A 57,671-nucleotide genomic window follows, 5' to 3' on the forward strand; every position below is an offset into this window, starting at 1 on the left:
GTGCGCACGGCGGCCGAGTTCGACCGTCGTCTGACCCTGGATGGCTTCATCCTGACCAAGCTGGACGGTGACGCGCGTGGTGGCGCGGCGCTGTCCATCAAGGAAGTCACCGGCAAGCCCATCAAGTTCCTCGGCATGGGCGAGTCGATGGACAAGCTGGAGGAGTTCCGTCCGGAGGGCCTCGCCGGCCGCATCCTCGGGTTCGGCGACATCGTCGGCCTGATGAAGGACTTCGAGAAGGTCGTCGACGAGAAGAAGGCCGAGGAGGACGCGCGCAAGCTGTTGTCCGGCCAGTTCTCGATGAAGGACTTCGTCGAGCAGATCCGCATGGTGCGGAAGATGGGTCCGCTCAAGGACCTGCTGGAGAAGTTCCCGCTCTTCGGCGAGATGACGGAGCACCTGAACCCGGACGAGAAGGAGCTCACCAAGATCGAGTCGATGTACGACTCGATGACGGTGAAGGAGCGCCTGCGTCCGGACCTCATCAACGCCAGCCGGGTGAACCGCATCGCGAAGGGCAGTGGTCGCAAGCCCGAGGACGTGCGGGAGCTGCTGCAGAAGTTCGGGATGATGCAGCAGGTGATGGGGACGATTGGCCAGAACCCGGGGCTCCTGGGTCGCATCCCCGGCTTCAAGCAGCTGGGTCAGCTGTCGCAGATGCGGAACATGGACCTCTCCAGCATGTTCGGTGGGGACCCGAAGATGATGGAGAAGATGATGAGCGGCGGGATGCCGGGCATGGGGTTGCCCATGCAGCTGCCGCAGGTGGCTCCGGGCTACACGCCCCCCATGGGCCAGGCCGCCATGGCGAAGGCTCGGTTGATGGGCTACGCCCCGCCGTCCGCCGCCGGCGCCAAGGGCGAGGACCGGGATGCCATCAAGGAGCGCCGCAAGCGGGAGAAGGAGAACAAGAAGAAGAACCGCAAGAAGCGGTAGGCGGTCAGGCTTCCGCTGGCCCGTGAGCACGAAGCCCGTGTCACCCGGAGACGTCCGGGGGCGCGGGCTTTCGCTTGTCTGGGGTCCAGGGTCTGGGACGGAAGCCCGGGGGCGGGACGGGGCACCGCGGGCCTCGGCCGGGCCGAGGGCGTGTCATGGTAGGTGTCTGGACTGGAACACTCCCTGCACAGCAGACCTTCATGACGAACCGACTTCGCCTGTCCGTCCCCCTCTTCGCCGTCTTCCTGCTGTCCGCCTGTATCGATGTCCCGGACGTCGCGGGGCCGGAGGACATCCCTGATGCGGGGCAGCCTCCTCCTGACGCAGGAAGTCTCCCGGACGGAGGCGAGCAGCCCGCTGGGGACTTCGAGCTCAATGTCATGCCCACGGAGGACTCGATTCTCCAGGGGGCCACGAGGAGCTTCCAGGTCTCGCTCGTCCGCAAGAATGGCTTCAATGGGAGTGTCTCGGTGATGTTGGTGAGTCCACCGGGAGGCATCACCGCGCCCTCGGTCACGATTCCCGGCGCGAGCACGGTCTCGAGCTTGAGCATCAGTGTTTCCGAGCAGGTTGCGCCCGGCCCCGTGACACTCACGGTGCGTGGAATCTCAGGAGCGCTCCATCGAGACCGGAGCGTCTCGCTCACCATCGTTCCCCTGGGGGACCTGGCGGTCTCCTGGGTTGCGCCTTCAGCGTCGTACAGCGCCACGAATGGAGGACTGTCGGTCGAGGTCGCGGTGCAGGGGGGACAAGCCGAGAAGGTCGAGCTGATGAAGGGAGACACGGTGCTGACCACGTGGACCGCGCCGCCCTACACGTACTCCTGGGATACGACGAGCGAGGCCGAGGGGGAGTTCACGTTGGTGGCCAAGGCGACGAGAACGGGCTCGACGTTCGCGAGTGTCGCGAGGACCGTGGTGGTGGACCGGACGGCGCCGAGCATCGCGAGCAGGCAGCCGGCACACGGGGCCACCCAGGTGAGCGCCCGGACCCGCGTCGAGGTGGGGTTCAGCGAGGCCGTGAAGGCGGCGACCGTGAGCACTTCGAACGTGGGACTCATCGGGGATGGCGGCGTGCCCATTCCTGTCGCCCTGGAGCTGTCGGCGGATGGACGGACCCTGACGTTGACCCCGGCTGCGTCACTCGCCGCGTCCACGGCGGTGAGCGTGCGACTTGGGACGGCGGAGCAGCCCATCACCGACGAGGCGGGCAACATCCTCACCACGGGTGGTTCGTGGTCCTTCGCGGTCCCCTTCTGGCTGCCCATGGGAGGCGCCATCAGCGCGTCTCCTGGGAACACGCCCGCGGAGAACGTGGTGATGAAGGTGGGAACGGATGGGCTGCCCGTCATTGCCTGGTCGGAGTCGGATGGGACGAGCAAGAACATCCATGTGATGCGATGGACCGGACAAGAATGGCAACGACTCGGAGGACCTCTTCGAGTGCACTCCGCACCAGGTGCCCACGCAGAGCGTCCGGACCTTGCGATCGACAACTCAGGGAGGATCATCATCGCTTGGGATGAAGCTGTTGGGAAAGCAGGTGTCCCGCCCATTCAAGTCATGGCCTGGTCGGGAACGTTGTGGCAATCCCTCACGCCTCCTCCCTTCCCGAATGATTCCGGCACCGAAACGACCATCCCCAAGCTCGCGGTGGACGCATCGGGAGCGATCACTGTCTATGCCCAGGTCTATTACGTCACCGCATATTACGAGTCCAAAGCCTACATCCTCACAGCCAATCAGCAGACCTGGACGCAGGCACAGCTGTTTCTTGGCCCTGACTGGCTCAACAACTATCTCAAGGCAATAACCAGCGCGGGAAACACCATTTTCGCAGCCCACAGCAGCTATGTCGACTCGCTCGGGACTCGCGCTATCACCGTCACCCAAAACCACTCACAGCCATTTGGAACCGCACTCATCTCCAGTCCTACCGACGCCTACACTGACCAAGCAGCACTTGCCACCAATGGCGCTGGCGAACCGTTGGTAGCCTGGGACGAATTCAAGGGCGCTGGGGCATCCTCCAACATCTTCTTCGCGCGGTGGCAGGGCAGTGCGTGGCAATCTCCAGAGCTCGTGACCCCACACTCGACCAACAACAAAGCTCCATCGCTCACGATGGGTGATGATGGCTCTCCGCTGCTGGCTTGGAGTGGATTCGCCGAGCCGGAGCAAGTGATTTTCGTCGCCAAGCGAAGCACGTCCTCTTGGACACAGCTCGGCCCGGCACTGAGTGCGGAGTCAGGCGCAAGCACTCCGGGTAGCCGACCCGTGCTGGCTCTCGGAAAAGAGAACCGTCCGCTGGTTGCCTGGCTGGAAACGACAGCTACTGGGACGCACGTCTACGTCGCGCAGCAGAACCAATGAGCCAGTGGGGCTGGGCGTTCAACGCGCCCAGCCCTCCGTCGACTCAGCTGTTGTCGCGCTTTGGGACAACCAGCCCCTGGCTGAGTCGCTTCAGCACACGCTTCTTCTGACGGCGCTTGTAGGCATCATGCGCATTCTCTCCCTGCTCATTCAATCGGGCGGTCTCTTGGTCGACGATCTGGAACTCGACCAAGGAGATGATGACCCGGCCCTTCCGTGAACGCGTATCTTCGTGTGGAGCAGGGAGATGGGCGTCCATACGCACTGGCAAGTCCACCACGAAGTTCAGCGCCCGATAGGTGTTTCCGGAGAAGGAGTTGCCACTCTTGTCCTCACGAGCTTCGTAGTCTTTATCGAGGTGGAGTCGATGGGTGACTTGCTCGAAGTGAGGATTCTCCTCCAGGACACTGCGAAAGGGGAGCAGTGTGTTTTCAGTCTGCCCGGGAACAACGAGATGAAACGGGAACAACCACTGCGTCAGATAGTAGAGGACCGGTAACAAGTCTTCTCGTGCACGGGTCACAATCCGGAAACGGGTCCGATCATAGACCTGTGCCGCAACCGTCTCCTTCTTGGCCAGCAGCTTCGTCACCAAGGAGTCTTGGGTCTTGATGGAGTGCGCGAATTCGACAACAGGCAACCCTTTCGCCTGCATCTCACGTGCGACCCCCTGGACTCTCTCAGTCACCAACTCCGCCAGTTCAGCCTCGGAGATGGCAAGCCGGAACAGCAGATCTCTCCCCTCGATGTGCTGAATGACATGCATCACCTTGAGTACGACACAGGCGATCCGCCGATGCCGAACCTCACCTTTGGCCCCTGAGGCCAGAAGGAACAGGTCATGGATTTCTGTCGGTTGGGCTACCGCGTCGGCAACACGGTAGTTGAACGTCTTCCGCAAATAGACCACCGACTCGGCCAGCACGCTTCGCGCCCAGGCCTCGTCGTGAGGTTGGGACAAATCCAGTTGGCAAAGTCGCAAGAAGCGGTCGACCTCGTCTCGCGTCTGGAAGTGCATCCGACGCCAATCGATGACCGAGCCACCCCGCAGGATGAGACGAATGCGCTCAAGCTCGCGCAAGCCCATCTCCGCCACTGTGCGGACGGGGATCTCTGGAAGGACGAGGGAGAGCAAGGGGGCCTTCACGACTGAGCTTCCTATCCGAGTCGTTCGACGCGGGAAAGCCCTGAGGGGAGCTGGCCCTCCCCCTCCCCAACCAACAGGGAGGGGGCAAGACGGAGATTGATGTTCCGGGACTACCGGTCGGAAACCGGCTTGCCGGCCGCGAATCGGGCCTGCGAAACCGTCCGGCCATCCTCCGCGTAGACGACCTCAAGACCGTCCTGAAGTCCCTTCACCCACGCCTGCTCCAGCTTCTTCGTGCCGTTGGCGAAGTATTCGACGCGCTTGCCATGGTAGTCATTGCGCTCGAACTCGGTCTCGCCGGTCTTGACACCATTCGCGTCGTAGAACGTCCAGCGCCCAGTCCGCAGGTTGTCCTTGAACTGCCCTTCGGACTGCTTCTGCCCATTGGCCCAGAAGTCGACGTAGGGACCATGACGGACGACCTTGTCCAGGTCCGAACTTCCTCCGGTCTTGATGCAGAAAACCCCCAGGTCCTTCGTGGGCTTGCTTCCTTTCTGAGTGGTCCCGGCCGGGCATTCGAGACGAACCCCCTGACCCGCCGAGGCGTCTCCCGCAAGGGCAGGCGCGGAAACCACTGCAATAGCCAGGACCACGTGACGATAAGCCATCTCATCTCTCCTTCGCGGAAGGACGCCGGACGAGCAGCGCCACCACCTATCTCAACGCAGGAAATCTTCTCTTATTCATGGCGGCATTCGCCACCAACTGCGTTCCGGCCCAAAACAACGAGCCCCACCCCGGGTCATGGGATGGGGCTCTTGCGCTACAAACAGCTTTCAGCTGACTGCAACGAGGCTGCGAGCTACTTCTGGATGACGCCGCAGATCTCGTTGCCGTCCCGGAAGTAGAGACCGATGGACAGCGTGTTGATGGCGCCCGGGCAGAAGTTCATCGTGAAGGTCGCGACCTTCCCGTTCTGGCTGGTGGCGTACTCCGAGGGGCGGATCAGGTTGACGCCATTTTCCTCGGTGCCGTTGACCTTGACGTAGAGCAGGTTCTGAAGACCGGACCGCTGATCCGGGAACTTGTTGTTGCTGTTGGCCGGCTGGTAGGCCTTCACCTGGACCTTGACGGTGTCCGCAGCGCCACACCAGGGCATGGAGTTGGTGTCCGGCGCCCAGGACTGCTTGGTGATGCTGAAGATGATCGGCCCCGAGCTCGAAATCGTCCACACGGGCTGCTTGCCACCCTGCGCAGGGTCGAAGTTCGCGCACGTAGGCGCCGGAACTGCGGTGCAGGTGCTGCTGGAGCAGTAATCACCGTAGAGACACGTGGACTGTCCCTCACCCGAGCAGGTGGTCGGACCCGTGTCGTCCTCCTCGCACTGACCGGAGGCCGTGTCACACACGCGGCCGGAGCCGCAGTCATCGTTCGAGTCGCACGCCGGGACGCAGACGTTGTCCAGGTTCGAGCAGACCAGGTCGCTCGACGTGCCGTCCGAGCCGCCATTGCACAGCGCGTCGGTGGAGCACTGGCAGATCAGCGTGTCGGACTGGGAGCTCGTCCCACCCAGCTCCGCGCAGGTCTTCGCGGAAGCGGGACAGTCGTTGCTCGTCGTACACGTCAGAACACAGACGCTCGCGTCCGGGTGACAGATTTCATTCTCAGCGCAGTCGTCGTTGCCGGAGCACGTCGTGCCACTCGGGTCGTCGTCGCCACAACCCGCCATCAAACCGCTCATCGCGCCGAGTGCCGAGAGCACGAGCATCATCTTACGAAGCTGCATGTTGGGAATCCCTCCGTGGATCTGCTTGGAATCGTCTGCTGGGGGGCCTCCGGCCACTGAAGTCAGGCCCCGACGTCCATACAAGCGGTTCGGCTTTAGTCCCGCCCGTCGTGACGTGTCAACGAGTGTCGACACGCCCACGGACGCGTCGCTCCCGCGGAAATTCAGCCCTCACGAAAGCGAACACTCACATGGGACCCTGGCGTGACACACATGTCGCCAAGGACCCAGACTCTTCCTCTCCCGCTCAGAAGGTGAACGGGAAGTCGATGGGCTCCCCCTGCTTCTTGTGCTTCGGGAACGCCCAGCTCTTGATGAGCCCGGTGATGCAGGTCGCCATGTACGTGCTGCGGTACTCATCCGACTTGCAGGTGACGTTCGACGTCTTGCCGCTCGTCTGGATGGTCCACCGCATCACCAGCTTGCCGCTGAGCATCGGGTCCTTCTTCTTCTGCTCGTTCACGCACTTCACGATGGCGGGCTTGTTGTTCAGCACCACCTCCATGATGTCGGAACGCTGAAGGGTGTCTCGCACCCCGCCCCCGCCCGGCTCGGGAGGGATGTAGGCCGTGGGACGATTCTCCGACGCCTTCGGCTCGGGCTTCGACTTCTTCGTGCCGAACAGCTCGTCGAAGTCGTCATCACCATCGCTCGAGGACGGCTTCTCCGCGCGCGCCACGGGACGCTCCTCGGTGTCCTCCCGGCGAGAAGACGAAGAAGACGAGGAGCCGGAGGCACGCCGAGGCGTCGTCGTCCGCTCGACCTTCGCCACCGCGTTGTCCAGCGGCTGCTTCACCGCATCCGCCGGCGGCGTCGCGGGAACCTGCCCCGCCACGGGCTGCGCGGCCACGGGAGGCGGCGTCGCCACGGGCGCGGTCGTGGGAGGCGTCGTGGGCGCTCCCGCGGCGGCCACGGCGGGGTTCGCCGCGGCCGCTGTCTCAGGAGCAGGAGGCTGCGTCGGCGCTCCGGGCGCCGTGGCCACGACGGGCGGCGTCTGCGGCGGTGCGGCGACAGGTGCCGCCGCGACGGGAGGAGGCGTCACCACGGGCGGAGCAGCCGCCGGCGGCGTGGCCGCGGCGACAGGCTGCTGGGTGGGCGGAGCCTCGGGAGTGCCGCCCTTCGACGCCAGCGCCCAGGCTCCACCACCGAGCCCCAGCACGCCCACGACGATGCCGACGATCAACCCCACCCGGCCCTTGCCTCCGCCAGAAGGCGCCCCCCCACCCTGTGCATAGGCCGGAGGGTAGCCCGCGGGAGGCGCATACGGCGCCGGGACAGGCTGCGCATAGTGCCCCTGCGGCTGCCCATACGGCATCTGCGCCGGCTGGCCATAGGGCTGCTGCGGATAGGCATGCGACGCCTGCGGAGGCGCCATCTGAGCGGCCATCGCCGGCCCCGCGCCCATCAGCGACGGGGACGACACCGGCTCCGGAGGCGGCATCGGCACGTCGAGCAGGCGAGACTGCGACACCGGCTCACGCCCCAGCGAGGGCGCGGGCGTCGGAGGCGGCTTGGACAGCGCGTCGTTCTCCTCCTTCACGAGCGAGGCGAGCACGCTGGCGGCCGACGGCTTCCACCCCACCGGCTCCTCGGAGGAGGACGCCAGCACCACCGAGTCGCCCTTCGGCTTGCCCGCGCTGAACGCGGACTGCACGGGCCCCGGCTGCACCGTGGGCGTCGAGCCCGACACGGGCTCGGGCGCGACGATGGTCGGCTTCGACGGACGCGGCGCCAGCACCGACGCCAGCTCCGCCGTCTCCGACAACGGAATCCAATCGCTGAAACCCGAACGCCAGCACAGGCTGTCGGGCCCCACCTCGCCACGGTCCCACGCGTCCTTCACCTTCTCCACGGTGAGCGGCCCGACCTGCTTCTCGTCGATGGCCACGTACCACTCGTGAGAGGTGGCCGCGGGCTTCGGCTCCTCCTTGTCGGGCTCGTCCTCGGCCTCGGCCAGCTTGCGCACCGACTCCGTGGTGGCATCGCGCGCGGCGGCCTCTCCGGCGGCTTCACCCGCCGGAATCTTGTGCGTGCCGGAGCTGAGGACCTGGTCGAAGACCGCGCCGATTTCGTCCTCTTCCACGTCCGTGAAGAGGCCTCCCTCGGGCGGGGTCCCGAGCGTCGCGGGCAGCGAGGCGGAGGAGGACGAATCGGCCTCCTTGCCCTGGGTGCTCGCGCTCTCGGGAGCGGGAGAAGAGGTGGACGCGGGCTCGGACGGGGAATCCTTCCCCGCCGCGGCGCCCGCCGGGCGCACGGTGATGGTGTGGCCGCACTTCTTGCAACGAACCTTGACCCCCTTCGGGCCAACCTTGTCGTCGCTGATCATGTACTGCGCGCGGCAGCTGTCACAGACGAAACGCATCTTTTCCGCAAGCCTCGGAAATGACGGGAGAAATCCCGTCGGAATCGTAGAAGTGGCCACCCGAGGCGGTCAAGGATCAGTACCTCGACCGCCCGGTTGCTCATCAACGCGTGAACCCTTGCCCGGGTTCTACCGCGCTATCTGCGCACCTGCACCTCCACGTGTGTGCCAACAGCCACACGCAGGTGGTGCAGCTCCTCGGACGTCGCGAACACGAGCAACTCCTTGAGCTTGTTGCGAGGAGCGACGCGGAAGGTGGAGCCCGTCTCGCCCTGGACCAGCCGGCGCACCGGCTCCATCTCCCCAGCGACGAAGAGGCCCGCGCGCGCGGCCGTCAGCTCCGCGCCCTCCAGGAACTGACGCACCGACTGCGGCGTCGCCGTGGGGAGCCAGGCCCGGGCCGCCTTGGCGAGCGCCGCGCGGTCCACGTCCGTGAGGACCTTCTCCAGGGCCCGCCGCTCCATCTCCACGCCGTGGAGCGACTCGGCGACGCGCACATTTCCCACCACGAGGTTCAGCGCCGCCTGGAGGATGGCCTCCAGTCGCTCCGCCGGCACGTACTGCGCGAAGGCCAGCTCCGGACGCGCCAGCGCCAGCGCGCGGCCCAGGAGGTAGTACACCTCCTTCTGGCCCTGCTCCGCGAAGTACTTGCCGCCCACGCGGACACACGGCGGATGCGTCTGGAGCAGCTCCACGTTGACGAGCGGCTCGGGCGCGGGCTCGTTGGAGCGCTTCGCCATGCGCTCGCGCGTGGCCACGAGGAACGGCGAGTACAGCTCCACCGCCTCCATGCCCAACAGGCGCGCCACGTACCGGTAGTGGTGCACGTGGTACTCCTGCGCGCTGGCCACGTCGATGCGGTGCTTCTTTGGCACGAGCTGGTACTGGGTGAAGGGCACCGCGTACAGGTGTCCCGCCTTGGCGAAGAGCAGACCGAGCAGCTCCGCCAGCGGCCCTCGCGCCTTCGGGTGGAACAGGTGCGTGTGCCACAGCCGGTCGTCGACCGGACGCTGGGCGACCTCCTTCTTCTTCGCGTAGGGCCCCAGCTTGGAGAGGATCTCCTTCTCGTCCTCCCCTGCTTCACCGAGCAGCCCCGAGGCGGCCTGGGCCGCGAGCCACGCCAGGTCGTAGTCCTTGCGCAGCGCCGCGAGCCGCACGAGCTGACCGCAGATCTTCCGCGCGTCGGTCGTGTGAGGCAGCGCGCGTCGCAGCGCGGCGATGGCCTCCTCCTCCTTGCCGGGCAGGTTGCCGGCGAGCTCGGCGTACGTCTCCTGCACCGCGGCATCGTCCGGCAGGCCCTTGGCGGCCACGCCGTAGGCGGCCACCGCGCCCTCCGGGTGCTTGAGCACCTGGTGGTACAAATCCCCCAGCGCGCGCCACAGCGCCATGCGCGCCACGTGCGTCTCCGGCGTCTTGGGCAGACGGCCGAGCATCTTCGTGTAGTTCTCCTCCAGCGACTTCCACTGGCGGGCGCCACCGAGCATCGCCTCGAGCGAGCTGAACGCCTCGACGAAGCGGGGGTCCAGGTCCAACGCCGCGTTGAACGCCTGGCTCGCGCCCTCGACGTCCTTCAGGTCGTCACGGCGCAGCTCGCCCAGGGCGAACCAGACGCGCTTGGCCTTGTGCGGCTCCGACGCCAGCGCGGGGAGGGCCAGCATGCGCGCCAGCACGTCCGCGGCCTTCTGCCCCTGTCGCGTCTCACGCAGCAGCACGTAGAGCTGGTCCATCACCTCCAGCGCGTCGGGCTGGACGCGCAGCGCGCCGGTGAAGGCGTCGATGGCCATGTACGGGTCGTGCAGCTCATCGCGGGAGATGCGGCCCAGGTCCAGGTACACCTTCACCTTGGCCTCGCCCTCCAGCACGCCGACGAGCTGCTGGCGCAGGTCCGCGGACTTCTCGAACTGGCCCGCCTTGTCCATCAGCACCACGAGCGCGCGCAGCGTGGGCTCGTGGCCCGGGTCGATGGCCAGCGCCTTCTCGAAGTGGTTCTGGGCGCGGTCCGCCTGGTTGAGCGCGGCGTGGATGTCACCCAGCTGCCAGTAGACCTCCACGACCTCCAGGTCCGTGAGCTCCTCGCGGTGGTGGATGAGGATGGTCTGGAAGACCTTGAGCGCGCCCTCGTAGCGGCGCGTCTGCACGAGCAGGTTGCCGTAGCCCTCGAGCGCGGGCAGGTACGTCGCGTCGCGCTCGTACGCCGTCTCGTAGCAGCTGAGCGCCTTGTCGCGCCGGCCCAGCTTCTCCGCCACGTAGCCCAGCCGGTAGAGCTGGCGGCACAGGTCCGCGGCCGTGGCCGCGTCCTTCTCCACCATCGCCTTTTCCGACAGCTTGCGCGTGACGATGTCGAGCATCCGCTCCGCGTCGGACCACTGCTCGTGGGCGATGTACACGTCCGCCAGCGGACGCGCGGCCTCGATGCTGTCCGGGATGTGCTTGAGCGCCTCCTCCCAGTAGCCCGTGGCGGTGTCGCGGTCCTCGCGCGTCTCCGCGTGGTAGCGCGCCACGTCCAGCAGCGCCTTGCCCTTGGCGACCGGGTCCTCGGTCTGCTCGGCCTCCTGACGCAGCGTCTGCTCGTAGCCGCTCCAGTCCTTGTCCTGCTCGAGGATGCCCTTGAGGGCGCGGAGGCTGGGCAGGTGGCCCGCGTCGATGGCGATGGCCAGCTGATAGGCGTTCCGGGCGCTGCCCGTGTCCATCAGCATGTCCTCGTTGATCTTCCCGAGGCGGTAGTACAGCTCCACCGCGTCCTTCGACTGGCCGGCGAGCTCCGCTTCCTTCTGCAGCATCTCCAGCGCGAAGGGCCAATTGCCGCTGCGCTCGTACAGCTTGCCCAGCGCGTGCAGCGCGGGCCGGCTGCCGGGGTCCGCCGCGAGCGCCGCGTGGTAGCTGTTGACGGCCCGGTCCACCGCCTTGAGGTTCTGGTACTGGACGTTGCCGATGTCCACGTACAGCTCCGCCTGCTCCTCGGGGCTGACCGCGAGCGAGAGCTGCCGCTCGTAGGCGTTGATGAGGTCTTCCCAGCGGCCCTGCACCCGACGCAGGCGGATGAGGACCTTGATGGCCTGGACGTTCTGCGGGTCGATGGAGAGCACGCTCTCCACGCACACGTCCGCGTTGGCCGGGTTCTGGTACTTGTCCTCCCAGATGGTGGCACTGCGGAACAGGACGCGGACCTTCTCGCGCCAGTCGTCGCTCAGCTCCAGCATCCGCTCGTAGATGGCGAGCAGGTCCGCGGGCTGGTCCAGCTTGGTGTGCAGCCGCTCCAGCGACTCCAGCGCCTCGCGGTTGACCGGGTCCAGCTCCAGCGCCTGACGGTAGGCGGCGACCGCGGACTCGTCGTCCGAGAGGTCGCGCTCGAACACCCCGGCGACCTCCACCTGGATGCGCGCGCGCTCCTCGGCGGTGTCCGCGAGATCCCTGGCGCGCAGGAGCGTCATGGCCACGTCGCGCCACGCGCGCTGCCGCCGGTACAGCGCGGTGAGCACGCCGAGCGTCTCGGTGTCCGGCTCCAGCTCCAGCGCGCGCAACAGCGCGCTCGCGGCCTCGGACGGGTCCTCCAGCTTCTCGTCCCAGACGCGGGCAATCTCCCGCAGGATGCCCTTGCGCTGCTCGATGGAGCCGGCGGCCTCGAGCTTCTGCTCCAGCGCCACCACGTACTCGCGCTCGTGGCCCCGGCGCTGGAACACCGCGGCCAGTCCATCCAGCGCGGTGGCGTTGGTCGGGTCGAACTCGAGGATCTTCCGGAACGCCCCTTCCGCGGCCTGCGGGTCATCCAGCCGCGTGTCGTGGACCCGCGCGAGCGTCGCGTACAGCCGCTCGGCCAGCGGCCCACGGGGCAGCTCGTCCGCGACCTCCTCGTAGACGGCCGCCAGCTCCTCGTGGCTGCCCGTCTCGTCCGCCAGCCGCTCCACCTCCTCGCGGAGCGTGTCGTCCGAGGCATCCAGCTGCAGCGCGCGGCAGAGCGCCAGGAAGGCCACGTCCTTCTGCCCCAGCCGCTCCTCCTGCACGCGAGCCAGCTCGCGCAGGGCGGCCATCTTCTCCTCGTCCGTGACGAAGTGGGGCATGTACCGGTCGACGGCCGTCGCGTAGGCGCGCCAGTCGTTGTACGTCCGGTACAGGTCGCACACGCGCTCGTACGCCGTGCGGTTGGCGGGGTCCAGCTCCAGCACCTTCTCCAGCGCTCCCGTGGACTGCTCGGGCTTACCGCCCGGCCCCGCCCACAGATCCGCCACCTCGTAGTACGTGGCGACGGCGCGCTCACGCTCCTCGGCGCCCAGGTGCACCTGCACCTTCAGCTCCAGCGCGCGCACCGCGTCGTTCCACGCGCGCAGCGAGACGAACAGCGTGTGCACGCGCTCCAGCTCGGCCACCTGGTGGGGCTCGACCTCCAACGCGCGACGGGCGGCGTCCAGCGACTCCTCGCGGCGCCCCATCCCAGCGAGCACCTCCGCCAGGCGCAGGCGCAGCGCCTTCACGCCCTCGCTGTTCTCCTGGAGCGGGATGAGGCGGCGCAGCACGCCCACCAGCTCCTCGCGCTGCTCCGTCTCGTCGTACAGCTCGCGCAGCGTGTCCAGCACCGCGCGGTTGCGCGCGTCACGGTCCAACGCCGCCTTGAAGTACGGAACGGCGGCCTCGGGCTGCTTGAGCAGCCGGTACACCACGCGCCCCAGCCGCTCGTTGAGCCGCACCACCTCACGGGGGTCCAGCGTCATCGCCAGACGGCCCTCGAGCAGCGCGCGCAGGTCCTCCGGACGGTTCGCCCGCTCGTACAGCGACTCGAGCGCGGAGAAGGCCTGGTCGTTGCGCGCGTTCTTCGCCAACAGCTCGCGGTACAGCTCGATGGAGCCGCCCAGGTCCGACAGCCCCTCGGCGGACACCTGCGCCATCTTCGCGAGGACGCGGTCCCGCTCCGCCCCCGCCACCTTCTCCGACTGGAGCTTGAGGATGGCGTAGAGCTTCTCCGACGCGGAGGCCGCCTCGTAGATGCTCTCCAGGAGCCGCGCGGACGCCAGGTGCCCGGGCTCCAGCTTGAGGATGCCCTCGTAGGCGCTCGCCGCGCGGTCCGGACTGTCCAGCCGCTCCTGGTAGAGCTGTCCCAGGCGGAAGAGGTAGCCCACGCGCTCGGCCTGCTCGGTGGCGCCGGTGACGAGCGCCTCCAGGATGCCCGCGAGCTCCGGCCACGCCTGCAGCTCCAGGTACAGCCGGTCCAGCGCCACCAGCGCCTTGGCCTGCACCGCGACATGCAGCGTGCGCGCCCGCTCGTAGTACGAGACGGCGCGGTCCGAGTCCCTCAACTTCGACTCGAGCAGCTGGCCCAGCTTCAGGCACACCTGCGCCGCGTCGGCGGCCTCGGCCACGCGCGGCAGCGCCTCCTCGTACGCCGCGACCAGCTCGTCGTAGCTGTCCGAGGCATCCGTGGCGTTCTCCAGACGACGGCGCACCTCACCGTCGTTCGGGTCCTCCTTGAAGGCGCGGAAGAGCGCCAGGAACGTCAGCTCCGACTCGCCCTGCGACTCGCGCAGCGTCGCCAGCTCGCCCAACAGCGCCTTGCGCTCGAAGGCATCCGTGGACACGCCCACGCGCGTCTCGATGAGCTGCGCCAGCCGAGGCACGTCGCCGCTCGCGCGGAAGGCGCGCAGCAACGTCTCCACCGCGAGCAGGTTCTGCGGCTCGCGCGACACCAGCGCCTCCATCCGGCCCACCGCGCCCGGATGGTTGGGCTGCACCGTCAGCACCTCGCCGTACAGCGCCAGCGCGCCCGTGCGGTCCAACAGCCGCGTCTCGCGCACCGAGGCCAGGCGGAACTTCAGCTCCAGCCCCGCCTCCGGAGGCATCAGCGCGATGCGGCGGGCCAGCACGTCCGCCAGCTCCGGCCAGCGCTCCTGCTTCTGGCACAGCGCCTCCATGCGCTCCAGGCCGGCCACGTCGTCCGGCTTGAGCTCCAGGAGGCGCCGGAAGGTCGCCAGCGCGCCCAGGGCGTCCTGGAGCTGCTCCTCCTGCAGGTGTCCGATCTGGAAGAGCACCGCCGCACGGCGCGCGGGCTCCTCGGCCACCGCCAGCTGACGGCGCAGCACCTCGAGCAGCTCCGTCGGCTTGCCCTGCGACGCCACCAGTCGCACGGTGCCATCCAGCGCCTCGGCGTCCGTGGGCCGCAGCTCGAGCACGCGCTTCCAGGACGCCAGCGCCTCGGCGGGCTCGCCCAGGTCCGTCTGCAGCCGCGCCAGCGCGCGGTACAGCTCTGCGCGCGCCGCGTCTCCCGCCTTGGGCGCCACTTCCATCAGCACCGCGCCCAGTTCCTCGGGGGCCTCGGCGCGGTCCACCAGCGACACGCACAGCTCCAGCGAGCGCAGGTCATCGGGCAGCTCACGCAACGCGCGCGTCGCGGCGAGGAAGCCCATCTCCGCGTTCTCCAGCGGACCGGCGTACATCTCGGCGATGCGGCGCAGGAGCGCGGCGCGCTCCTGGGGCACCGCCTCCGCCGACACGCGCGACTCCAGCATCTCCACCTGCTTGAGGTGGTTGCCGACGGCGACGAAGACCGGCTCCAGCGCGCTCGCGGCCGCGCCACGCAGCGGGCTCTCCGAGCGGGCCATCTCCTCGAGCGCACCCACCGCGCCCGCGTGTCCCGCCCGCCGCTCCAGCACGGACTGGTACAGCTCCAGCGCCCCGCGCGGGTCGTCCAGGCGCGAGAACTTCAGGCGCCCCAGCCGCACGCGCAGATCGGACGACTCCTCCTGGGCACCGCGCGCGTCGGCGAGCTGGATTTCACGCTCGATGTGCTGCGCCAGCTCCGGCCAGCGCTCCATCTCCGCCAGCACGCGCCCCAACAGCTTGAGCGCGTTCGCGTTCTCCGGACGCAGCAGAAGGATCTCGCGGTACGCCTGCGCCGCCAGCGCCTTGTCCGCGAGCGTCTCCTCGGCCAGGTGCGCCAGCTCGAACAGCAGATTCACCTGCGACGCCGCGTTCGGCTCCGCGGCCACCTGCCGCCGCATGACCAGCCCCAGCTCACGGTGAGCCCCCGTGCGCCGATGGACGCGGGCGATGGACTCCAGCACCGCCTTGTTCTTCGGGTCCCTGCGACTCACCTCCTCCAGCGCGCGGACCGCGAGGTCGTAGCGCTTGAGGCGGTTGTCGTAGAGCGCCGCCAGCCGGCGCCACAAGTCCCCGGCGAGCGGCTCCTGCGTGTCCCGCTCGAGCTGGTCCTCGTACGCGCCCGCGACCTCCTCGAACGAGCCGGAGTCCGCCGCGAGCCGCTCCAGCTCGTCGCGCACCGACGTCTCCTGCGGGAACTCGTTGAACGCGCGCAGCCGCGCCACGAAGGCCAGCGACGTCTGCCCCAGCGCCTCGCGCAGGGTGGCGATCTCCTGGATGTGCTCCAGCCGCCGCTCCGGCGCCACGCCAGGCAGCAGCACCTCCATCACCTCCACCAGCTTCCGGGTGTCGTTCAGGCCCCGGTAGACGGGCTCCAACAGGCGCGCCGCCTCCACGCGGGGCCCGTCGTGCGCCATCAGCCGCTCCAGGCCCGCCACCACCTGGCCATCCCCGGGCGCAAGCTCCAGGAGCCGGCGATAGACGGGCAGCGCCTCCGCCGGGCCCACTTCCTTCTCGAGCAACTGCGCGCGCTTGAGCAGCCAGCCCCGCCGCGCGGCGTCGTCGGCCGCGCCGTCCGCGAGCTGATCCAACACGTCCGCCTGCTCCACGAAGCGCCGCGCCTTCGCGTACAGCCGCTCCAGCGCGAGCAGCCCCTCGGGCAGCCGCCGCAGCGCCAGCGCCGAGCGGTACGTCTCGATGGCCCGGGCGTCCTCACCCGCGTTGGCGTACGCCTCGCCCGCCTTGAGCAACAACCCCACGCGCTCCTCTGCGTCCTGGGAGAGCTGGGCCTGACGCGTGTAGACCTCCGACAGGCTCTTGGCGTTCTGGCCCTTCTCGTACAGCCGGGACAGCGCCTCCAGCGCCTGGCGGTCCTGCGGCGCGTCCGCGAGCAGGTTCTTCCAGAGGCGCGCGGCCTCCTCGGGCTGGTCCAACGACTCGCGCAGCTCCGCGGCGCGGCGCAGCAGGTCCAGCGCGGCCGGGTCACCCTCGGTGAGCTCCACCGCCGCCGTCTCGTAGATCTCCGCGAGCACCTCGTGCGAGCCCGTCTCGCGCGCCAGGCGCTCCAGGTCGGGGCGCACACCGTCCCGGTCCAGGCCCTGCGCGAAGGACTTCACCGCGGACATGAAGGCCAGCGACGGCTGGCTCATGTCGCGCTCGTAGATGCGACGAATCTCCCCGGCGAGGAGGATCTTCTCCGTGGTGAGCGCGGACTCCATCCGCGCCTCGCGCAGCGACACGCGGCGGGCATGGTCCCCCACCTGCACGAGCACCGGGTCCAACACATCCAGCGCGGCGCCACTGGCGGACACCGCCGCCTTCACCCACGCCTCGAGCGCGGCGCGAGCCCCGGGGTGACCCGAGTCCTCCGCGAGGATGCGCTTGTAGAGCCCCAGCGCCGCGTTCGAGTCGTCGAGCACCGTGCGCTGCAGCTCGGCCAGGCGGAAGGAGACCTCGCGGCCCTGCGGGCTCTGTCCTTCCTGATTGCGGCGCAGCGCCAGCGCCCACGCCAGGTCCTGATGGCGCCCGAGCTCCGTGTAGAGCCGGTCCAACGTGGCCGCGGCCTCGCGGTTGCCCGGGTCCCGCTGGGCGATGGCGCGCCACGCCTCCGCCGCGCTCTCCAGGTCCGACAGGCGGGCCTCGTGCAGCAGCGCGGCCTCGCGCAGGAACCCGAGCTGCTCGGCGGGCTCCGGCGACGCGGCCGCCAGCTTCTCCAGCACCTCCGCCAGCGCGGCCCACTCCTCGCCGCCCCGGTGCAGCCGCTGCAAGGCGCGCAGGCTGTCGAGGTTGCCCGGCTCCAGCACCAGCAGCGCGCGCAGGGCCTTCACCGCGCCCGCCTTGTCGTCGAGCTTCTTCTCCTGCACCTCGGCCAGCTCGCGCAGCAGCGCCGCGCGCGCGGAGCCCACGTCCCCCTCCTCCGCCAGCTCCTCGATGATCTCCGCGTAGCTGTCCAACGCGTCGGCGTCCTCGGCCGCCTGACGCGCCGTGGAGCGAAGGCCCGCGTCGCCGGGCGCCAGTCGGAGCGCGCGGGCCAGGGCCGCGAACGCCAGCTCCGGCTGCCGCAGATGCGCCAGATGCACCTGCGCGGCCTGCCGCAGCACCTGCACCCGCGCCGCGTCGTCCTTGGCCACCTCCGCCAGCACATCCAGCGTGGCCACCAGCTTGCGGTAGTCCTTGGTCCGCTCGAGCGCGGGCAACAGCACGCGCGCCGCGGCCTCGCGCGCCGTGCCCGACGCCAGCATGGCCTCCAGCGCCGCGAGCGCGTCCGGGTCCGAGGGGCGCTGCAGCAGGATGTCCGCGTAGCTGCTCACCGCCTCCGCGCTGCCGTCCTGCAGGCCCTGCAGCAGTTGCGCGCGGCGCAGCTTCAGCCGCGAGACCTTGTCCGTCTCACCCGCCGACTCCGCCAGGCCAATCATCCGCGCCAGCGTGTCGCCCAGCTCCCGCGTGCGGCCGGCCTTCTCGTACAGCTCCGCCAGGCGCGGCAGGTGCCGCCCCTCCTCGGCGCCGTGCGAGAGCGCGGACTGGAGCGCCTCGGCGGCCTGCGCCGGACGCCCGAGCTCCGTGTTCAGGTCCACCAACTGGAGCAGCAGCTCCAGCTTCTCCGCGCCGCGAGCGCCCTGGATGCGCTTGCGCAGCAGCTCCTCCGCGTCCGCCGCGCGACCCGCGCGACCGTACAGGCGCACCAGTCGCTGCAACACCGCGCCCGACTCCGGAGCGCGCTCCACCGCCGCCTCGAGCGCGGCGATGGCCTCCGCCACCAGCCCGCCCTCCTCCGCCAGCCCCGCCGCCTCGGTGAGCAGCGACAGCGCCACCGCCGGGTCCTCGGCCTCCGCCGCCAGGGTACGCAGCACGCGCCCCAGCTCGGCGTGCGCCGACAGGTCCCTCGCCAGCCGCAAGGCCTCGCCGCGCGAGGACTCATCCCGAGGGTCCTCGCGCACCACGCGCACGCGCGTATCGAAGGCCGCGCGGCTGTCCGCGAGCTGCTTCTCGTGGATGCTCGCCAGAAGCGAGAACAGCCGCTTGCGCGCGGCCCCGTCCGTCGTGGACTCGAGCTGCTGCTGGAGCGCCGCCACCTGACGCTGGTGGTCGCCCGTGCGCCCGTAGTGCGCCGCCAGCGCCTCGGTGACTTCCTGCGTCCTCACGCCGGAGGCCGCCAGGCGCTCGAGGCCGCCCACCACCACGCCCGTGGACACGTTCTCCGTCAGCAGGCCCAGGAACAGGTCCGCCGCATCCTCCTGACGTCCCAGTCGCTCCGCGTACAGCTTGGCCTGGCGCGCCGTCCACTCGTTGCGCTCCAGCTGCGTCTCCGCCAGCGCCGCCAGCCGCCCCGCCAGCGCCGCCGCCTCGTCGAAGCGGGACAACGCCACGCACAAGGCCTGCAGCCGCTGCACCGCGCCCACCTCGTCGGGCGCCAGCTGCGTCCACTCACGGACCAGCGGCTCCAGCTCCTCGGGCGGAGCGCCCGCGGCCTCGCGCCGCGTCACCTCCGCCTCGATGCGCGCCTTCGGGTCGTCCGCGAGCGCCGCGGCCGCCTGCAGCGACTTCACCGCCTCCGCGGCGGCCTCGTCACCGGGCACCCGCACCAGCACCTCGCGCCACGCCGCCTCCGCGCGCACGGGGTCCGCCAGCGGTCCCTCGAGCAGCTGCGCGAGCTGCCGCCACAGCGTCGCCGCGACCTCCACCACGGGCGCCGCCTGCGCCGCGCGCTGGAGCGCCAGGGCCAGCGCGGGCCGCGCGTTGGCCTTCTCCGCGTGCTCCACCACCGAGCCGAGCAGCAGCGGACGCGCCGGATCCAACTCCAGCGCCCGCGACAGCACCTCGAAGGCGCCGCGCGCGTCGTCCTTCTCCTCGAACATCAGCGCGAGCGCCTCGCAGAAGGCCACCCGCTCCGCCCTCGGACGGGGCGCCAGCAGCGCCAGGTCCAGCAGCGGCACCACCGCCTCCAGCTCCTCGTCCTCCGCCAGGAGCCGCGCCAGCTGGAAGGCCGCCAGCGCGTGCGTGGGGTCCAGCTTGAGCGCCGCCTCCAGGTGCGCGCGCGCCGCCGCGCCGTCCTTGAGCTGCGTCAGACACAGCTCCGCCAGCCGCAGGCGCATCGCCGCCTGGCCCGACTTGTCCTTCACGGTGCCCAGGTAGCGCTCCAGCACCACCACCGCGTCCTGCGCCCGGCCGCCCTCCAGCAGCTGCTCCGCCGTGAGGCTCGCCGCGTCCGCGCGCGACGGGTCCGCCGCCACCGCCTTCTCGAAGGCCGCCAGCGCGCCGGGCGCGTCGTTCAGCCGGCCCAGGCGCAGCGTGCCCACGCGCAGCCAGAGGTCCACCTGCGCGCCGCGGTCCTTCACCTCGCCCGCCATCGCTTCAATCTGCTCGATGGCCGGCGCGAAGTCCGTGCCCGCGCGCGCGGCCATCTTCTCGATGAGGGACAGGCCCTCCGGCATGCCCGGCCACAGCAGGAAGCAGCGGTCCAACGCCTCCTTCACCTTGCCGGCCGAGCCCGGGTCGTACCAGGCGAACAGCTTCGCCACGAGCAGCGACAGCCGCGCGGCGCTCTTCCTGTCGCGCTCCTCCAGCGACATGCCGCGCAGCATCCGCACGCGGTCGCGCCACGTCTGCTCGAAGCGCTGCAGCGCGCGGGTGGCCTTCTCCACGCGCGCGTTCTGCGGCTCCAACGTCCGCGCGACGTCGAGCACCCGCTGCGCCAGCTCGTGCTCGGTGGGGTCGTCCACCAGTCGCTCGGCGAGCGCCGCGTACTCCTCGGCCATGCCCGCGTCGCCCAGCGCCTCGCGCTCGCGCTCCAGCGCCTCGAACGCCGTCTGGAAGCGCTCCTCGGACAGGAGCAGCTGCCGCACCCGCCGGAAGATGGCCCGGTCCGACTTCGCGCGCGCCGCGCGCTGCAGGCACAGCACCGCCCTGTCGCGACGGAAGAGCTTCTGCTCGTAGAGGTCCGCCGCCTTCAGGTAGTGGCCCGCGCTCTCCTCGCCCTGGGTCGCGCTGCCCAGCTTCTCCAGCACGTCCGACAGCGCCGCGGCGTCCTGCCGCGACTCGTGCAGGCGCTTGAGGCCACGAAGCGCCGGCAGCGGCTCCTTCGCCACCAGCAGCGCGCGCTTGAGCAGCTCCTCCGCCCGCGGCGCGTTGCGCTGCCGCTCGTGCGCGAGCTCCGCCGCGCGGCACAACAGGCGCACCGCTTCGTCACTGGCGACGTCGCGCGAGCGCCCCTCGTACAGGCGGATCAACTCCTCCACACGGCCGGCCTTCTCCAGGGCGGCCTCGGCTTCGACGAAGCTCCGGTCATCGGACACGCGCAGCGTGGGTCGAGCAGACGTGGGCTGTTGCATGGGGACGGCGGGCCTCGGGGGTGAAAATGGAACGCAGCGGGGGCGCCAGCCGCCGGACTCTACCGGCCGCGAGCGCCCCCGAGCAATCGTGCAAAACCCGCCAAAGGGCGGGAATCATTGGCCTTCTTGCTACTCGGCCGAGGAAGCGTCGGGGGATGTGTCCCCGTCCTCGCCCCCGGCGGACGCCTCGGTGGGAGCCGGAGCAGGAGCCGCCTCGGGCAGCGCCTTGGCCCGCTCCAGACCCGCGCTGTCATTCAGCTGGGTGTAGAGGGCCACGGCCTTGTCGCGCTGCTGCAGCTCCTCCGCGAGCTGGGCGGCGCGAGTCAGGTTGCCGAGCTTCTCGTGGAGCGGCAGGGCCTTGTCCTTGCGCCCCGCGGCCTCCCACGCCTCGGCGGACGCGGCGACGTCGCCCAGCAGCTCCAGCCAGCGGGCACGGCCCGCGGGCTTCTGCTCCGACTCGGCCCGGGCCAGCTCGCGCTGCGCCAGCTCCTTCGCCTCGTCGTCCAGCTTCAGCCGCTGCATGAAGTGGAACGCCTTGGGCGGAGGCAGCGTGCCGAGCACCTCCACCGCCTCGCGGCGCTGGCCGGCCGCCACGAGCAGCGTGGCCGCGCCCAGACGGTCTCCACGCTCCACCAGGCTCTTCACCTCGAGCCCGCGGATGCGGTTGGCGCTGGCCATGTCCCGCGAGCGCTCGTACGACTTGCGCGCCAGGGTCAGCTTGCCCGCGCGCTCATAGGCGAGCGCCGCCTGGTCGAACTGGCGGGCCCGCTCGTACAGGCGCGCCACGTTCTCGAAGTCACCCTTGCCCACGTAGTGCTCCATGAGGAGCTCGTAGGCGCCGGCCTTCTCCAGCGTGGGGGCGAGCTGATCCGCCGGCAGCGTGCTCACCAGCTTGCGCGCGGAGTCGTTGTCCCCACCCGCGAGGGCGTTGCGCAGGGCGCTCTTGAGGTCCCCGCCCGCCTCGAACAGGCGCGCCGCGTCGGCGAAGCCGCCGTTGCGCTCGTGGAGCCGGCCCGCGTCACGCGTGCGGCCCATGGCCTCCAGCTGCTTGGCCTGCTCCTTCCAGTCCCCGGTCAGCTCGGGCACCGGACGGCGCTCACCGGGCGCGCCGCGCTCCGGACGCTCACCGCGCTCCCGACGCTCGCCCCGCTCCGGGCGCTCACGACGCTCACCGGACGCGCCGCGCTCCGGACGCTCACCGCGCTCCCGACGCTCGCCCCGCTCCGGGCGCTCGCGACGCTCACCGCGCTCCGGACGCGACTCCGTCCGGGCCTGCGCGGGCGCCTGGGGCTCCTCGACCTCGGGGCCCGGCTGACGGCCGCTGGCGGTGAAGGCCGCCTCGGCGCGCTCCTTGTCGCCCGCAGCGCGCCAGACCTGGCCCACCAGGAACAGCACGTCCGTCCACGCGTCGAACTTCTCCTTCGCCGGGTCCACCGCGGGCGCCGCCGGAGCCGCCGCCTCCGCGGGCGCGCCCTCCGTGGCGACAGCCTCGGCACCCTCGGCCGGAGCCGCCGCCTCCGCAGCAGCCGCGGGGGCCTCGGCCGGAGCCGCGTCGGCGGCGGCAGCCTCCGGCGCGGCCGGCTTGGGCTGACGCTGCACGCGCAGCATCGTGGTGATGAGGCGACCTCGCGTGTTGAGGTCCAGATCATCCAGGGACTTCAGCCGCATGGGCCGCAGCGAGCGGACGATCGCCTGCAGCGGGGCCTTCTCGGCCGTGAAGTCCGTCTTGGACAGCGCCTTCTCCAGGACGCTCAGCTCGGAGATGACCCGCTGGCCCGGGCCCACGGGGCCCTCGTCGCGGCCACGACCCCGACCCTCGCCGCGGCCACGTCCCTCGCCCCTGCCACCACCAGGGCCTCCGGGACCGCCGCGGCCACCAAATCCACCGCCAGGACCATCACGGCGCGGGCCCTGACCCGGCGCACCCCCGTCACGACCGCGCCCACCCTGGCGCGGCCCACCGCTTCCATTCTCCTGAGGCACGTCTATCTCCCGCTAGAACGCGTAGCGAATGTTCGGCGCCACAGCGAATCCGAACGAGCCTCCGGAAACGAGGTAGTTCCCCGTGACCTCGAGCCCCACGGAAAAGTGGCGCAACCGTGTGTAGTACTCCACTCCGGGCCCGGCAAACACAAGAATGTCGGAATCCGGAAGGAGACGCTTCGGCGAGAACATCGCATAACCCGCGCCCGCGCGGAGATAGAACCACGTGCGCTTCACTTCCTGGCTGTCGGCCAGGCCCACCAGACGCGCGCGCAGCACCGCGCCCGGGACGAAGGTGGAGTAGTCGCCGGACACCGCGCCGCCGGACTCGCCGATGTACTCGGCGCTGGTGCGGATGCTGGAGCCCATGACGAACAGGCCCACGGAGATGCGCTCGCCCAGGTCCACGCCCACCTCCACCTGGGCCATGGGGCCGGAGGAGAAGGGCCGGGGCGTCCCCTCGGCCGCGGGCGGGTTGGTCACGAACAGCGGACCGCCGAGCAGCGCGAAGTAGAAGCCCCGCTCGATTTCATCGAACGTGGTGGCGGGCCGGTCGCCCGTCGCCGTGGTGGGTGGTTGCTGTGCGCTCGCGGCCATGGGGAGGACGAACGCGGCACACAGGGCAATGGGGGCGAGGGCTTTCATGCGGTCCTGAGGTTGACGGGGGCTCCCACGGGGGACGGGAGCCGGGGTGACTGCGCGGGCGGCCCCGGGGAAGGGCCGCCCGTCCGACAATGAACATCCGGCGCGCTACTCGCCGGACTGCTTGAAGATGAATGGATAGGTGACGACCACCACGCCACCACCCTTGGGCTCGGGGAACTTCCAGGTGCGAACGCGGCCCGCCACACACGTCTCCAGCTCCGCGTTGCCCGCCGTGGACTGCGCCACCGAGGACGACGCCACGGAGCCGGTGGCCGTGATGACGAACTTCACCGCCACCTTGCCACCCAGCTTCGGGAAGCGGTTGAGCATGCTCTCGTAGCAGTAGCGGATCTGCGCGCGGTTGGCCTGGATGACCTTGCGGATGAGCTCCTTGTCCAGCGAGCCCATGACCTCCGGGTCGGACGAGGTGATGCCCACGTCCACGCTGGACTTGCCGCCCAAAACGCCCACGCCGGTGCCGTAGCTGCCGGTGCCACCGCCGCGGCCCTTGGTGCCGATGCCGCCGATGCCCACGGTGTCACCCGTGCCGCCGCCGCCGCCGCCGGAGCCGCGCAGGCCCAGGCCGCCGAAGCCGCCCGAGTTGCCCGCCTTGGCGCCGAACATGTTGCCCATGGCGCTCTTCAGGTCGCCGCCCAGGCCCTTGCTGCCGAAGACGGTGGAGATGCCGCCCTTGCCGCCGCCGAAGATCTTCGCGGTCAGCGCGCGCGCCTCGTCCTTCTTGTTCGGGTCGCCCTTGGGCGCGGTGCGGTTGTTGGTCTTGGGCGCGTCCTTCTTGCCCATCTGACCCTCGTCACCGCGGCTCTTGGCCGCCATCTCGCCGCTCTTCTTCGCCTCCTTCTGCTGATTGAGGCGCTCGAGGAACTTGTTCTTCTGCACCTCGGGCGGCTTGATGATGAGCTTGGCGATGCGCGCGGAGTTGGCGGACAGCTCGTCCGCGTACTCGTCACCCTCGCCGGTGCGGTTCATCGCGGTGATGACGAACGCGGTGGCCGCGAAGAACATCACCAGGAAGATGTTGAGCGCGGTGTAGTCCAGCGACTCGCCCAGCGGCGCCACGACGCGCTTGGGAACGGACTGGAAGACGGCCTCCATCGTCACGCCGCCCAGGTCCACCCAGAAGAAGTCCTCCGCGTCGAGCGTGAGCGTGTACGCGTCACCCTCGTGCGAGGCCTTGCCGGACTCGATGACCGCCTTGAGCTCCTGCGTCTCGCCCTTGCGCACCAGCTCGCCCTTCATCTTGCCGGTGAAGCGCACGGTGAAGGACTGGCCGTCGGTGCGGAGCACCTCGAAGCGCGGGCCGCCCAGCTTGGCGTCCCCCATGACGAAGTCGACGCCCGCGGCGCTGCCCACCGCCACGGCGCGCTTGGCGCCCGGGCCCACGAAGAACTCGCCCACCCGCTGATCGCCCCAGGAGAAGCGCAGCGCCACGCCCTGCGGACCGCTCGACTTGGAGCGGCGCACGGTGCGAGCACGCGGCGCGGCCTCGGCGGCGGCCTCGCGGGCCGCGGGAGCGGGCTGCTCTTCGGCGGCCACGATGGCGTTCTTCTGCGTGGCGGCGACGGAGGCATCCAGCGCGCCCGAGCTCGCGGCGGCGGCCGGAGCGGGGGCCTCGGGCTCGGCGGCCACGGCGGCGGCCTGCGCGAGCCCGGCGGCCGGAGCGCCCGCGGCCAGCACGGGGTTCTTCTCCGTGGTGGCGTCGGTGCTCGCGGCGGCGACGGCCAGGTTCACCGCGGCCACGGCGGCCGGGTTCTCCAGGTGGATGGTCGTCCCACCCACGCGAATCCTGTCACCGAACGACAGCTGGCCCTTGTTGACCCGCTTGTCGTTGACATACGTCCCCTCGACGCTGCCCATGTCGATGATGGACATGGAGCCGTCGCCGGCGACCTCGATGACGGAGTGGATGCGGCTGACCTTCTCGTCCTCCAGGCACAGGTGCGCCGAGGACAGACGGCCAATCTTGATGATGTCGCGCTCGTAGTCCTTGGACGTGACCAACGTCTCGCCCTTGAAGACCTTGAGTGTCAGCGGAACGGCCATGAAGGCTCCTGCGTGGGGTCAATGCCCGGTATGACAACGCGCGCGCCGGCAGGTTCCCACCGGCGCAGGAAGGCGGAAACTACAGCTCGCCCACCGACTGCATCACCTTGTCCTCGAAGTCCTCGCGGATGCGGATGAGGTTCGAGTGCTTCACCCTCTCGCGGGCGTCGATGTACTCGCCGTCCGGCTTGGTGAGGTCGCCTTCGATGGTGTCGTCCTCGAAGTCGATGTTGGTCGTCTTCGAGTAGCGCACATTGCCGTCGCCCGCCCCACCACCCGCCGGCCTGGCGGCGTCGTCATCCTGGGCGAACGCGGTCGCCGCCGAGAGCACCGCGCACAGCATCAGAGCCTTCCGCATCACTGTCTCCCACGCGGGCCCCGCCGGGCCCGTTCCACACCGTGTGTCCGCTGACGCGGACACCGCGAAGGTTCGCATCATCGCCCCGGGGCCCGCCACAGCGAAGGCACCCGGGGACGTCCCAACTTTCACAGCAGGTCGTCTTCGGGCTCACCCGGCTCGGAAGGATCCGCCGTGCCTGCATTCTTCTTCTCCGCGGGCGCGGGTGCAGGTGCGGGCGACGGGGGCGGAGTCCCACCCGCGGGCGTGGCCTGCGCGCCCGTGCCGGAGCCGGCCACCGGAGCCACGGCGCCACCCGGGGGCGGGGCCTGGTTCTTCTCCTGGTTCTTCTTCTCCGCGGCCTGCATCTGGGACTGCTGCTGCTTCTGGAGCTCCTCCATCTTCTTCGCCTGCTGCTCGGCCATGGCGGCCTCGCGCTTGGCGTTGACGAGGGTCTCCGCCTCGCGCAGCAGCCCGAAGACCGGGGACTCACCGGAGAGGCCCACGCCGTCACCCGCCATGGCGACGTACTTCTTGTAGAGCTCCAGGGCGCGCTCGGGTGCGTCCTTCACCTTGTGCAGGATGATGGCGCGGTTGAGGCTCACCGCCGCCAGCTCCGGGTCGAGCTTCTCCGCCTCGTCGTACTCCTGCATCGCCTTGTCGTACTGCCCCTGGCCCTTGTAGGAGAGGCCCAGGTTCAGGTGCGCGGTGGCGTTCTTCCCGTCCGCCTGCAGGATGCGGCGCAGGTGCTCCTCGGCGCCGGGGTAGTCCTCCGCGTCGAGCGACAGCTGGGCCAGCTCCACGTGCGAGGGGACATAGTCGTCGCGCGCCTCCAGTGCCTTCTTGAAGGACAGCCGCGCGTCGTCCGCGTTGCCCTCGCGCAGTTGGATGATGCCCACCAGGTGGTGCAGCTCCGGGTCCGCGCCGTCCAGCTTCACGCCGCGCAGCGCCACCAGCTTCGCCATGGAGAGCTGCTTGCGGTCCAGGTAGCTGCGGATCATCACCTTCAGCGCGGTGGTGGACGCGGGGTCGCGCATCAGCGCGCCGCGCGACAGCTCCATCGCCTTGTCGTGGTCGTTCTGCTGCCGGTAGATCTCCGCCAGACGGGCGCGCGACTGCGCGTCGTCCGGGTAGCGCTGGAGGACCTCCTGGTAGAGGGCCACGGCGCCGGCCACGTTGCCCGCGTTCTGCTCCATGACGGCCAGGTTCTCCGACGCCTGGCGCAGCGAGGGCTTCTTGGTGAGCGCGGCCTTGTAGCGGGCCTTGGCCTCGGTGGTGTTGCCCTGGCGCTCGGCGATGACGCCCAGGTTGTACTCGGCCTCCGCCAGGTTCGCGTCGGACTCCAGGGCCGACTTGAACTTGCGCTCCAGCGCCGGGTAGTCGAACGCCTTGGCCTTCTTCTGCGTGTCGAAGGACTTCACCGCGTCCTCGAAGCGGGCCTTGGCCGTGTTCGAGATGGGCGGCGGCGGCGCATCCGACGGGGACTTCGCGACGGGGCCCTTGGACGGAGCCGCGGGGCCGGTGGCCTTGGACGAGGAGCAGCCGGCGGCGATGAGCGCCGCGGCGGCCAGCAGGGGGAACAGGCGCATGGTACGGGTCGTCCGGTTCATTAGAGGAAGTCCTCCGGCTCCTCGTCGGCGCCGCCCGACTTGGCGGGCTTGGTGCCATCCGGGGTGGAGGCGGTGGACTTGGTGTCCACCTGGGTCTCGGTCTGCGAGCGCAGCTGCGCGGTGAGGTCCGTGAGGTCCTCCTGCAGCGTCTCCTTCTTCTTCTGGGCCTCGGCCACCGCGGTGGGCGCCGGGGGCGGCACGTCCTGGATGCCCGCGAGCACGTCACCACCGATGAGCTGGCTGCGGCTCTTCAGGGCGACCTTCTCCTCGTGCATCTCCGGGTAGCGGTCCGGCTGGTAGGTCGTGCGCAGCATCTTCAGCGCCTCGGCGGCGCAGTCGTTGAACACGTCCAGCTCGCGGCTCTTGGCGACCGTGGCGGCGAAGGCCTCCGTGGCCTTGTCCTTGAGCGGCTGGGCCTGGTTGGAGAACTCGTCGCGCAGCGCCTGCTGGGACTCCTCGTCCAGGCCGCGGGGCATGGGCGCGTTGGTGACGCGGTCGGCGAAGTGGTCGTACGCCAGACCGATGCGGTTGAGCGCGCACAGCGACGGCTCGGGCGCGCCCAGGGACACCGTCTGCACGTACTTCTTCTCCACCACCTGCAGCGCGCGGCTCTTGTCCTGGATGCTGGCGCGGAAGCGGTCCGGCGACGGCGGGGCGCCCCAGTACAGCTTCAGGCGCTTGTACTCGGCCCAGTCCGGCTCCACGCCCAGGAAGTGCGCCTGGGCGGCGGTGGCCAGCGCGGGCTTCTCCAGCGTGGTCTGCACGCGGCGCGGCAGCTGGTCGAAGTGCTCGCCCACGCGCTTGTACATGCGCACCACGTCGCGCGTCTTGTTCATCTTCTTGTACAGGTCGATGATGCGACCCTCGGCCGTGAGGAACTTGCTGGCCGAGCGCATGTTGTCGCGCTCGTACTCCTCCAGCATCTTGATGGCCTTCATCGCCGCGCCGCTCTTGCCGGTCAGGTCGATGATGGACAGCCGGATGTCGTCCGCGTCCTTCGCCTTCGGCCACAGCTCCAGGTAGCGCTCGCGGTTCTTCAGCGCGGCCTTCGTCTGGCCCAGGCCCTCGCGGTAGGTGGACGCGTTGAACAGCGCCACCTGCGCCTTGGACTCGTCCCACTTCTGCACCACGGCGGGCTTGTTGTCGTCGCCGCCGCCCTTCCTGGCGTTCCTGGCGTTCCTGGCGCTCTTGCCGCGCGCCTTGGCGCCGCCGCCGCCCTTCTCCCCGAGGCTGCGCTCGTAGCCCTTCACGTACAGCTCGTACGTGGTCGCGGCCTGCTCGAAGTCGCCGATGGCCTCCAGCGCCTCCGCGTTCGCGTAGATGGAGTCCGGCACGTACTTGGAACGGGGGTACTGCGCGAAGAGCCGGGCGCGGACCTCGATGGTCTTATCCAGCATCTTGGCTTTGTAGTAGTCGACGGACGCGTTGTAGAGCGCCAGGTCGGCGATCTCCGTCTGCGGGAAGTCGTGCACGAAGTTGAGGTACGCCTCGGCCGCCTTGGCGAACTCCTTCTTCTCCTCCAGCTGGCTGACCAGCTTGAAGGACGACTGCTCGATGAGCTTCGCCAGGTCGTCGCGGAACTTGCCCGTCGCCAGCTTGTCGTTGGCGTAGAAGCGGCGCGCCCACTCGTTCACCTTCGCGAAGTCCTGCAGCAGGTTGTACGAGTCCAGGATGAGGTTGGCGCTGATCTCCGCCGCGCGCGAGCCGTCCTCGAACTTGTACTCGGGGTAGCCGAGCGCGATCTCGCTGAAGCGCAGCACCGCCTCGTCGAAGTGGTTGTGGCGGTAGTAGATGTTGGCCGCCTTGAAGGCGATCTCCACCCGCTTGTCGCCCTTGGGCACGTACTTGAGGTAGCGCTCGCACGCGTCCAGCAGCGCCTTCTTCAGCGTGGGGATGGTGGCCTTCTTGGTGATGTCGGAAGACACACCCTCGCTCTTCGCCTCGCCGCGCGACTCGGCCGTCTTGACGACCTCGTCGTACGCGAGCACCGCGTTGTAGGCGGCGTTCTGCAGCCACTTGCCCGGCTTGCCCGGCTTGGGCTTGCCCTTGTCGTCCTTGGCCTCCAGCACCTTGGCGTCCTGCAGGACGACCAGCGTGTAGTTGGCGGCGGACTTCTCGTAGTTCTGCAGGTTGTCGTTGAGCAGCTCCGCCCAGAAGAAGCGCAGGTCGTACGCCTTGGGGTTGTCCGGGAAGAGCGTGAGGTAGTCGCTGTAGACCGCGTCCGCGTAGCGGAACGTGTCCTCGTTGCGCGTCTTCTTGCCCTCGTTGTGCCAGGTGACGGCCAGGTTGGACAGGGTGCGCTCGGACAGCTCCTTCGCCTCGGCGAGCAGCTTCTTGTCCTTGTCCTCCTTGATGACGCCGGAGCCCTCGACCTCCTTCATGATCTTCACGAGCCGGCGCACCTGGGCCACGGTGCGCTCCTTGTTGCCCATGCGCAGGATGCAGTCGACGATCTTCCCCTGGAAGCCGGGCGCCTCGGGCGACAGCGGCTTCTCCTTGATGAGGGAGTTGAAGGTCAGCGCCGCTTCGCGGTCCTTGCCGTCGCCGTAGTACATGTTGGCGAGCTGCTTCATCATCGTGAAGCGGTCGTCCGGATTGGACGCGACCTTGCCGAAGTCCGCGCGCGCCTGGGCCACGTCACCCTGATGCGCGTACGCGCGCACGTAGTCCGTTCGGGCCTCGCGCACCAGCGAGCCACGGCCGCTCTTGCCGCCGTCCTTCTCCACCGCGTTGGCGCCGGCCAGCTCGCCGTAGAGCACCACGGTCTTGAACTTGTCCTTCGCCGCCTCGTAGTCGCCCAGGTTGTAGTGGCACCAACCCTGCTTGTAGAGGGCGAACGCGTACACCTGGCTCTCAGGGAACTCGGCGGCCTTCTTGTAGGCCACCAGCGCCTTCTCCAGCTCCGGGCGCTTGCCCTTGGAGTTGTTGAAGTAGTACTCGCCGAACGCCAGGTACGCGTCGGGGATGAACTTGGACGTCGGGTGCTTCTCCACCAGGCGCTTGAAGGCGACGAGCGCCTTCCTGTCCTGGCCCTCCTCCATCAGGTACTGACCGAGGAAGAAGAGCACCTCGTCCGTGCGCTCGAACTTCGGGTGCTCCTGGACGATCTTCGTGTACTGCTCGACGGCGAGCTTGCCGTACTCCTTCTGCCTGGCGACGAGCTCCGCCTTCTCCGCCTTGGCGCGCTGCTGGCCCGCGGCGTCGTTGGCGTTCATCGCCTTGAGCAGGTCGTCGTCCTTGCGGTTGGCCTCGAAGAAGTAGAACTTCGATTCCTCCCAATAGAACTCACCCAACCGGAACAACAGGCTGGGGACCTCCTTCGGGTCCGGCGACAGCGAGATGATCTTCTTCAGCGAGGCGATCTGCTCGCGCCGCTTGGAAGCCACCTGGAACTCGACGCCGAGGCGGAACTGGTCGTACTGGAGCGCGGGAGCGACTTCTTCCTTCTTCTTCTCTCGCGTGATGTCTCCGGCAAGGGACTTGTCCACCGCGGTGGCGGACTTCCTGCCGAGGTCGGCGTCACGCGGCGCTTTCTTCTCCTGAGCGGCGGAGGCCGTGGCCAGGAGCACGAGGCAGACGAGGAGCGAACGGCGCATGGTCTTCCTAAGCGGGGGGGACCGGCGTCCCCGGTTGCTTGCCAGACAGCCAAGTGGCCGGGAATCTTCGGGAATTTCCATTCGGGGAGAACCACTATGCGCGGTTTCCAAGGGCAGGGTCAACCCTGACTGGCTGGCCGCTCCAGAAGTGGAAAGCATGCCGGCAAACTTCCAGAACGACTGTGAAAAGGACGACAAGGTGGTTGCCTTGTCGGACCCACCGGGTATGGGGGAGCGGACGGCCGGCTGTCCGGTCGCCCTGCTGGGAGTCGCGCTGGATCATGAGCCTGTTGCCGGAGAGCGCCAGCTTCGAGGAGCTGGTGCAGGACTACTTCCTCGCGGTGCGTGGCGCGGGGCTCATGTTGTCGGCGTTGGACACGGAGCTGCTCACGGCGTGGGCCCGGGAGGGTGTGCCCTTCGAGGTGGTGGCGCGAGGCATCTCCCGCTCCGCGGAGAAGGCCCTGTGGGATGCGCGTCCGGGTGAGCCGGTGCTGCGCAACCTGCGCGCGTGCCGGCGGCAGGTGGACGCGGAGATCAAGAAGTACCGCGCGCTGGCGGCGGGCGCGGGCGTGGCCGCGGAGCCGGAGGCCCCCTCGCGACGTCGCAAGGCGCTGTCGTGGGAAGAGACCCGACACGCCCGGCTGGTGGACGCGCTCGAGGACCTGGCGGGGCGGGACTCCACGCTGGCGCCCCGGGTGGCGTGGCTGCGTGGGACGGTGCTGGCCCGCGTTCCGGAGGAGCCCTCCGCGCTGGATGCCCAGGAGTCCTTGAGCTTCCTGGTGCTCCTGCGCGCCCTGCCCTTCTCTCAACGTCACCAGGTGTGGCGCGACGCGCTTTCGGTGGGTAGCGAACAACAGGTGATGTCCGTGCGCGCGAGGAAGCTGTCGCGGCGCTTTCGCCTGGTGGCGGCGGTGCGGCGACGACTGGGCGTGAAGGAAGTGTGAGAAGCGGCCCGACACTGCTCGTGCGTTCAGTTCACGAGGGGACGGGGAAGGGCTCTGCTATGGCGATGCGCGAGATGGGTGTGGGAGCGAAGGTGGGCGGCGACGGCTGCCGTGTGTGTTCCGGCCGGACGTACGTCATCGAACGGCAGGGAGACCAGGCCCAGGCGCGCGTGTGCGTGTGCTCGGAGAGCTGCTCCGTCTGCGAGGGACGTGGCCATGTGCTCGTGGAGCGCGAGGCCGTCTTCAGCCAGAAGGTGGGTCCCAAGCGCTACGAGGTGATGGAGCCGTGCTCGTGCACGCGGCGGCGGCGGCGCGTGTCGCTCTACAACGAGGTGCGGCTGCCCGGCGTGGTGGCGCATGCGTCGTTCGACAACTACCGGGCCTTCAACGAGGCGCAGGACCGGGGCCGCGGCGTGGCGATGCACTTCGGCCACCAGTACGTGAAGGGCGCGACGTCCAAGGGCTTCATCTTGAGTGGCCCGGTGGGCACGGGGAAGACGCACCTGCTCGCGGCCACGCTCGGCCACCTGGTCATCGAGGTGGGCGTGCGGGCGCGGTACGTGGAGATCTCGCTGCTCTACGCCACCATCCGGCGCGGCTTCCAGGAGGGCAAGAGCGGCGGGGAGATCATCGGACCGCTGTCGGAGGTGGAGGTGCTGGCCATCGACGAGCTGGGCAAGGGGCGCGGCAGTCCCTTCGAGATGGAGACGCTCGATGAGCTCATCGCCCGCCGCTACAACGCGGGGCGCACCACGCTGTTCGCCACGAACTACTCGCTGGAGCCGGAGAAGAAGCAGCGCACCCACGGGCCCACGGGCTACCGGTCCACGGAGGACGCGCGTGCCGCGGTGAAGGACTACGAGCTGCTGCGCGAGCGCGTGGGCGAGCGCATCTACAGCCGCCTGTGCGAGATGTGCACCTTCGTGGAGCTGCCGAAGGACACGCCGGACCGTCGGCGCACGCGGCAGGAGATGGACTCGCTGCACAACCCGCCCGCGGGAATGCGCAGCGCGGGCCGCTGAGCGCTTCCGGGTCGGAGCCGGGTATTCCGGCTCACGACAGTGGACGTGCCCGCGGGTCCTTTGCGTCAATGCGCGGATGACCGACGCCATCCTCGTCCTCGTCACCGCGCCCTCCGCCGACAAGGCCGCCGAGCTGGCGCGAAGCCTCGTGGAGGAGCAGCTCGCCGCGTGCGGCAACATCCTCCCCGGGCTGCGCTCCATCTACCACTGGGAGGGCAAGGTGCAGGACGACGCGGAGGCGCTCATCCTCTTCAAGACGCGCGCCTCCCTCTTCGACGCCCTGCGCTCGCGCATCGTCGAGCTGCACCCCTACGACGTGCCGGAAGTCTTGCGCTTCGACATCGCCGGTGGCCATGCGCCCTACCTGGCCTGGATCCTGGACAGCACCCGCGCGCCGTCATGACGGGGCTGTCGTCGGCTCGGGCGTGACGGAGACACCGGCGTCCGCGGTGAAGACGAAGTGTCCGTCCTGGAAGTCGACGAGGATGCGCTGGCCCTCGCTCACCGAGCCTCGGAGCAGCATGCGGCTGATCTCCGTCTCCAGTTCGCGCTGGATGACGCGGCGAAGGGGCCTTGCCCCATAGCGCGGCTCGAAGCCCCGCTCCGCCAGCGCGTCGCGCGCCGCGTCCGTCAGCTCCAGGCGCAGGTTCTGCCCGTGCAGCTTGCGGCGGGTGGCCTCCAGCATCGTGTCGACGATGCGCCTCAACTGCGCGGGGTTGAGCGGATGGAAGACGATGATGTCGTCGATGCGGTTGATGAACTCCGGACGGAAGTGGCCGCGCAGCGCGTTCATCACCGCCTCGCTGGCGCGCTCCCGGCCCGTCTTCTCCTCGTCCTCCGAGCGCTGGAAGCCCAGCGCCGCCCTCGCGGCCCCCATCGCCTCCGAGCCCAGGTTGGACGTCATGATGATGACCGCGTTCTTGAAGTCCACCGTGCGCCCGCGTGAGTCCGTGAGCCGGCCGTCATCCAGGATTTGCAACAGCAGGTTGAACACGTCCGGGTGGGCCTTCTCCACCTCGTCGAACAGCAGCACCGAGTAGGGCCTGCGCCGCACGGCCTCCGTCAGTCGCCCGGCCTCCTCGTAGCCCACGTAACCGGGCGGCGCGCCGATGAGACGGCTCACGGTGTGGCGCTCCTGGAACTCGGACATGTCCAGGCGGATCATCGCGGCCTCGTCGTTGAACAGGTAGTCGGCCAGCGCGCGCGCCGTCTCCGTCTTCCCCACGCCCGTGGGCCCCAGGAACAGGAACGAGCCGATGGGCCGGTTCGGGTCCTTCAGCCCCGCGCGCGCACGGCGCACGGCTTCAGCGATGGCCCGGAGCGCGTCCTCCTGCCCCACCACGCGCTGCTTCAGCGCGTCTTCCATCTCCAAGAGTCGCTGGCTCTCCTCCTGCTGCAGCTTGCGCGCGGGGATGCCCGTCCACTCACTCACCACCGTGGCGATGTCCTCGGGCGTCACGGAGGGCTCGGTGACACCGCGTTTCAATTGCCACTGGGTCCGCAGCCCCTCCAGCTCGGTGCGCAGGGTCTCGATTTCACCCTTGAGCCGGCTGGCCTCCTCGTAGCGCTCCCCCGCCACCGCGGCGCTCTTGTCCTTCTCCTTCTGCTCCAGCATCGCCTCCACCTCGCCCAGGCGGTCCGGCGCGGTGCGCGCGCCCAGGCGCACCATGGCGGAGGCCTCGTCGAGCAGGTCGATGGCCTTGTCCGGCAGGAAGCGGTCATTGACGTACTTGTCCGACAGCTCGACGGACGCCGTCAGCGACGTGTCGAGGATCTTCACCCGGTGGTGCGCCTCGTACGCGTCGCGCAGCCCGCGCAGGATTTCGATGGCCTGCTCCGGTGTGGGCTCGGCCACCATGACCGGCTGGAAACGGCGCTCCAGCGCGGCGTCCTTCTCGATGTTCTTGCGGTACTCGTCCAGCGTCGTGGCGCCCAGGCACTGGAGCTCGCCCCGCGCCAGGGCCGGCTTGAGCAGGTTGGACGCGTCCATCGCGCCCTCCGCTCCGCCCGCGCCCACCACCGTGTGCACCTCGTCGATGAAGAGGATGATCTGCCCCTTGAGGGCGCGAATCTCATCCATCAGTCCCTTGAAGCGCTCCTCGAACTCGCCCCGGAACTTCGTGCCTCCCAGCACGCTGCCCAGGTCCAGCGACAGCACGCGCTTGTCCTTGAGCACCTCCGGCACATCTCCCGAGATGATTCGCTGCGCGAGCCCCTCCGCGATGGCCGTCTTGCCCACACCCGGCTCGCCGATGAGCACCGGGTTGTTCTTCGTCTTGCGGCTCAAGATGCGGATGACGCGGCTGATCTCCTTCTCGCGCCCGATGACCGGGTCCAGCTCGCCGGCTCGCGCGAGCGCGGACACATCCCGCGTGAAGCGCGTGAGGTTCGGAGGCAGGCCTCCGCCCCCCTGACGGGCTGCGCCTCCGGGCGCGGGCGTGGTCGGGCCCCCTATCGAGGCCATCAGGCGCTTGCGCAGCTCGTTGACGTCGACGCCCGAGAGGAACTGCGCGGCGAAGCTCTCCGCCTCCATCAGGATGCCCAGCAACAGGTGCTCGGGACCGATGAAGCTGTGCCCCATCTGCAGGGCCTGGAGCCGCGCGATCTGGAGCACGCGCTTGACGCCGGAGGACAGCGCGACGACGGCCGCCTTGCGCGGCTCGCGGCGCGGCATCACCGCGTCCAGTCGCGTCTCGAACTCGTCCACGGGCGCGCCCAGGTGCTTGAGTGCCTCGCGCAGCTCCGGCACCGAGTGCAACAACGACAACAGCAGATGCTCGATGCGCATCCGCTCATAGCCCGAGTCGAGCGTCATCCGCGCCGCGCGCTCCAACACCTGCTGCGCCATCTCCGACAGCTGCGTGAGCAGGTTCTCCCGGCTCCGCGGGCGCGGGCCCATCAACTGCTCGACGAGGCTCTCCAGGCTGCCGAAGCCGTTCGCTCCGCTCAGCCCCACGCCCATCGCGCTCGCGCAGTGGTTGCAGAGCTGGAGGGTCGTCTCCTGTCCCTCCATCCGCTTCTTGAGCTGGACCGCGGCCGGGCGCGTTCCACAGTTCTGACACAGCATGGTCGACGACCTCCGCGCTCCACTCCCTCGGGCAAGCTAGGGACGGAGGCGGGCGTGGGGCTCGGCCACGAGCAGGCGTGCTGACGAGGCGCCCTCCTGCTCCTCGGAGGGTGGACACGCATGAGCGCGTCACCTCACCCCCGGGGACATTGCCCCCGCGTGAGGCCGGCCGCACATCTTCCTTTCGGGTCAGCCCCAGGGGAACATCGGTCCGAGCGCCCCGGAGAGCCATGTCGCCTCGCCTGACCCTCCCAGCCCGTTCCGCACGCCTCGCCCTCCTGGGCGCCACGGTGCTGTGTGCGTGTACTTCGGGACGGGTCGCGTCGCGGGATGAGGGCGCCGAGCGCATCGCGGCCATCATCGGGACACCGGAGCGCGAGGAGCCCATCCCCGAGGGCATCGTCTTCGTGCCGGACACGACGCCGCTGCCCGAGGAGGACTCGCTCGCCCTGAGCGACGCCCCCGAGCCGCCCCGTCTCCCGGAGCGGGTGGACCGTGGATGGCCCTGGGCGCCCTACTCCACCGGACCGCTGCTCGGCATGTGCTCGCGGCCACCGCACCGGGCCATCCTCCCGGCCCCCGTGCCTCCGGCGTGCCTGCTGGCGCCAGGCTCCATCCGCTTCCACCTCACGCCGAGGCCCGGTGGCAGCATCCCGGGCCTGCTGCCCTGACCGGCTCCGTCAGGCCTGCGCAATCGACTTGGGCGGCAGCTTGAGCACCTGGCCCACCTTGATCTTGTCCGGGTCCTTGAGCTGGTCCTTGTTGGCCTCGAAAATCTTGGGGTACAGCTTCACGTCCCCGTAGATGTCCTTGGCCAGCTTCCCCAGCGTGTCGCCGGACTTCACCGTGTAGAGGCCGTACGGCTCCGCGTTCGTCACGGTGAGGTTGACCATGATTTCCTGCTGCCAGTTCGCGTGCTTCGCCTTGATCTGATCCCAGATGCGGTCGCGGTCCCACGCGTGGTCCACCGAGCCCTTGAGGATGAGCTTCCCGTTCTCCTCTCGGGACTCGACCTTCGCGCCAACCGTCTTCGCCACCTCGAGCACGTCCTGATAGTCGTTCTGCAGGGCCATGGGCGCTCCTCCTGTCGGGTCCGGTCGCACGATGTCCACGCAGCGGCCAGCGTGCGAGGCGGCGCACTGTAGGCACGCCCGCCTCGACTCCTGTCTCGCCCTCCAGGCCCTCGTGTTCGCCGCGTAACGGACACAGTCACGAGTGACTGCCTCGTCGCTCGACGACGGGCCTTGCGAGCCATCGCCGCCCGTCAAGTGGACGAGCACGAGTGACGTTCCATCGGCTTGGCGCTTCGTGGTACCGGAATGGACCGAGCCACGGCCCTCCTTCACCAGTGCTTCTCGCGCGGGAAGGAAGACAGGTCGCCTGCTTCACGAGGGAACGGTCGGCGCGGGGAGCCAGAATAGCGCTCGCCCTCCCGGACGTTCATTGGCTCGCTCACCCCCCCAGAGGAGTCAACCCCCCATGTCCACGCTGCGCAGCCTGTGCCTCATCGGAGCTTTCTCCGTGGGAGGCCTCGCCTGTACCGGAAACACGGAGTCCACCTCCCCCTCGGGCGCCATCCCCAACCCCACCCGCCCCACCCTCCCGTCCACCGGCAATCCCCAGCAGCCCGAGCCGGACCCCACGCCCCCCGTCACGGAGATTCCAACACCGTCTCCAACGACGCCCACCACTCCGGACACGCCCTCACCCGAGGCGCCCACCGAGCCCCAGTACTCCCGCGAGTGGTTCGTGAGTCCGTCCGGCAACGACTCCGCGGCCGGCAACGAGTCGAGGCCGCTGCGCACCATCTCCAAGGCCATCACCCTGGCGGGTCCAGGCGAGATCATCCGCGTCCAGGCGGGCACCTATGCGGAGAAGCTGGTGTTCGACTCCAGCGTGCGCGCGGGCACCGCGAGCGCGCCCATCACCCTGCGTGGCGAGGGCAAGGCGAAGATCGTCCCCACCTCGGGCGGGTGGTACATGGCGCTCGTGCAGCGGCCGAACTGGCGCATCGAGGGCTTCGAGTTCGACGTGCGCGGCCAGCGCCAGGTCGCGGTGACGTTCGCCGGTGACACGCAGGGCAGCGTGCTGGCGAACAACGACCTGCACCACGGCTCCTTCGGCAGCGGCATCAGCACCGACGCCGGCGCGCGGGGCGTCACCATCGAGAACAACCACATCCACCACTTCGCCCAGGGGAGCACCGACTCCCACGGCGTCGTCATCGCCCCCACGTCGAAGAACATCACCGTGCGCGGCAACGACATCCACGACAACTCGGGTGACTCCGTGCAGTGCCTGGGGCCCGAGGGCTTCAGCAACGACGCGCCCGCCGCCGGGGTCCTCATCGAGGGCAACGACATGTATGACAACCGCGAGAACGCGGTGGACATCAAGACGTGCCACGACGTCACGGTGCGCGGCAACCGGATGCACGGCTTCACCAAGTCCGCGACGTCGCGGGGCGAGGCGATCGTGGTGCACTACTCCGCGAAGAACATCATCATCGAGGACAACGACATCTCGCAGGCCTCGCTGGGCGTCGCCATCGGCGGCAACCGCTTGAATGCCCCGCCCACCAACGTGTCCATCCGGCGCAACCGCATCTTCAACCTGAAGACGCCCGAGGGCTCCGCCATCCGCATCGAGAACGGCGTGGACGTGCGCGTGCTGCACAACACCGTGACGGGGACGAACGGGTTCGCGCTGGTGCTCGGCCACGGCACGGGGGGCGACTCCACCAACGTCGCTGTGCGCAACAACATCTTCGACACGAAGAACGCGGTGCACCTGGGCCACAGCGCGCCGGGCTTGAAGATGGAGTCCAACCTCTACCGGCCGGGCGCCAACTTCACGACGGGCAACTTCTTCGTCCCCGAGCTGTCGTGGGTGGGGACGTTGTTCGCCGCGTGGAAGCAGCAGGAGGGCCAGGACGTCACCTCCATCGAAGCGCTCAACGCGCTGGTCGACACGGACTCGCTCGAGCCCGGGCCGGGCGCGGTGGACAAGGGCATGGACCTGGGCCTGCCCTACTGCGGCGCCGCGCCGGACGTGGGCGCCATCGAGTCCGACTGTCCCACCGGCCTGCAGACGGCGACGGCGGAGTTCACCGAGTAGCACGCGGGTGATGACCTCCCACGCGGGCTGTCGCGTGGGAGGTTGCTTCGCGCGGTGAGTCGCGAATTCGAGGCTCGCGGCATCCGCCCGCTCAGCGACGCTGCGACGTCCCGGTGGGCTGTCAGGAGAGGACCCACGCCCGCCGCAGCGCCACCACGGAAGGCTTGCGCCCGTTGGCCGCGCCGCGAACCGCCGCGCCCTGCACAGCCTGTGACGCCCAGCCTCATGCACCCAATGCTGGCGAGCAGGTCGAGCAGAGCGCCCCGCTACGCGCCAAGCGGCGGCGGCACAGCCTCATGCATCCAACGTGCGAGAGCCGTGTCGCCGTCGGTCCTCGCCTCTACGCGCCGAGCAGCTCGCGGTGCAGCCGCGCCGTGAGCGGCTTCAGGTGCGGCTTGTCCACGAGGAGCGTGAGCTGGAGCGGAGACGTGTGCGCGGCATGCACCTTCGCGCCCAGCTCCTCCGCCGCCGCCAGCGACTGACGCAAGGGCGCCCAGTCCGCGTTGAGGCCCACGCCCACGCACGTGACGGTACCCAGCTCCTCGCGCCACGTCACCGACGCGCCGAAGCGCGTGGCCAGCTCCTTGCGCAGCGCCTCCGGCCCGTGGATGTCCGCCAGCGGCACCAGCAGGTACGCGTGCCCGGCGCCCCCAGTCAGCCCGTCGTACCCGAGCGAGCGGCCTCGCACGCCCCGGGCGTCCAGGAACTCCAGGAGCTCCGCCAGCGGTACCTCGGCGCCCGCCGCGAGCACCGCCAGCTCCGCGTCCGCGGTGACGCCCTTGATGCGACTGTCCGACGGCGCGGTCAGCTCACGCACCATCGTGCCGCTGCCCTCCGCGTGCGCCGTGCGCGCGAGGATGGCGATGCCGCGCGACTTCGCCCACTCCACCGCCTGCGCGTTGAGCACCTTCGCGCCCGCGCTCGCCAGCTCCTGCATCTCGTCGTAGCTCAGCGACTCCAGCTTGCGCGCGTCCGGCACCACGCGCGGGTCCGCGCTGAAGATGCCGTCCACGTCCGAGTAGATCTCACACGCCTCCGCCTCCAGCGCCGCGGCCAGCGCCACCGCCGTCGTGTCCGAGCCGCCACGCCCCAGCGTGGTGACCTCCTTCTTGTAGGACACGCCCTGGTAGCCGGCGACGATGACCACCTTGCCCCGCGCCAGCTCGTCGTGGATGCGGTAGGGCCGCACCTCCACGATTCGCGCCTGCGCGTGCGCGTCCGTCGTGATGATGCCGCTCTGGCTGCCCGTGAAGCTGATGGCCGGCACCTCCATCTCCTGGAGCGCCATGGACAGCAGCGCCATGGAGATGCGCTCGCCGCACGTCAGCAGCATGTCCAGCTCCCGCCGCGCGGGGTCCGGGGACACCTGCTTGGCCAGCGCCAGCAGTTCGTCCGTGGTGTCGCCCATGGCGCTCACCACCACCACCACCTGGTACCCGGCGTCGCGCTTGTCCTTCACCCGGCGCGCCACCTTGCGAATCTTCTCCACGTCGGCCACCGACGAGCCGCCGTACTTCTGGACCACGATAGGCATGAGCGTCTCACTACCCTTCTTGGGCGTGTCCGGGGAACCACACCGGAGTGGAGTCTTGCAGGAGCCCGGCCAGCGAAGGGAAGCACCCAGGCCACTCGCCGGGCGTCGCCTTGACACCCCGAAGACCCCTCCTATAGTCGGCGGCGGTTCTGCCCGGGCCGTCCGAGACACACCTCCACGGCCGGCGGCCCAGGTCGAGCACGTCTTCCTGGAGCCTCCCCATGGCGATGATCGAGGTGCAGCACCTCACCAAGCGGTATCGCGACCGCGTGGCCATCGACGACCTCACCTTCAGCGTCGAAGAGGGCGAAATCCTCGGCTTCCTCGGGCCCAACGGCGCGGGCAAGTCCACCACGATGAAGATCCTCACCGGCTTCCTCCCCGCGTCGGAGGGAGTGGCCCGGGTGGGTGGCTTCGACGTCCACCGGCATCCGCTCGAGGTGAAGCGCCGCATCGGCTACCTGCCGGAGACGCCGCCGCTCTACCCGGAGATGACCGTGGAGAGCTACCTGCGCTTCGTCGCCTCGCTCAAGCGCCTGCCCTCGCGTGAGCAGAAGACCGAGGTGGAGCGTGTGGCCGCCCTCACCGGCGTCACCCACGTACTGGGCCGCGTCCTCGCGAACCTGTCCAAGGGCTACAAGCAGCGCACCGGCATCGCCCAGGCGCTGCTCGGCTCGCCGCCGGTGCTCATCCTCGACGAGCCGACCGAAGGGCTCGACCCCGCCCAGCGCGCCGAGGTGCGCGCGCTCATCAAGAGCCTCGCGGGCAAGCACACCGTCATCCTCTCCACGCACATCCTCCCGGAGGTGACGATGACGTGCGAGAAGGTCCTCATCCTCAACCAGGGGCGCATCGCCGCCTACGACGACCTCCGCAAGCTGGCCGGAACCCAGGGCACCGCCGAGAGCGCGTCGCTGGAAGAAGTCTTCATCAAGCTGACCGCCGCCTGAGCGCGCGCCTTTCGTCCCCCTTCCAAGGAAACCCGTCGGCCCATGCGCATCGCCCTGGCCATCGCTCGCAAGGAGCTGTCCCTCTACTTCACCACCCCGTGGGCCTATGGCGTCTTCACGGCGATGGTGGCGCTCTCGTCGTTCTTCTTCGTGGGCCTGCTGGAGCGATTCCAGCAGGTGCAGGAGATGGCGCGGCGCACGAACTGGTCCCAGCTGCCCGAGGACTTCACCGCGTACCGCAACCTCACCGACGGCGTCGTCGTCCAGCTGTGGGGCATCGTCATCATCATCACCCTGTTCGTCGCCCCCTTCCTCTCCATGCGCCTGTTCGCGGAGGAGAAGCGCAACAAGACCCTCGAGCTGCTGATGACCGCGCCGGTGCGCCCCATCGAAATCGTGCTGGGCAAGTACCTGGGCGGAGTCGGCATCATCTGCGCCACGCTGGGCCTCACGCTCGTCTTCCCGGTGGTGCTCTCCGCGTTCGGCAAGGCGGACTCCGGCACCGCGCTGGAGTGGTCCACGGTGATGCTGGGCTACGGCGGCATCCTCCTGTGGGGCGCGACGTGCATGGCGGTGGGCATGTTCATCTCCGCGCTGACGGAGAGCCAGATGCTCGCGGCCTTCCTCACCTTCGCGGTGCTGCTGCCGTGGATGCTGCTGTCCGGCGTGGCGCAGGGGGCCGAGGAGCCGGCGCGCTCGGTGCTGATGCACCTGTCCTTCGACGCGCAGCTGCAGAACCTGCTCAAGGGCATCCTGGACGTGAAGAGCTTCGTCTTCTTCGCCTCCGTCATCGTCTTCTCGCTGGTGCTCACGCACCGCACCGTGGAAGCGCGACGCTGGGTCTCGTGACGTGGCCCGCCCTCACGTGAAAGGCACCCCCCGGACATGAACGCGACCCTCATCGGCAGGTACCTGGGCGCCTTCGGGCTGCTGCTCCTCGTCTCCAGCCCCTTCACCCTCTTCATCACCTCCGGCAGCCTCATCGCCTCGGGGGTGAAGGCGGGCGTGGGCCTGGCGCTCGTCGGCGTGTACCTGGCCACGAACCTGAAGCAGTTCGGCCAGCTCGCCACGCGCAAGTCGAGCACCTTCTTCATCACCTCCGTCCTCACCGTGCTCGGCGTCCTGGGCGCGCTGGTGGGCATCAACTACGTGGCCCATCAGCAGGCGCCGCAGTGGGACTTGACGAAGGAGCGCATCCACACGCTGGCGCCGCAGACCATCGCCACCCTGGGCACGATGCCGGAGAAGGTGAAGGCCATCGGCTTCCTGCCCCCGACGCACGAGTCCTACGCGCTGCTGGAGACGCTCTTCCAGCGCTACCACGCGGAGGCGCCGGCGAAGTTCGAGTACGAGTTCAGGGACCCGCGCCGCTCTCCCGAGATGGCCTCGAAGTACCAGCTCAAGGAAGGTCAGGCGAGCGTGGTGCTGGCACGCGGCGAGTCGCACACGACGCTCGCCGCTGTGTCCGAGCAGGACCTCACCAACGCGCTCATCAAGCTGGGCGCGGTGGGCACCCAGCGCGTCTACTTCATCACCGGGCACGGCGAGTGGCCTCTCGACAAGGATGAAGCCGCGCCCTCGGACCCGGGCGGCTCGCTGTCGGAGCTGCGCCGGCAGCTGCTCCAGGAAGGCTACGCCGCGGAGGCCATGTACCTGGTGGGCACCACGGACATCCCCCGCGATGCCTCGCTCGTCGTCATCGCGGGAGCCCGCGTGCCGTACACGCAGCCGGAGGTGGCCGTGCTGCGCAAGTACCTCGCGAGCGGTGGACGGCTCGTCTACTTCACCGACGCGGGGCTCGTGGATGGACTGGGCGAGCTGCTCGCCGAGCACGGCATCCTGGTGGACGAGGGAATCGCCGCGGATGCGCAGTTCAACAGCGGCAACCCGTACGTCGTGCAGTCCCCCTTCTACAGCACCCACGCCATCGTCGCGCCGCTCAAGCAGCGGGGCCTGAACGTGGAGCTGCCCACGCCGCGCAGCCTCACCGTGCTGCGCGAGGGCATGGCCGAGGGCGTGCGCGTGGAGCCGCTGGTGCACACCTCACAGCACGGCTGGGTGGAGACGAAGCCCGACGAGAACGCGGTGCCGTCGGATGGAGAGAAGACGGGCCAGCTCACGCTCGCGGCCGCCATCGTCCGCGACACGAAGGACGCCGCCGACAAGCGCTTCGACGAGGCGCGGCTCGTGGTGGTGGGCGACTCGGAGCTGCTGTTGGACCCGAACTGGGGCCACGAGCCCAACCGCAACCTGGTGATGAACACGCTGGGCTGGGCCTCCAACCAGGTGACCAAGGTGACGATGCGACCTCCGGACCGCGAGGTGTCGACGCTGGAGCTGGATACGGACGCGATGGACCACATCCGCTTCATCTCCACCGACCTGATTCCCCTCTCCATGATGGGCCTGGGACTGGCCATCTGGCTGACGCGGCGGAACAAGTGAGCGCCTCGCGCGGAGGGTTCGTCGCGCTGCTCGTCCTCGGCACCGGAGCGCTGCCCGCGTGCAAGGAGTCCGGGCCGCGCGAGCCACGTGAGCAAGCCGTGGCGGAGCAGCTCTTCGCGCCTCCGACAGGGACGACGACGGGCAAGGACGCGGCGCCCGTGTTCACCCGCATCACCGTTCGCGCGCAAGGTGACACCACCGAGCTGGAGCGTGGGCCGGACGGTTCGTGGCGAATCGTCGCGCCCGTGCAGGCCCGCGCGGAGCCGGCGGCCGTGGAGGCCCTGCTCGAGACCCTGGAGCGCTCGAAGTCGAGCACCCTGGTGGCCGAGGCCCCCACCGACGCGGACCTGAAGAAGTACGGGCTCGACTCGCCCGTGTTCACCGTGACGGCGCAGGCCCAGGTGTCGGGCTCGCCGCACGCGGTGACGCTGCATGGCGGCGTCGAGAACACGTTCGATGGCTCCGTGTACGTGCGCCGCGAAGGAGACCCCAAGGTGTACGCGGCGCAGGGCTCCGTGCGCTGGAGCCTGGACAAGGACACCTTCGCGCTGCGCTCGAAGGAGCTGCTCGGCGAGCTGGAGGTCACCGCGCTTGCGGGCATCGAGGTCCGCGCTCGGACGCACACCTACGTGCTGGAGCATGAGAAGGGCACCTCGCGCTGGCGGCTGACGAAGCCCGTCTCCGAGCGCGCGGACGAGGCCCGGGTGTCCGCGCTGCTCAAGGCGCTGAAGGAGCACCGCGCGCTCTCCTTCCCCAAGGACACACCGGAGACTCGCAAGAAGCTCGGCCTGGAGGCGCCACAGGTCGACGCTCGCTTCACGCGGACCTCGGGCGACACGGTGCGCATCCGGATGGCGCAGGTGATGGAGGACGGAGCGCCTCGCTTCCATGCGCTGCGTGAGCAGGGCTTCGTCGCGACGCTGGCCGAGGTACCCGAGGGCGCGCTCGACGTGCTGGACGTGGACGTGCTCGAGCTGAAGGACAAGCACGTGCTGAGCTTCCGCCGCGAGGACGTGCGGCGCGTGGTGTTCCATCCAGGCGGCGGCGCGCCCGCCATCACCCTGGTCAACGCGGCCGAGGGCGACGGTGGCACCGAGTCCTGGCAGGTGGAGTCGCCCGTGAAGGGCAAGGCGCAACACTTCCGCGTCGTGTCGCTGCTGCGCGCGCTGGGCGCCATCAAGGCCACGAGCTTCGGTGAGGCGAAGCCCCGGAGCTGGGCGAAGTACGGCATCGACGACGCCTCGCGCGGAGCGGTGCTGCTGGGCGCCCAGGGCCAGGAGCTGGCGCGACTGTGGCTGGGCACCGAAGTCCCGGAGTCCTCCGAGCTGCGCTACGCCCGAGGCTCCGGCCCCGAGGTGATGGAGGTCTCCGTCGAGGGCCTCGCCCTGCCCCAGCGAGCCGAGGACCTGATGGACGCCGCGCCCGCAGCGGAGCCCGCCAACGCACGCGGCCCGTGAGGGCACACACGGCCGCATCGTGACAATCCACTACGTCGGAAAGGTGACGCGACGCGCCGCCGGATTTGACGCGCGCCTCGTGCACATTCGCGTGGGCCTTCCCTGGGGAGATGGTGCGGGCCGCTGACATTCTCTGGCAATTCTTTGTGCTTTCCTCCTCCTCCGCCCCTCCCTACCTTTTGGTCACACTCGTAGATGATGTTCGGAGGCAGTGTCATGGCGACCACGGCGGAAAACCCGATTGGGCTGAATGGCTTTGAGTTCGTGGAGTTCACGAGCCCCGCGCCCGAGGCGATGGTGGCGCTGGTGGAGAAGCTGGGCTTCACGGCCTACGCCAGGCACCCGACCAAGGCGCTGGTCCGCTACAAGCAGGGCGACATCAACCTGCTCATCAACCAGGAGCCCACGGGTCAGGCCGCCGAGTTCCGCGCCGCGCACGGCCCGTCCGCCAACGCCATGGCGTTCCGCGTGGCCAACGCCCGCGCCGCGTACGAGCTGGCGCTGGAGCGTGGCGCCGTCGCCGCGGACCCCGCCACCAGCTCCCTGGGCGAGGGCTTCTATGTGCTCCAGGGCATCGGTGGCAGCCTGCTGTATCTCATCGACCGTCACGGGGCGGCCGGCACCCTCTACGACTCCTGGGTGCAGATTCCCGGCGCCGCCGAGTCCGAGGCGAAGAACAGCGTGGGCCTGGAGTCGCTGGACCACCTGACGCACAACGTGCGCCGGGGCCAGATGCGCACCTGGTCGACCTTCTACAACCGCATCTTCGGCTTCACCGAGCAGAAGTACTTCGACATCAAGGGCCAGGCCACGGGCCTGTTCAGCCAGGCGATGATCGCCCCGGACCGCGCCATCCGGATTCCGCTCAACGAGAGCCAGGACGAGAAGTCGCAGATCGAGGAGTTCCTGCGCGAGTACAACGGCGAGGGCATCCAGCACCTGGCCCTGTCCACCCAGGACATCTACGGCACCGTCGAGCGGCTGCGCGCGCGCGGCGTGGACCTGCAGGACACGCTGGAGGCCTACTACGACCTGGTCGACAAGCGCGTGCCCAACCACGGTGAGGACCTGGAGCGGATGCGCAAGAACCGCATCCTCATCGACGGCAACGAGCAGGAGGGCCTGCTGCTGCAGATCTTCACCAACAACCTCTTCGGCCCCATCTTCTTCGAGATCATCCAGCGCAAGGGCAACGAGGGCTTCGGCAACGGCAACTTCCAGGCCCTGTTCGAGTCCATCGAGTTGGACCAGATCCGCCGCGGCGTCATCAAGGTGGAGAAGTCCCGGAAGTAGCTCCCGGCCCGACTCCGGAGGAACTTCACGGTGACCCTCGAGAATCGAACCGCGGTACCTCCGAAGAGCGGGCTCCGAAAGGCGCCCGGCGACTACCTCTCCGGATTCGGCAACGAAGTGGCGACGGAGGCCGTCTCCGGCGCGCTGCCCGTGGGGCGCAACTCTCCGCAGAAGGTCCCCTTCGGACTGTACGCGGAGCAGCTGTCCGGCACGGCCTTCACGGTGGCGCGCCGGGAGAACAAGCGCTCCTGGCTGTACCGCCTGCGTCCGAGCGCCAACCATCCCGCGTATCAACCCCACCCCCAGGGGCTGGTGCGCGGCGGTCCCTTCGACGAGGTGCCGCCCTCGCCCAACCGCATGCGCTGGAGCCCCCAGCCCATGCCCACGGAGCCCACGGACTTCGTCGAGGGTCTCATCACCTACGCCGGCAACGGCGACACGGCCACGAGCTGCGGCATCTCCATCCACCTGTACCGCGCCAACCGGTCCATGACCGACAAGGTGTTCTACAGCGCGGACGGAGAGCTGCTCCTCGTCCCGCAGGCGGGGCGGCTGACGCTGGTGACGGAGCTGGGCGTGCTGGAGCTGCGCCCGGGTGAAGTCGCCGTCGTGCCGCGCGGCGTGCGCTTCCGCGCGGAGCTGCCGGACGGCCCCGTCGCCGGCTACATCTGCGAGAACCACGGCGCGCTCTTCCGGCTGCCGGACCTGGGCCCCATCGGCTCGAATGGACTGGCCAACGCGCGCGACTTCCTCACGCCGGTGGCCGCCTTCGAGGACGTGGACCGTCCGACGCTGGTGGTGCAGAAGTACCAGGGCCGGCTGTGGGCGTCGCGGTTCGACCACTCACCGCTCGACGTGGTGGCGTGGCACGGCAACCTGGCGCCGTACAAGTACGACCTGGCGCGCTTCAACACCATCGGCACGGTGAGCTACGACCACCCGGACCCGTCCATCTTCACGGTGCTGACGTCGCCCAGCGAGTCGCCCGGCACGGCCAACTGCGACTTCGTCATCTTCCCGCCGCGGTGGATGGTGGCCGACGACACGTTCCGGCCGCCCTGGTTCCACCGCAACGTGATGAGCGAGTTCATGGGGCTGGTGCAGGGCGTATACGACGCCAAGGCCGGCGGCTTCGCTCCGGGCGGCGCGTCGCTGCACAACTGCATGAGCGGGCACGGTCCGGACCGCGCCAGCTACGAGCAGGCCATCAAGGCGGAGCTCAAGCCGCACAAGATTCAAGACACGATGGCGTTCATGTTCGAGTCGCGCTGGGTCATCCGCCCCACGCGCTTCGCCATGGAGACGTCGTCCATGCAGCTCGACTACGACGACTGCTGGGCGGGCTTCGAGAAGGCCCGTCTGCCTTGAGCCTTCCGACCCGGCAGCGCGTCTGGACGACGCCTCCTGATGTCACGCTGTGCCCGGTGGACTCCCTCTCGGACCCGGGCGCGCGCAACTTCGTCCTCCAGATAGAGGAGGCCTTCTTCCACGGCTTCCTCGTGCGCCACAACGGCCAGGTCCACGGCTTCGTGGACCGGTGTCCTCACGCGGGCCTGCCGCTGGCGCGCGTGCTGGACCAGTACCTGACGCCGGACAAGCAGCACCTGGTCTGCGGCTGGCACGGCGCGCTCTTCCGCCCCGACGACGGCAGGTGCGTGGGAGGCCCGTGCAACGGCGCCTCCCTGACGCCCTGGCCCGTGAAGGTGGAGGACGGCATGGTCGTCACCACCTGAGCGGCGGCGCTACACCTCCAGCAGCACGTAGCGCTGGTCCGGCGTGTGCTTCGTGAGCAGGGGCATGGCGACGTTGAAGACGGGGATGCCGCTCTTGGTCTTCCCCTGCAGCGAGCCGTGGTGCGCGTGTCCGTGGAAGACCGCCTCCGCGCCGTAGTGGTCGATGGGCATCGCCAGACGGCTGGTGCCCAGGAAGGGGCGGATCTCGATGTTCTCCCCCTCCAGCGTCTCCGGAATCGGGGCGTAGTGCATGATGATGACCTTGCGTGGCGTGTCCAGGTGGCTCAGCGCCGCCTCCAGCTTGAGCGACTCCGTCACCGCCTCCTGCACGAAGGCCTTGGTCTGCCCCTCACCGAAGGCCTGCAGCGTCGCGTTGCCGTAGCCGCCGCCGAAGCCCTTCACCCCGGCCACGCCGAGCACCTTCTCGAAGATGTAGTGGTCCCCGTCGAGGATGTGCACACCGGCCTTGGCCAGCTCCGCGCAGATGTCCTTCACGTGGCCCTGCTCGTAGTCGTGGTTGCCGAGCACCGCCGCGCACGGCACGCGCAGCGCCGAGAGGTCCTCGGCGAGCACCTTGCCCTCCTCCACCATGCCGCGGTCCGTGAGGTCCCCGCACAGCACCAGCAGGTCCGCCGTCGCGTTCACCTGCTTGACGAGGTGCCGGAACCGGCCGTGCTGGTCCTCACGACAGTGAAGGTCACCGACCGCCGCCAATCGAACCTTCGAGCTCGGATCCCTCGCCACGCTCGCCCCCCAGTCGTCGTTCGCTCTCGTCCCAGGCCCGCCCGTCCCCGAACCCCCAGTGGTGGATGTCCACGTGGTAGTTCACCTTGGAGACGAGGTTGCCCCGACACAGCTTCTGCTCCCAGCCGCCGTCGCGCATGCTGTCCAGCGTGCGCCGCATCAGCTCCGCCATCACCCAGTCGGGGATGAGGTCCCGCTCGGAGGGATAGGCGAAGCGGAACATCATGAGGTGGCTGAGCAGCACCTCCCAGTACCGGTCGAAGCGGCGCATCAGCCGCTCCCAGTCCATCTGCTTGCCCGCCTTGAGGATGAGGTGGTTGACGTCCGCGCCGTCGAAGCGCTCGCGCTCGGCGACGAACGCCTTGGACCAGATCATCTCCTCGGCGGGCGCGACCAGGCACTCGTGTCCGAAGATGGTGGAGGTCCGCGCGTGCTCGAACCACCCGTCGTCCACCACCGCCACACCGTTGCCGGACGAGAAGATGAAGTCGACGAAGTACTCCCCCTTGAAGGCCTTGTAGAGCCACACCTCGTCGGTGCGCTCGGTGCGCCAGCCGTCCTTCCCCAGGACCTCCAGCGCACGCGCCGCGTCCGCCTTGCGGGGGAACAGGTCCAGGTCCTTCGTGTCACGATAGATGCCGGTGTAGGTGGCGTATGCATACGCGCCGCCCACCACGAAGGGCACCCCCGCCTCACGCAGCAGCCCCACGGCCCGCGCTCGCGCGTTGAGCTCGTCCGAGGTGCGCTCGCGCTCGGCCAACGCCGCGTCGGTGCCCATCTCGCCAGGATGGTTGGGGTGTCGTTTTTCCATGGGCGAAAGGTAGGGACGCTGCATTTCCATCGTCCGAAAGCCGCCCGAAGTCGCCCGAGGAGCAGCCAGGCGGCCTTCAACCCCCTGGAATCACGGAGGCTTTCAAGGTCAGCCGGACGCCTTTTCTGTTTTCCGACGGGGCTGTGTCCATAGGAGCGAACACGCTGCCGCACGGCCCGCCGGGGGCCATCCGAACAGGAAGGAAGAAGGACCATGCTGCGCAAGAGCCTGCTGTGTGCCGCCCTGATGCTGGTGGGTTGTGACTCCGACAAGAAGCAGGACGTGGAGTCGTTCCGCCAGGGAGTGCCCTCCAAGCAGATGGTGGAGGTGTCGTCGCCGGGACCGACGGGCGACGGGCAGGGCAAGACGTCCGCGTACTACGGCGAAGGTCAGCTGTCGGGGAACTACCTCCTCACCGCCACCGCCGCCGTGAGCATCAACGCCGCCACGCTGAGCGTGCTCGGGCTGGTGGCGGAGATCGTCAAGCACCCGCCCTCCTCCATCGACGGGGACATCGCCGTGTGGGGCCCGCACACCGGCCCCCTGGACCCCCTCACGTGGAAGCTGACCGTCAAGCACACCGGAGGCGACACGTACTCGTGGGTGCTGGATGCCAAGGGCCGGCTGGAGCCGGACTCGGGCTTCAAGACGGTGCTGTCCGGCTCGCACACGGCGGGCGTGGATGGGGATGGCGAGCGGCTGTCGGGCTACGGCTCCGGCCAGTTCCTCATCGACTTCGAGAAGGAGCGCGCGCTGCCCGGCAACGAGGCGGGCGAGCAGCCCCTGGCCACGCTGGAGGTCCGCTACTCGCGCACCGGGCCGAACGCGACGGCGTCGGTGGAGGCGGACTTCGACTACACCAACACGGGCGACCTGGTGACGAGCGCGAAGTATCGCTTCAAGCAGGCCCCGGGCTCCGGCGGTGAGCTGGACTTCGTGTCGCAGCAGGACATCGACGCGGACCCGACGCGCGCGAAGCTGGAGCGGCTGGCCATCAAGAGCCGCTGGGAGCGCGACGGGTCTGGCCGCTCGGACATCAAGCTGTCGGGCGGGGACCTCTTCGGCGAGGCCACCGTCAACGAGTGCTGGGACCCGGGGCACATGAGCACCTACTACGCGGCCAGCTACAACCCGGTCATCGGCTACGGGGCGGTGAGCGCCTGTGGCGGGTTCAGCACCGCGGTCTACTCCTCGTTGTGAGGCGGCTCGCGCTAGTCTGGGGTGCGTGACAGCTCCGCGCCAGCCGGCCCTCCGGGTCATCCAAGGCGGTCCCCTCCCGGACCGGCGTGACTTCCTGCGCGAGCTGTACACGCGGTACGGCGGCAGCGTGATGGGACGCTGCCGCTATCTGTTGAAGGACGCGGCGAAGGCGGAGGACGCGATGCATGACGTCTTCGCGCGCGCCCTGGCCCACGCGGAGGACTTCCGCGCGGACGCCTCGCCGCTGACGTGGTTGATGAAGATCGCCACCCACCACTGCCTCAACCAGCTGCGCTCGGAGCGCGCGGGCTGGAGGCAGTGGTTCGAGCGCGACGCCGCCGCGCGCTCGGAGGGACACGGCGGGGACGGTGAGCTGGAGACGCGGGACCTGGTGCGCCGGCTGCTGTCGAAGGTGGATGAGGAGACGCAGGCGGCGGTGGTCCACTACCACGTGGACGGGATGACCTTGGAAGAGGTGGCCGCGATGCTGGGGCGCTCGGTGCCCACCATCCGCAAGCGGCTGGAGCGCTTCGCCGAGCTGGGCGGAGAGGAGCTGAGGGTTCGATGAGCGCGCACGAGTCGGAGTGGACACTGCGGCGCCTGAGGGCCGGCGAGCTGGCCTCCCCCGAGGCCCATCGCGTCCGGGCCCACGCGGCCGGCTGCGTCACCTGCGGCGCCGTGCTGAAGGGACTCGAGGAGCACCAGGCGCGCTTCGAGGCGGAGCACCCCTTCGAGCGCTTCGAGGCGGGCGTCGAGCGCGCCCTGGAGCGCCAGCAACAACAGCGGGCCCCGCGCCCTCCCCCCCGGCGCTGGGTGCCCGCGACGGTGGCCCTGGCCGCGTCGCTGCTGGTGGTGGTGCTCGCGAAGCCGCTGCTGGAACAAGGCCCGGAGTGGAACCGGCGCAAGGGTGGCGGCGACGCAGCGGAGCTGCGCATCGGCGGCGGCACGGGCCCGCAGCGCGAGGCACGGCCGGACAGGCCCGAGGCGCTGGAGCCCGGCGAGCGGGTGATGCTGGGCTACAAGGCGGGCGCGCACCGGTACATGGCCGCCGTGTCCGTGGATGCCATCGGCGAGGTGACGGCGCTGCATCCGGAGTCCGGCGCCAGCGTGGCGGTGGAGCCCGGCGCGGAGGTGCACTGGCTGGAGGGGAGCTGGGAGTTCACCGGCTCGGGCGTCGAGCGCGTGGTGCTGGTGCTGGGTGACGAGCCCTTCGCGGTGGAGTCGCTGGTGGAGGCGACGCGGCGCGCGTTCGCGGCGGCGGGCGGCGAGGTGGAGCGGATGGCGCCGCTGGACTTGAAGGGCGCGCAGACGCACTGGGTGCTGCTCAAGCCATGAGCCCACCCCTCTTCCCATTCGGGCGGGCCCTGGGCCTGGTGCTCGCGCTCACCGTGGCCTCGGCGGCGCACGCGGACAGCCTGCGCCGCTTCGCGCTGATTGCCGGCAACGACGAGGGCGGCGACGAGACGCGGCCCCTGCGCTTCGCCCGCGACGACGCGCGCAAGATGCACGGGCTGCTGGCGCGGCTGGGCGGCGTGGCTCCCGGCGACGCGAAGCTCCTGCTCAACGAGACGTCGAAGGACTTCCTCGCGGCGCTCACGGACCTGGAGGCGCGCGCGAAGGCCGCCCAGGAGCGGGGCGAGCGCACGGCGCTGCTCGTCTACTACTCCGGCCACGCGAAGGACGGCACGCTGCGGCTGGGCAACACGCGCCTGGGCTTCGATGACTTGAAGCGCCGGCTGTCGAGCGCGCCCGCGGACATCCGCATCGCGATTCTCGACTCGTGCCGCTCCGGCGCGATGACGCGCACCAAGGGCGCGCGGCGGGCCCCGGCCTTCGAGATCGAGTCCGGCGCGTCGCGCGACGCGCGGGGCCTGGTCATCCTCACCTCGAGCGCGGCGGACGAGGACTCGCAGGAGTCGGACGCGCTGGGCGGCAGCTATTTCTCGCACCACCTGGCGAGCGGCCTGTTGGGCGACGCGGACCGCAGCGGTGATGGGCGGGTGACGCTGTTCGAGGCGTACTCGCATGCGTACGCGCGCACGGTGGCGGACACCGCGGCGAGCAGCGGCGGCGCGCAGCACCCCACGTTCAGCTACGACCTGGCGGGCAACGGGGACCTGGTGCTCACGGACCTGCGCGCGGGTGGCGACGGGCTGGTGGTGCCGCGGGTGGCGCCTCCGGGCATGTACTACTTCGTGGACCCGGCCGGGCTGGTGGTGGCGGAGCTGGACAAGACGGACGGCGTGGAGCGCCGCGTGGCCCTGGCGCCCGGCACGTACCGCGTGAAGCGCCGGCTCCCGGACAAGCTGCGCATCGGCGAGGTGCAGGTGTCGCGCGGACAGCCCGTGGTGCTGGAGGAGTCGCGCTTGAGGGACGCGCCCTTCTCCGACGACCCGGTGAAGGGCGTGAGCCTGGACGGTGGCGCGTGGTGGACGCTGGGCCTGTCCGGCGCGGTGCAGTCCTACTTCGACGCGCCCACGCGCCAGTCGCTGTTCCTCTCGGTGGGCCTGCTGGGCGCGGAGGCGCAGCTGCACGACTACTTCCGACGCGACTGGGTGTGGGGCGTGGACGTGGCGCTGGGGCGCAAGCAGGCGCTGTTGGACCTGCCCACGTTGAGTGGCCCCGCGTACCGGTACTCGGTGACGAGCCTGGGCACGACGCTCGCGTCCGAGTGGCCCCAGGGACGCGTGACCCCCTTCGTCGGCGCGCGCATGGCGTACCTCGTGATGCGGCGCGACTTCGAGGAGGCCGCGTATCCGGACCAGAAGTTCGCGATGTTCTCGCCGGGGCTCGTCGCGGGGTTGCGCTGGCAGCCCTTGCGACGCCTGCACGTGACGGGGCGTGCCCGGCTCCACTACCTGCTCTACACCGTGGACGAGCAACGCTCCCTGGGCTTCTGGGAGCTGGGCGCGCTCCTCACCTACCGGCCATGAAGGAGCGTTCGATGCGATACCTGACGCCCATCTGCCTGTGTCTGGCCCTGGCCGCGTGCGGCGGCGACTTCTCCAACGACGACCTGGAGTTCCAGAACGCCATCCCCCGGCGCGAGGACCTGATGGCGAAGGTGCTCGGGCAGGAGCAGGCGAAGACCCGGGCCCTGCGCGTGGCGTCCAAGGTCCACGCCCTGCGACTGGGGAGGCTGGGAGAGGTCTCCGGCATCGTCGGCGACACGTCCGAGACGGGCCGCGACTTCAACGACTCGGTCGGCAACATGCTGCAGGCCATCGAGAACATCCGGACCCAGCCGGCGACCTCCCGCGGCCCCAACCGTCGGGTCTGGGGGCCGTTCCCGGGCAGGAACGACATGAAGTTCGACACGCGCTTCGTGATGACGCGTGAGGGGGGCCGCTTCGACTACCACCTCCAGCTTCGCGACGTCGGCGAGGGTGAGGGCGACTGGTGGAGCTTCCTCTCCGGCCACTTCGAGGCGACCGGCGGCGTGCGCCGGGGGACGGGCGGCCTCATCCTGGACCTGAAGCGCTCGCGCGAGGAGGGGTACCTGGGCGTGGACGTCATCGACCGGCAGGAGATCCACTACCAGACGCAGACGTTCCCCACGCGGGTGGAGCTGGTCTGGACCTTCGCGGACACCACCCGGCCCCTGCCCTCGCGCTACGTGTACCGGGAGGGCGAGGGCGGCGTGGCGGAGATGACCTTCGAGCTGGCCCAGACGGACTTCGTGCTCGGGGGGTTGAAGGAGGACATGGCGCTCACCACGCGCTGGGCGCCGGACGGCCGGGGCCTGGGCGCGGTGGAGATATTGAAGGGCGACATCCCGGGCGCGAAGTACACCGAGTGCTGGGATGCCCAGGGCAAGGTGACGTTCATCGCCCGCTCCTGGGACATCTTCAATCCGACGGAGGGCGTGCGAGCCTCCTGCCCGGACCTGTCGGCGCTGGACCGGTGACCGGCCAACCCTCCGAGCGCAGGAGCGCGGGACGGCCTGGGCCCCGCACGCGGCTGGTATAGAGTCCGCCGCCTATGAGCGAGCAGGGCGGCAAGAGTGGGGAGAAGCGACCGGGGACGTGGGCCAGCCTGGCTCGGGCCATGGCGTCCTGGCGGACGGCCTCCGTCACCCTGCTCTCGTTCTCCTCGGGTCTGCCGCTGGGCCTGGTGTGGATCGCCATCCCGGACTGGCTGCGCAGCATCGGCGTGGACATCCGCGTGGTGGGCCTCATCACGCTGGCGCAGGCGCCCTGGTCCTTCAAGTTCATCTGGTCGCCGCTGATGGACCGCTACGTGCCGCCCTTCTGGGGACGGCGGCGGGGCTGGATGGCGGTGGCGCAGGTGGCGCTGTTCGCCACGACGCTGGCGCTCGCGGGGCTGGGAGAACATCCCGAGGCCGCGTGGGTGGTGGGCGCGCTGGCCATGGCGGTGGCCTTCGCGTCCGCGACGCAGGACATCGCCATCGACGCGTACGCGGTGGAGGTCTTGCGCAAGGAGGAGCAGGGCGTGGCGGTGGGCGCGCGCGTGGCGCTGTACCGCGCGGCCATGTTCATCGCGGGGTCGGCGGCCATCACGCTCGCGGGCCGCGTGTCGTGGAAGTGGGTGGTCATCGGGCTGGCGACGCTGTACCTGCCCATGCTCGTCATCACCCGCTTCGCGCCGGAGCCCGAGGAGCGGCTCACCCCGCCCAAGTCCCTCAAGGACGCCGTCTGGTATCCGTTCGTGGGCTTCCTGTCGCGGCACCGCGCGCTCGAAATCCTCGCCTTCGTCTTCCTCTACAAGCTGGCCGACAACCTCGGCGGCACGCTCTTGCGCCCGTTCCTGGTGGACATGGGCTACAGCGACCTGCACCGCGGCGTGGCGCTCGGGACGATTGGCCTGTTCGGCACCATCCTGGGCACGCTGGTGGGCGGCGCGTGGACGACGGTGCTGGGGCTTGGCCGCGCGCTGTGGGTGTTCGGCGTCATCCAGATTGTCTCCAACATCGGCTACGTGCTCGTGGCCCGCGCGGGCGCGCCCAACGTGTGGCTGATGTACAGCGCCATCGGCTTCGAGCAGGTGACGCAAGGCCTGGGCACGGGCGCCTTCTCCGTGCTGCTGATGCGGCTGACGCAGAAGCGCTTCTCCGCCACGCAGTTCGCGCTGCTCTCCAGCCTGTTCTCCATTCCGCGCGTGGTGGCGGGCCCCATCGCCGGCTTCCTCGTGTACTCCATCGGCTGGGAGCCCTTCTTCTGGTTCACCATGGTGGGCGGCATTCCCGGCCTGCTGCTGCTCGCGCGCTTCGTGCCGCTGGGCGTGAGGGACCCGGACTTCGACGTGCAGAGCCGCCCGACCACGCGCGCCGTGAGCCGGCCGATGATGGTGGGCAGCGCGGCGCTCGCGGCCGTGGTGGGCATGGGCCTGGGACTGGTGACGACGGCGCTGCTCACCGCGGTGCAGAACCTGCGCAAGACGCCCCAGGCGGGCTTCGACTTCGCCACGCCCTTCGGCGCGCTGTTCCAGCCGGCGGGTGTCACCGACTGGGTGACGCTGGCGAGCATCATCGTCTTCGGGTTGACGGTGGGCCTGCTCACCGCCGCCGTGCTCGCCGCGCGCTCCGGGGCCTTCTACCTGCCCGAGCAGGAGGCGCCCCCCTCCCCCTCCGGCGCGCCCAGCCCGTAGCGGGACTTCGGGCGGGTCTCGGTCCACCCGAGGACAGCGGGTCGAGAAGGCCGAGCAAACTGTCGGGCCGCGCGCCTATGGTGCGGCCGACATGGCCCATCCTCTCGCCGGAAAGCTCCCGCCCGAAGACCTCCTCATCGACCCCGAGAAGCTGCGCGCGCGCTACTACGCGGAGAAGCCCGACGTGGGCGTCCCCGAGCAGCGCGTGGCCTTCGGCACCTCGGGACACCGTGGCTCGTCGGCCCGCACCAGCTTCAACGAGGCGCACATCGTCGCGGTGACGCAGGCGCTCTGCGAGTACCGCCAGCAGCAGGGCATCGACGGCCCGCTGTACCTGGGCATGGACACCCACGCGCTCTCCGCCCCCGCGCAACAGACGGCGCTGGAGGTGCTGGCCGCCAACGGCGTGCAGGTGCGCTTCACCGACGGCGCCACGCCCACGCCGGTCATCTCCCACGCCATCCTCACGTTCAACAAGGGGCGCACCACGGGGCTCGCCGACGGCATCGTCATCACCCCGTCCCACAACCCGCCCGAGGACGGCGGCATCAAGTACAAC

Annotated in this window: 37 protein-coding genes (2 of these 37 only partly in view); 21 read left to right on the forward strand and 16 right to left on the reverse strand. The window is 69.6% G+C overall.

The window, feature by feature from the left end; all coding sequences use genetic code 11:
* Both ffh and AC6JA9_RS28645 read left to right on the forward strand, forming a co-directional pair.
* Window positions 1–936, forward strand: partial view of a signal recognition particle protein gene (ffh, locus tag AC6JA9_RS28640; protein WP_223745742.1) — the 3' portion only. It extends 714 nt beyond the left edge of the window; only the last 936 of its 1,650 coding nucleotides appear in the window; its start codon lies beyond the left edge, outside the window; it ends in the stop codon at window positions 934–936.
* A 200-nt stretch (window positions 937–1,136) separates the two neighbouring features.
* Complete coding sequence (locus AC6JA9_RS28645; RefSeq protein WP_497958141.1) at window positions 1,137–3,308, forward strand: Ig-like domain-containing protein; 2,172 nt, start codon at window positions 1,137–1,139, stop codon at window positions 3,306–3,308.
* Between the two features lie 43 nt (window positions 3,309–3,351).
* Here AC6JA9_RS28645 and AC6JA9_RS28650 read toward each other — a convergent pair whose 3' ends face one another.
* From AC6JA9_RS28650 to AC6JA9_RS28700, 11 genes are all read right to left on the reverse strand, one after another.
* Window positions 3,352–4,455: a TIGR04552 family protein gene (locus AC6JA9_RS28650; RefSeq protein WP_223745740.1), complete on the reverse strand. Its 1,104-nt coding sequence runs from the start codon at window positions 4,453–4,455 to the stop codon at window positions 3,352–3,354.
* Between the two features lie 110 nt (window positions 4,456–4,565).
* On the reverse strand, window positions 4,566–5,063 hold the full coding sequence (locus AC6JA9_RS28655; protein ID WP_223745739.1) for a toxin-antitoxin system YwqK family antitoxin: 498 nt from the start codon (window positions 5,061–5,063) through the stop codon (window positions 4,566–4,568).
* 194 nt (window positions 5,064–5,257) lie between these two features.
* Window positions 5,258–6,181 carry a hypothetical protein gene (locus tag AC6JA9_RS28660; RefSeq protein ID WP_223745738.1) on the reverse strand — a complete coding sequence of 308 codons (924 nt, stop codon included), beginning with the start codon at window positions 6,179–6,181 and terminating at the stop codon, window positions 5,258–5,260.
* Window positions 6,182–6,428: 247 nt separating this feature from the next.
* Window positions 6,429–8,543: an adventurous gliding motility protein GltJ gene (gene gltJ, locus AC6JA9_RS28665; RefSeq protein WP_426745718.1), complete on the reverse strand. Its 2,115-nt coding sequence runs from the start codon at window positions 8,541–8,543 to the stop codon at window positions 6,429–6,431.
* Between the two features lie 137 nt (window positions 8,544–8,680).
* Window positions 8,681–20,956, reverse strand: coding sequence for a tetratricopeptide repeat protein (locus tag AC6JA9_RS28670; protein WP_497958142.1), 12,276 nt, complete (start codon window positions 20,954–20,956; stop codon window positions 8,681–8,683).
* A gap of 129 nt (window positions 20,957–21,085) precedes the next feature.
* A complete protein-coding gene (locus tag AC6JA9_RS28675) occupies window positions 21,086–22,741 on the reverse strand; it encodes a DEAD/DEAH box helicase (RefSeq protein WP_267700273.1) in 1,656 nt (551 codons plus the stop codon).
* A gap of 210 nt (window positions 22,742–22,951) precedes the next feature.
* Window positions 22,952–23,584 carry an adventurous gliding motility protein CglE gene (gene cglE / locus AC6JA9_RS28680; RefSeq protein ID WP_141324395.1) on the reverse strand — a complete coding sequence of 211 codons (633 nt, stop codon included), beginning with the start codon at window positions 23,582–23,584 and terminating at the stop codon, window positions 22,952–22,954.
* Window positions 23,585–23,689: 105 nt separating this feature from the next.
* A complete protein-coding gene (gltG, locus tag AC6JA9_RS28685) occupies window positions 23,690–25,645 on the reverse strand; it encodes an adventurous gliding motility protein GltG (protein WP_497958143.1) in 1,956 nt (651 codons plus the stop codon).
* Window positions 25,646–25,724: 79 nt separating this feature from the next.
* The gene (cglF, locus tag AC6JA9_RS28690; protein WP_141324397.1) at window positions 25,725–26,003 is read right to left on the reverse strand and encodes an adventurous gliding motility protein CglF; all 279 of its coding nucleotides are present in this window, start codon (window positions 26,001–26,003) and stop codon (window positions 25,725–25,727) included.
* A 128-nt stretch (window positions 26,004–26,131) separates the two neighbouring features.
* Complete coding sequence (gene gltE / locus AC6JA9_RS28695; RefSeq protein WP_223745732.1) at window positions 26,132–27,592, reverse strand: adventurous gliding motility TPR repeat lipoprotein GltE; 1,461 nt, start codon at window positions 27,590–27,592, stop codon at window positions 26,132–26,134.
* Window positions 27,592–31,188 (reverse strand): tetratricopeptide repeat protein, encoded by a 3,597-nt coding sequence (locus AC6JA9_RS28700; RefSeq protein ID WP_497958144.1) that lies wholly within the window; start codon window positions 31,186–31,188, stop codon window positions 27,592–27,594. The genes gltE and AC6JA9_RS28700 overlap by 1 nt, the downstream gene beginning before the upstream one ends.
* A 281-nt stretch (window positions 31,189–31,469) precedes the next feature.
* On the opposite strand from AC6JA9_RS28700, the gene AC6JA9_RS28705 reads away from it, so the two are divergent.
* The 3 genes from AC6JA9_RS28705 (at window position 31,470) to cutA (ending at window position 33,557) form a co-directional block, all read left to right on the forward strand.
* Window positions 31,470–32,132, forward strand: coding sequence for a hypothetical protein (locus AC6JA9_RS28705; RefSeq protein ID WP_141324400.1), 663 nt, complete (start codon window positions 31,470–31,472; stop codon window positions 32,130–32,132).
* Between the two features lie 59 nt (window positions 32,133–32,191).
* Window positions 32,192–33,154 carry an ATP-binding protein gene (locus AC6JA9_RS28710; protein ID WP_426745714.1) on the forward strand — a complete coding sequence of 321 codons (963 nt, stop codon included), beginning with the start codon at window positions 32,192–32,194 and terminating at the stop codon, window positions 33,152–33,154.
* A 76-nt stretch (window positions 33,155–33,230) separates the two neighbouring features.
* Window positions 33,231–33,557, forward strand: coding sequence for a divalent-cation tolerance protein CutA (gene cutA / locus AC6JA9_RS28715; protein WP_223784111.1), 327 nt, complete (start codon window positions 33,231–33,233; stop codon window positions 33,555–33,557).
* Here the strand turns inward: cutA and AC6JA9_RS28720 are convergent.
* Window positions 33,552–36,221: an ATP-dependent Clp protease ATP-binding subunit gene (locus AC6JA9_RS28720; protein WP_497958145.1), complete on the reverse strand. Its 2,670-nt coding sequence runs from the start codon at window positions 36,219–36,221 to the stop codon at window positions 33,552–33,554. The genes cutA and AC6JA9_RS28720 overlap by 6 nt on opposite strands.
* Window positions 36,222–36,451: 230 nt before the next feature.
* Between AC6JA9_RS28720 and AC6JA9_RS28725 the strand changes: the two genes are divergently transcribed.
* Window positions 36,452–36,892, forward strand: a complete 441-nt coding sequence (locus AC6JA9_RS28725; RefSeq protein WP_223745727.1) for a hypothetical protein — start codon at window positions 36,452–36,454, stop codon at window positions 36,890–36,892.
* A gap of 9 nt (window positions 36,893–36,901) precedes the next feature.
* On the opposite strand, the gene AC6JA9_RS28730 is transcribed toward AC6JA9_RS28725, so the two are convergent.
* On the reverse strand, window positions 36,902–37,294 hold the full coding sequence (locus tag AC6JA9_RS28730; protein WP_141324405.1) for a LysM peptidoglycan-binding domain-containing protein: 393 nt from the start codon (window positions 37,292–37,294) through the stop codon (window positions 36,902–36,904).
* A gap of 406 nt (window positions 37,295–37,700) precedes the next feature.
* Between AC6JA9_RS28730 and AC6JA9_RS28735 the strand changes: the two genes are divergently transcribed.
* Window positions 37,701–39,338, forward strand: coding sequence for a right-handed parallel beta-helix repeat-containing protein (locus tag AC6JA9_RS28735; protein WP_497958146.1), 1,638 nt, complete (start codon window positions 37,701–37,703; stop codon window positions 39,336–39,338).
* Window positions 39,339–39,678: 340 nt separating this feature from the next.
* On the opposite strand, the gene AC6JA9_RS28740 is transcribed toward AC6JA9_RS28735, so the two are convergent.
* Window positions 39,679–40,872, reverse strand: coding sequence for an aspartate kinase (locus AC6JA9_RS28740; protein WP_497958147.1), 1,194 nt, complete (start codon window positions 40,870–40,872; stop codon window positions 39,679–39,681).
* A 227-nt stretch (window positions 40,873–41,099) separates the two neighbouring features.
* Between AC6JA9_RS28740 and AC6JA9_RS28745 the strand changes: the two genes are divergently transcribed.
* From AC6JA9_RS28745 to AC6JA9_RS28775, 7 genes are all read left to right on the forward strand, one after another.
* A complete protein-coding gene (locus tag AC6JA9_RS28745; RefSeq protein ID WP_267701194.1) occupies window positions 41,100–41,822 on the forward strand; it encodes an ABC transporter ATP-binding protein in 723 nt (240 codons plus the stop codon).
* Window positions 41,823–41,864: 42 nt separating this feature from the next.
* On the forward strand, window positions 41,865–42,671 hold the full coding sequence (locus tag AC6JA9_RS28750; protein WP_223784107.1) for an ABC transporter permease: 807 nt from the start codon (window positions 41,865–41,867) through the stop codon (window positions 42,669–42,671).
* 36 nt (window positions 42,672–42,707) lie between these two features.
* Complete coding sequence (locus tag AC6JA9_RS28755) at window positions 42,708–44,267, forward strand: GldG family protein (protein ID WP_223745722.1); 1,560 nt, start codon at window positions 42,708–42,710, stop codon at window positions 44,265–44,267.
* Window positions 44,264–45,724, forward strand: a complete 1,461-nt coding sequence (locus AC6JA9_RS28760) for a DUF4340 domain-containing protein (protein WP_497958148.1) — start codon at window positions 44,264–44,266, stop codon at window positions 45,722–45,724. The genes AC6JA9_RS28755 and AC6JA9_RS28760 overlap by 4 nt, the downstream gene beginning before the upstream one ends.
* 216 nt (window positions 45,725–45,940) lie before the next feature.
* A complete protein-coding gene (gene hppD, locus AC6JA9_RS28765) occupies window positions 45,941–47,017 on the forward strand; it encodes a 4-hydroxyphenylpyruvate dioxygenase (protein WP_223745720.1) in 1,077 nt (358 codons plus the stop codon).
* Between the two features lie 30 nt (window positions 47,018–47,047).
* Window positions 47,048–48,385 carry a homogentisate 1,2-dioxygenase gene (hmgA, locus tag AC6JA9_RS28770; RefSeq protein ID WP_408889816.1) on the forward strand — a complete coding sequence of 446 codons (1,338 nt, stop codon included), beginning with the start codon at window positions 47,048–47,050 and terminating at the stop codon, window positions 48,383–48,385.
* Window positions 48,382–48,750, forward strand: coding sequence for a Rieske (2Fe-2S) protein (locus AC6JA9_RS28775; protein ID WP_223745718.1), 369 nt, complete (start codon window positions 48,382–48,384; stop codon window positions 48,748–48,750). The genes hmgA and AC6JA9_RS28775 overlap by 4 nt, the downstream gene beginning before the upstream one ends.
* A 9-nt stretch (window positions 48,751–48,759) precedes the next feature.
* On the opposite strand, the gene AC6JA9_RS28780 is transcribed toward AC6JA9_RS28775, so the two are convergent.
* Both AC6JA9_RS28780 and AC6JA9_RS28785 read right to left on the reverse strand, forming a co-directional pair.
* Complete coding sequence (locus AC6JA9_RS28780; protein ID WP_046714952.1) at window positions 48,760–49,464, reverse strand: metallophosphoesterase family protein; 705 nt, start codon at window positions 49,462–49,464, stop codon at window positions 48,760–48,762.
* On the reverse strand, window positions 49,448–50,272 hold the full coding sequence (locus AC6JA9_RS28785) for a nucleotidyltransferase (protein ID WP_223745869.1): 825 nt from the start codon (window positions 50,270–50,272) through the stop codon (window positions 49,448–49,450). The genes AC6JA9_RS28780 and AC6JA9_RS28785 overlap by 17 nt, the downstream gene beginning before the upstream one ends.
* 246 nt (window positions 50,273–50,518) lie before the next feature.
* On the opposite strand from AC6JA9_RS28785, the gene AC6JA9_RS28790 reads away from it, so the two are divergent.
* The 7 genes from AC6JA9_RS28790 to pgm form a co-directional block, all read left to right on the forward strand.
* Window positions 50,519–51,505 carry a hypothetical protein gene (locus tag AC6JA9_RS28790; RefSeq protein ID WP_223745717.1) on the forward strand — a complete coding sequence of 329 codons (987 nt, stop codon included), beginning with the start codon at window positions 50,519–50,521 and terminating at the stop codon, window positions 51,503–51,505.
* A 25-nt stretch (window positions 51,506–51,530) separates the two neighbouring features.
* Complete coding sequence (locus tag AC6JA9_RS28795; protein ID WP_223745716.1) at window positions 51,531–52,073, forward strand: RNA polymerase sigma factor; 543 nt, start codon at window positions 51,531–51,533, stop codon at window positions 52,071–52,073.
* Complete coding sequence (locus AC6JA9_RS28800) at window positions 52,070–52,840, forward strand: ACP synthase (protein ID WP_497958149.1); 771 nt, start codon at window positions 52,070–52,072, stop codon at window positions 52,838–52,840. Before AC6JA9_RS28795 ends, AC6JA9_RS28800 begins: the two co-directional genes overlap by 4 nt.
* On the forward strand, window positions 52,837–54,438 hold the full coding sequence (locus AC6JA9_RS28805; protein ID WP_497958150.1) for a caspase family protein: 1,602 nt from the start codon (window positions 52,837–52,839) through the stop codon (window positions 54,436–54,438). Before AC6JA9_RS28800 ends, AC6JA9_RS28805 begins: the two co-directional genes overlap by 4 nt.
* An 11-nt stretch (window positions 54,439–54,449) precedes the next feature.
* A complete protein-coding gene (locus tag AC6JA9_RS28810; RefSeq protein ID WP_223745713.1) occupies window positions 54,450–55,412 on the forward strand; it encodes a hypothetical protein in 963 nt (320 codons plus the stop codon).
* 74 nt (window positions 55,413–55,486) lie between these two features.
* The gene (locus AC6JA9_RS28815; RefSeq protein ID WP_223745712.1) at window positions 55,487–57,112 is read left to right on the forward strand and encodes an AmpG family muropeptide MFS transporter; all 1,626 of its coding nucleotides are present in this window, start codon (window positions 55,487–55,489) and stop codon (window positions 57,110–57,112) included.
* A gap of 91 nt (window positions 57,113–57,203) precedes the next feature.
* Window positions 57,204–57,671, forward strand: partial view of a phosphoglucomutase (alpha-D-glucose-1,6-bisphosphate-dependent) gene (gene pgm, locus AC6JA9_RS28820; protein WP_141325497.1) — the 5' portion only. 1,170 nt of this gene lie beyond the right edge of the window; the window shows 468 of its 1,638 coding nt (coding positions 1–468); its start codon is at window positions 57,204–57,206; its stop codon lies beyond the right edge, outside the window.

Source organism: Myxococcus sp. MH1 (assembly GCF_059738865.1).

Bases quoted from the DNA above. Each gene is read 5' to 3' on its own strand.
- AC6JA9_RS28645 (WP_497958141.1), top strand. From the start codon at position 1,137: ATGACGAACCGACTTCGCCTGTCCGTCCCCCTCTTCGCCGTCTTCCTG.
- AC6JA9_RS28655 (WP_223745739.1), bottom strand. From the start codon at position 5,063: ATGGCTTATCGTCACGTGGTCCTGGCTATTGCAGTGGTTTCCGCGCCT.
- AC6JA9_RS28660 (WP_223745738.1), bottom strand. From the start codon at position 6,181: ATGCAGCTTCGTAAGATGATGCTCGTGCTCTCGGCACTCGGCGCGATG.
- gltJ (WP_426745718.1), bottom strand. From the start codon at position 8,543: ATGCGTTTCGTCTGTGACAGCTGCCGCGCGCAGTACATGATCAGCGAC.
- AC6JA9_RS28670 (WP_497958142.1), bottom strand. From the start codon at position 20,956: ATGCAACAGCCCACGTCTGCTCGACCCACGCTGCGCGTGTCCGATGAC.
- cglE (WP_141324395.1), bottom strand. From the start codon at position 23,584: ATGAAAGCCCTCGCCCCCATTGCCCTGTGTGCCGCGTTCGTCCTCCCC.
- gltG (WP_497958143.1), bottom strand. From the start codon at position 25,645: ATGGCCGTTCCGCTGACACTCAAGGTCTTCAAGGGCGAGACGTTGGTC.
- cglF (WP_141324397.1), bottom strand. From the start codon at position 26,003: ATGCGGAAGGCTCTGATGCTGTGCGCGGTGCTCTCGGCGGCGACCGCG.
- gltE (WP_223745732.1), bottom strand. From the start codon at position 27,592: ATGAACCGGACGACCCGTACCATGCGCCTGTTCCCCCTGCTGGCCGCC.
- AC6JA9_RS28700 (WP_497958144.1), bottom strand. From the start codon at position 31,188: ATGCGCCGTTCGCTCCTCGTCTGCCTCGTGCTCCTGGCCACGGCCTCC.
- AC6JA9_RS28705 (WP_141324400.1), top strand. From the start codon at position 31,470: ATGAGCCTGTTGCCGGAGAGCGCCAGCTTCGAGGAGCTGGTGCAGGAC.
- AC6JA9_RS28710 (WP_426745714.1), top strand. From the start codon at position 32,192: ATGGCGATGCGCGAGATGGGTGTGGGAGCGAAGGTGGGCGGCGACGGC.
- cutA (WP_223784111.1), top strand. From the start codon at position 33,231: ATGACCGACGCCATCCTCGTCCTCGTCACCGCGCCCTCCGCCGACAAG.
- AC6JA9_RS28720 (WP_497958145.1), bottom strand. From the start codon at position 36,221: ATGCTGTGTCAGAACTGTGGAACGCGCCCGGCCGCGGTCCAGCTCAAG.
- AC6JA9_RS28725 (WP_223745727.1), top strand. From the start codon at position 36,452: ATGTCGCCTCGCCTGACCCTCCCAGCCCGTTCCGCACGCCTCGCCCTC.
- AC6JA9_RS28730 (WP_141324405.1), bottom strand. From the start codon at position 37,294: ATGGCCCTGCAGAACGACTATCAGGACGTGCTCGAGGTGGCGAAGACG.
- AC6JA9_RS28735 (WP_497958146.1), top strand. From the start codon at position 37,701: ATGTCCACGCTGCGCAGCCTGTGCCTCATCGGAGCTTTCTCCGTGGGA.
- AC6JA9_RS28740 (WP_497958147.1), bottom strand. From the start codon at position 40,872: ATGCCTATCGTGGTCCAGAAGTACGGCGGCTCGTCGGTGGCCGACGTG.
- AC6JA9_RS28745 (WP_267701194.1), top strand. From the start codon at position 41,100: ATGATCGAGGTGCAGCACCTCACCAAGCGGTATCGCGACCGCGTGGCC.
- AC6JA9_RS28750 (WP_223784107.1), top strand. From the start codon at position 41,865: ATGCGCATCGCCCTGGCCATCGCTCGCAAGGAGCTGTCCCTCTACTTC.
- AC6JA9_RS28755 (WP_223745722.1), top strand. From the start codon at position 42,708: ATGAACGCGACCCTCATCGGCAGGTACCTGGGCGCCTTCGGGCTGCTG.
- hppD (WP_223745720.1), top strand. From the start codon at position 45,941: ATGGCGACCACGGCGGAAAACCCGATTGGGCTGAATGGCTTTGAGTTC.
- AC6JA9_RS28785 (WP_223745869.1), bottom strand. From the start codon at position 50,272: ATGGGCACCGACGCGGCGTTGGCCGAGCGCGAGCGCACCTCGGACGAG.
- AC6JA9_RS28790 (WP_223745717.1), top strand. From the start codon at position 50,519: ATGCTGCGCAAGAGCCTGCTGTGTGCCGCCCTGATGCTGGTGGGTTGT.
- AC6JA9_RS28800 (WP_497958149.1), top strand. From the start codon at position 52,070: ATGAGCGCGCACGAGTCGGAGTGGACACTGCGGCGCCTGAGGGCCGGC.
- AC6JA9_RS28805 (WP_497958150.1), top strand. From the start codon at position 52,837: ATGAGCCCACCCCTCTTCCCATTCGGGCGGGCCCTGGGCCTGGTGCTC.
- AC6JA9_RS28810 (WP_223745713.1), top strand. From the start codon at position 54,450: ATGCGATACCTGACGCCCATCTGCCTGTGTCTGGCCCTGGCCGCGTGC.
- AC6JA9_RS28815 (WP_223745712.1), top strand. From the start codon at position 55,487: ATGAGCGAGCAGGGCGGCAAGAGTGGGGAGAAGCGACCGGGGACGTGG.